Annotated in this window: 39 protein-coding genes; 8 read left to right on the top strand and 31 right to left on the bottom strand. The window is 70.3% G+C overall.

Annotated features, from left to right (window positions below; translation table 11 throughout):
* From VGZ23_15120 to sufC, 20 genes are all read right to left on the bottom strand, one after another.
* The coding region (locus VGZ23_15120; GenBank protein HEV2358922.1) for a biotin/lipoyl-containing protein at nucleotides 1-233 on the bottom strand (233 nt) is incomplete at its 3' end.
* 1 nt (nucleotide 234) lies between these two features.
* On the bottom strand, nucleotides 235-1,218 hold the full coding sequence (locus VGZ23_15115) for an alpha-ketoacid dehydrogenase subunit beta (protein ID HEV2358921.1): 984 nt from the start codon (nucleotides 1,216-1,218) through the stop codon (nucleotides 235-237).
* 1 nt (nucleotide 1,219) lies between these two features.
* Entirely contained in the window at nucleotides 1,220-2,269 is a 1,050-nt protein-coding gene (locus tag VGZ23_15110; protein ID HEV2358920.1) for a thiamine pyrophosphate-dependent dehydrogenase E1 component subunit alpha, read from the bottom strand.
* Nucleotides 2,270-2,422: 153 nt separating this feature from the next.
* On the bottom strand, nucleotides 2,423-2,821 hold the full coding sequence (locus tag VGZ23_15105; GenBank protein ID HEV2358919.1) for a hypothetical protein: 399 nt from the start codon (nucleotides 2,819-2,821) through the stop codon (nucleotides 2,423-2,425).
* 29 nt (nucleotides 2,822-2,850) lie between these two features.
* Nucleotides 2,851-3,369, bottom strand: coding sequence for a sulfocyanin-like copper-binding protein (locus VGZ23_15100; protein HEV2358918.1), 519 nt, complete (start codon nucleotides 3,367-3,369; stop codon nucleotides 2,851-2,853).
* Nucleotides 3,370-3,490: 121 nt separating this feature from the next.
* Nucleotides 3,491-5,191, bottom strand: coding sequence for a PQQ-binding-like beta-propeller repeat protein (locus tag VGZ23_15095; GenBank protein HEV2358917.1), 1,701 nt, complete (start codon nucleotides 5,189-5,191; stop codon nucleotides 3,491-3,493).
* A 165-nt stretch (nucleotides 5,192-5,356) separates the two neighbouring features.
* Nucleotides 5,357-6,748 carry a dihydrolipoyl dehydrogenase gene (lpdA, locus tag VGZ23_15090; GenBank protein HEV2358916.1) on the bottom strand — a complete coding sequence of 464 codons (1,392 nt, stop codon included), beginning with the start codon at nucleotides 6,746-6,748 and terminating at the stop codon, nucleotides 5,357-5,359.
* A gap of 12 nt (nucleotides 6,749-6,760) precedes the next feature.
* Entirely contained in the window at nucleotides 6,761-7,174 is a 414-nt protein-coding gene (locus VGZ23_15085; GenBank protein HEV2358915.1) for a DUF2203 domain-containing protein, read from the bottom strand.
* Entirely contained in the window at nucleotides 7,171-7,758 is a 588-nt protein-coding gene (gene def / locus VGZ23_15080; protein HEV2358914.1) for a peptide deformylase, read from the bottom strand. Before def ends, VGZ23_15085 begins: the two co-directional genes overlap by 4 nt.
* A gap of 67 nt (nucleotides 7,759-7,825) precedes the next feature.
* On the bottom strand, nucleotides 7,826-9,400 hold the full coding sequence (locus VGZ23_15075) for a molybdopterin-dependent oxidoreductase (protein HEV2358913.1): 1,575 nt from the start codon (nucleotides 9,398-9,400) through the stop codon (nucleotides 7,826-7,828).
* Between the two features lie 127 nt (nucleotides 9,401-9,527).
* Complete coding sequence (locus tag VGZ23_15070) at nucleotides 9,528-10,193, bottom strand: NADH-quinone oxidoreductase subunit C (GenBank protein ID HEV2358912.1); 666 nt, start codon at nucleotides 10,191-10,193, stop codon at nucleotides 9,528-9,530.
* Nucleotides 10,190-10,696, bottom strand: coding sequence for an NADH-quinone oxidoreductase subunit I (locus VGZ23_15065; protein HEV2358911.1), 507 nt, complete (start codon nucleotides 10,694-10,696; stop codon nucleotides 10,190-10,192). The genes VGZ23_15070 and VGZ23_15065 overlap by 4 nt, the downstream gene beginning before the upstream one ends.
* A 17-nt stretch (nucleotides 10,697-10,713) precedes the next feature.
* Nucleotides 10,714-11,817 carry an NADH-quinone oxidoreductase subunit D gene (locus VGZ23_15060; GenBank protein HEV2358910.1) on the bottom strand — a complete coding sequence of 368 codons (1,104 nt, stop codon included), beginning with the start codon at nucleotides 11,815-11,817 and terminating at the stop codon, nucleotides 10,714-10,716.
* Nucleotides 11,818-11,846: 29 nt separating this feature from the next.
* Nucleotides 11,847-12,470: an NADH-quinone oxidoreductase subunit B family protein gene (locus VGZ23_15055; protein HEV2358909.1), complete on the bottom strand. Its 624-nt coding sequence runs from the start codon at nucleotides 12,468-12,470 to the stop codon at nucleotides 11,847-11,849.
* Nucleotides 12,471-12,638: 168 nt separating this feature from the next.
* Nucleotides 12,639-13,079, bottom strand: coding sequence for an SUF system NifU family Fe-S cluster assembly protein (locus VGZ23_15050; GenBank protein HEV2358908.1), 441 nt, complete (start codon nucleotides 13,077-13,079; stop codon nucleotides 12,639-12,641).
* On the bottom strand, nucleotides 13,066-14,319 hold the full coding sequence (locus tag VGZ23_15045) for a SufS family cysteine desulfurase (protein ID HEV2358907.1): 1,254 nt from the start codon (nucleotides 14,317-14,319) through the stop codon (nucleotides 13,066-13,068). Before VGZ23_15045 ends, VGZ23_15050 begins: the two co-directional genes overlap by 14 nt.
* A gap of 22 nt (nucleotides 14,320-14,341) precedes the next feature.
* A complete protein-coding gene (locus VGZ23_15040; protein HEV2358906.1) occupies nucleotides 14,342-14,737 on the bottom strand; it encodes a non-heme iron oxygenase ferredoxin subunit in 396 nt (131 codons plus the stop codon).
* The gene (gene sufD, locus VGZ23_15035; protein ID HEV2358905.1) at nucleotides 14,734-16,086 is read right to left on the bottom strand and encodes a Fe-S cluster assembly protein SufD; all 1,353 of its coding nucleotides are present in this window, start codon (nucleotides 16,084-16,086) and stop codon (nucleotides 14,734-14,736) included. Before sufD ends, VGZ23_15040 begins: the two co-directional genes overlap by 4 nt.
* 219 nt (nucleotides 16,087-16,305) lie before the next feature.
* Nucleotides 16,306-17,715: a Fe-S cluster assembly protein SufB gene (sufB, locus tag VGZ23_15030; protein HEV2358904.1), complete on the bottom strand. Its 1,410-nt coding sequence runs from the start codon at nucleotides 17,713-17,715 to the stop codon at nucleotides 16,306-16,308.
* Between the two features lie 27 nt (nucleotides 17,716-17,742).
* Complete coding sequence (gene sufC / locus VGZ23_15025; protein ID HEV2358903.1) at nucleotides 17,743-18,579, bottom strand: Fe-S cluster assembly ATPase SufC; 837 nt, start codon at nucleotides 18,577-18,579, stop codon at nucleotides 17,743-17,745.
* A gap of 245 nt (nucleotides 18,580-18,824) precedes the next feature.
* Here sufC and VGZ23_15020 point away from each other — a divergent pair, with 245 nt between their 5' ends.
* Complete coding sequence (locus VGZ23_15020) at nucleotides 18,825-19,661, top strand: cyclase family protein (GenBank protein HEV2358902.1); 837 nt, start codon at nucleotides 18,825-18,827, stop codon at nucleotides 19,659-19,661.
* Here VGZ23_15020 and pyrE read toward each other — a convergent pair.
* The 10 genes from pyrE to nagA all read right to left on the bottom strand — a co-directional run bounded on the left by pyrE (nucleotide 19,632) and on the right by nagA (nucleotide 33,389).
* Nucleotides 19,632-20,210, bottom strand: a complete 579-nt coding sequence (gene pyrE / locus VGZ23_15015; protein ID HEV2358901.1) for an orotate phosphoribosyltransferase — start codon at nucleotides 20,208-20,210, stop codon at nucleotides 19,632-19,634. The genes VGZ23_15020 and pyrE overlap by 30 nt on opposite strands.
* Nucleotides 20,207-20,830: a TetR/AcrR family transcriptional regulator gene (locus VGZ23_15010; GenBank protein HEV2358900.1), complete on the bottom strand. Its 624-nt coding sequence runs from the start codon at nucleotides 20,828-20,830 to the stop codon at nucleotides 20,207-20,209. Before VGZ23_15010 ends, pyrE begins: the two co-directional genes overlap by 4 nt.
* 91 nt (nucleotides 20,831-20,921) lie before the next feature.
* Nucleotides 20,922-21,272, bottom strand: coding sequence for a metallopeptidase family protein (locus tag VGZ23_15005; protein ID HEV2358899.1), 351 nt, complete (start codon nucleotides 21,270-21,272; stop codon nucleotides 20,922-20,924).
* A gap of 17 nt (nucleotides 21,273-21,289) precedes the next feature.
* Entirely contained in the window at nucleotides 21,290-21,571 is a 282-nt protein-coding gene (locus VGZ23_15000) for a NifU N-terminal domain-containing protein (protein HEV2358898.1), read from the bottom strand.
* A gap of 27 nt (nucleotides 21,572-21,598) precedes the next feature.
* Nucleotides 21,599-23,278 carry a Stk1 family PASTA domain-containing Ser/Thr kinase gene (pknB, locus tag VGZ23_14995; protein ID HEV2358897.1) on the bottom strand — a complete coding sequence of 560 codons (1,680 nt, stop codon included), beginning with the start codon at nucleotides 23,276-23,278 and terminating at the stop codon, nucleotides 21,599-21,601.
* Complete coding sequence (locus tag VGZ23_14990) at nucleotides 23,275-24,174, bottom strand: nucleotidyltransferase domain-containing protein (GenBank protein HEV2358896.1); 900 nt, start codon at nucleotides 24,172-24,174, stop codon at nucleotides 23,275-23,277. The genes pknB and VGZ23_14990 overlap by 4 nt, the downstream gene beginning before the upstream one ends.
* 80 nt (nucleotides 24,175-24,254) lie before the next feature.
* A complete protein-coding gene (locus tag VGZ23_14985; protein HEV2358895.1) occupies nucleotides 24,255-25,700 on the bottom strand; it encodes a 4-hydroxyphenylacetate 3-hydroxylase N-terminal domain-containing protein in 1,446 nt (481 codons plus the stop codon).
* Nucleotides 25,687-27,315, bottom strand: coding sequence for a long-chain-fatty-acid--CoA ligase (locus VGZ23_14980; GenBank protein HEV2358894.1), 1,629 nt, complete (start codon nucleotides 27,313-27,315; stop codon nucleotides 25,687-25,689). The genes VGZ23_14985 and VGZ23_14980 overlap by 14 nt, the downstream gene beginning before the upstream one ends.
* A 50-nt stretch (nucleotides 27,316-27,365) precedes the next feature.
* Nucleotides 27,366-31,856, bottom strand: a complete 4,491-nt coding sequence (gene gltB / locus VGZ23_14975) for a glutamate synthase large subunit (GenBank protein HEV2358893.1) — start codon at nucleotides 31,854-31,856, stop codon at nucleotides 27,366-27,368.
* A gap of 387 nt (nucleotides 31,857-32,243) precedes the next feature.
* Complete coding sequence (gene nagA / locus VGZ23_14970) at nucleotides 32,244-33,389, bottom strand: N-acetylglucosamine-6-phosphate deacetylase (GenBank protein HEV2358892.1); 1,146 nt, start codon at nucleotides 33,387-33,389, stop codon at nucleotides 32,244-32,246.
* A 74-nt stretch (nucleotides 33,390-33,463) separates the two neighbouring features.
* Here nagA and VGZ23_14965 point away from each other — a divergent pair, with 74 nt between their 5' ends.
* From VGZ23_14965 to VGZ23_14935, 7 genes are all read left to right on the top strand, one after another.
* Nucleotides 33,464-34,012 (top strand): GNAT family N-acetyltransferase, encoded by a 549-nt coding sequence (locus VGZ23_14965; GenBank protein HEV2358891.1) that lies wholly within the window; start codon nucleotides 33,464-33,466, stop codon nucleotides 34,010-34,012.
* Complete coding sequence (locus tag VGZ23_14960) at nucleotides 34,009-35,532, top strand: ABC transporter substrate-binding protein (protein ID HEV2358890.1); 1,524 nt, start codon at nucleotides 34,009-34,011, stop codon at nucleotides 35,530-35,532. The genes VGZ23_14965 and VGZ23_14960 overlap by 4 nt, the downstream gene beginning before the upstream one ends.
* Nucleotides 35,533-35,577: 45 nt before the next feature.
* Nucleotides 35,578-36,528 carry an ABC transporter permease gene (locus VGZ23_14955; protein HEV2358889.1) on the top strand — a complete coding sequence of 317 codons (951 nt, stop codon included), beginning with the start codon at nucleotides 35,578-35,580 and terminating at the stop codon, nucleotides 36,526-36,528.
* An 89-nt stretch (nucleotides 36,529-36,617) separates the two neighbouring features.
* Nucleotides 36,618-37,427, top strand: coding sequence for an ABC transporter permease (locus VGZ23_14950; GenBank protein ID HEV2358888.1), 810 nt, complete (start codon nucleotides 36,618-36,620; stop codon nucleotides 37,425-37,427).
* A 31-nt stretch (nucleotides 37,428-37,458) separates the two neighbouring features.
* Nucleotides 37,459-38,361 (top strand): N-acetylmuramic acid 6-phosphate etherase, encoded by a 903-nt coding sequence (gene murQ / locus VGZ23_14945; protein ID HEV2358887.1) that lies wholly within the window; start codon nucleotides 37,459-37,461, stop codon nucleotides 38,359-38,361.
* A complete protein-coding gene (locus VGZ23_14940; GenBank protein ID HEV2358886.1) occupies nucleotides 38,361-39,581 on the top strand; it encodes an anhydro-N-acetylmuramic acid kinase in 1,221 nt (406 codons plus the stop codon). Before murQ ends, VGZ23_14940 begins: the two co-directional genes overlap by 1 nt.
* Before the next feature lie 13 nt (nucleotides 39,582-39,594).
* Complete coding sequence (locus VGZ23_14935; protein HEV2358885.1) at nucleotides 39,595-40,731, top strand: serine hydrolase domain-containing protein; 1,137 nt, start codon at nucleotides 39,595-39,597, stop codon at nucleotides 40,729-40,731.
* Nucleotides 40,732-40,770: 39 nt separating this feature from the next.
* Here VGZ23_14935 and VGZ23_14930 read toward each other — a convergent pair.
* Nucleotides 40,771-41,607, bottom strand: an 837-nt coding sequence (locus tag VGZ23_14930; GenBank protein ID HEV2358884.1) for a hypothetical protein, incomplete at its 5' end; no start/stop codon positions are given.

The raw sequence follows: 41,607 nt of genomic DNA, 5'->3' as shown, positions 1-41,607 counted from the left end.
TCCCGAATCGTCGCGATCACGGTCCCGGCGGTGACCGTCTGCCCTTCCTGCACCAGGATCTGGTCCAGCACGCCGGCAAACGGCGACGGCATCTCGACGTTGACCTTGTCGGTAATCACCTCGACCAGCGGCTCGTACTTGGCCACGGGATCCCCGGCCTGTTTGAGCCACCGGCCGAGCGTCCCTTCGTGTACGCTCTCGCCCAGTTGGGGCATGCGGATCTCGGTCGGCATTTCAGTAGGCGACGACGTTGCGCGCCGCCGCCGCGATTTTCTCGCGGTCCAGCATGAACCAGGTCTCGAGCGGCGGCGAGAACGGCACGCCGGGGACATCCGGCCCGCACAGCCGCGTCGGCGGAGCGTCCAGATACCGGAAGCCTTCCTCGGCGATCGTGGCCGCGATCTCGGCGCCGAACCCGCCAAACCGGTTGTCCTCGTGGACGATGAGCGCGCGGTTGGTCCGCTCGACGGACGCGAGAATGGTCCCCGCGTCGAGCGGCTTGATCGTGCGGAGGTCCACGACCTCGGCCTCGATGCCCTCCCCGCTCAGCGTCTCGGCCGCCGCGAGCGCCTCGTGCAGCATCAAGCCGTAGGCAAAAATGCTGAGGTCCCGGCCGGGGCGGCGCACCACCGCCGGCCCGATCGGCACAAGATGATCGGCGTCCGGCACGTCGCCGCGGACGGAGCGATAGAGTTTCTTGTGTTCGAGGTACATCACCGGATCTGGATCCCGGATCGCGGCCTTGAGCAGCCCCTTCGCGTCGTCCGGCGTGGCCGGCGCGACGATCTTGAGCCCCGGGACGTGCGCGTAGAACGCCTCGATGGACTGCGAATGGTACAGGGCGCCGTGCACGCCGCCGCCGTAGGGCACGCGGATCGTCATCGGGCAGGCGTAATCGTTGTTGGACCGGTACCTGAGGCGCGCTACTTCGCTCAGAATCTGGTCGAACGCGGGATGAATGAAGTCGGCGAACTGGATCTCGGGCACCGGGATCAGGCCGTTCACCGACATGCCGAGGGCCACGCCGATGATGCACGATTCGGCGAGCGGCGTGTCGAGCACGCGGGCTTCGCCGAAGATCTCGTAGAGGCCGTCCGTGACCCCGAACACGCCGCCTTTCCGTCCGACGTCCTCGCCCATCACGACGATGCGTTCGTCGCGCGACATCTCCTCGTGCAGGGCGTCGTGGATCGCGTCGAGATAGCGCTTGTCGGCCATGTTACACGCGCAGCCCCGGTCCGGGCGGCTCGGCGTACACGTGGCGCGTCGCGGTCGCGGGATCGGGCAGGGCCGCTTCTTCCGCCATCTCCGTGCCGAGGTCGATCTCGTGCTGGATGCGGGAGAGGATCTCCTGCTCGCGCACGTCGGTCAGGATGCCCCAGCCCCGGAGTTCGTCGGTGAACACGTGCACCGGATCCCGCGCACGGTCGCGCGCAATCTCGTCGCCGGACCGATACTTCTCCTGGCTGTCGTCGCTGCTGTGCGCGGTCAGGCGGGGGACCATGACCTCGAGGAGCGTCGGCCCCTCGCCGCGGCGGGCGCGCGCCACGGCGTCCCTCGCCGCGGCGTACGTCTGGAGCACGTGGCTGCCGTCGACCGTCACGCCCGCGAGGCCGAAACCGGCGGCGCGCATCGCCACATTGGGGACGGCCATCTGCTTGCTGAGCGGCACCGAGATCGCGTACCCGTTGTTCTCCACCATGAAGATCACGCCGAGCCGGTGGATCGCGGCGAAGTTGAGCGCCTCCGCAAAGTCCCCTTCGCTCGTCGAGCCCTCGCCGAGCTCGGTGAGCGCGATCTCGCCGGTCCGGCGGACCTTCGCGGCATAGGCGATGCCCGCGGCGTGGAGCGCCTGTGTCGCGACCGGACTGCTGGTCGAGAGAATCTTGTGATGGCGGTGCCCGTAGTGGCCCGGCATCTGCCGGCCGCCGCTGCTCGGGTCGGCCGCCTTGCCGAGCTGAATAAGAAAGATCTCCGCCGCCGGCATGCCCTTGGTCAGCACCGCGGCGACGGAGCGATAGAACGGCACCAGCCAGTCCTTCTCGCGGTTGAGCGCGTAGATCGCGCCGACCTGCGCGCCTTCGTGGCCCTGTCCGGAGATGACGAACGCCGCGCCGCCCGACCGCTGCAGCGCCCACATTCGGTCGTCGACGGCGCGGGCGAGGCGGACGTAGTAATACATGTCGAGGACGTCCGCGTCGCTGAGCCCCAGGCTCGTGGGGGTCACGTCCTCGCGTGGTTTGACCGCCCTTGCTTCAGGTGCGCTCATGAGGGTCCCCTTCCGCTCCGGACGCCGCGTGCCTCGTGGGCCGCGTGTCCGGCGCCGCGCCACGCCGCTACGTGGAGCCGCGTCGGATAGTTTCCTCGAACCAGGGCCAACTTACCAATTTTTCGTTGCCTGAAAGCCCCGCACCTGTCTCAACTACTTGGGTCCCTTGGCCCCGGGATTCTTGAGTATCTCCCCGTTCTCATCAACCATCGCGCGGTAGATCTTCGTCGGAAGGTTGTTGGTATAGAAATAGTAATCGTCGAGATCGTTTGTGTAGACGTTCACTCCGAACGGAAAGGCTCCGGTGTGACTGTTCACGATGTGGGAGGCCGCCGCGTCGATCGAGATCTTCGGGTTGGCGCGGTGCACGGCGATCGCCTGTTGGGTGACCGTGCCGGCCAGGAACCCCGCGACGTAGGCGAGCCTCTCGTGCTCCGGCATCGTCTTCCAATCGCGGCCGTCGTACCCTATGCCGTGCGGATCCTCGAACGCCACGGCGGAGCCGGTCAGGAGAAAGACCAGCACCGCGCCGATCGTAAGCACCGCCCGCATGATCCCCTCCCCCCGCCTCGATCTCCCGATCATTTGACCGTGACCGACGGCGCTTTGGCACTCGCGCTGACCACAAACCGATTCCACATTCCCTGGATGGCGTGCGCCGGCACCCCGCAGATCCACAGGTAGGCCCCGGCGGGCCGCGCCGTGAACTCGAAGCTGTCGCGCTGCAACGGAGGAACGCCGGGGACCAGCTCCCCGGACTCCGCGCCGGCGATCGCGGGAGCGATCCCCTGCGTCGGGAGCTTCGAGGGCGGCACGGTGCGGATCACCTCGAGGCTGTGCGGCAGCGCGCCCGCGCCGGCGTTCACAAAATCGACGTGGACCCGCCATCCGGCGGGCACCGTGACCGTCATCTGTCCTGCGGCGTAGCCGTTGAAGTTGAGCGTACCGTTCGCACCGGTCGACGACGCCGTCACGGTCAGGACCACGCGCTTCCGGGCGGCGCTCACCGTGACCCACGCCGGCAGGCCGGCGGCCGCCCATCCCGGTTGAGGTGCGGGACCGGCCGGGCCGAGTGCCACGAAGACGACGCCGGCGATCACACCGACCATCCTACGAGACCCCAATGCGGCACCTCCTGCCTTCCGTCCCGGTCGCGTCCCAAGACACCTCGGCCCGGGCCGCGACCGTTCGGCCCGGGCCGCATGGGAATCCGGACCCGGTCTAATGCTTCGGGAGCGCGAACACAATCAGCGCATCGCCGTACGGATAGCTGAGCTGGAAGTTCCCCCCTGCCGCGACGGCGATGTATTCCTGGCCGTCGAGCGAGTACGCCATCGGCGCGGCGTTCACGCCCGCTCCCGCCTGGAACTGCCAGAGCAACGCGCCGGTCTTGGCGTCGAAGGCGTCGAAGTTGCCGTTGCCTTCACCTGTGAACACGAGCCCGCCCGCGGTGACGAATGACCCGCCCATCATCGGCTGCGCTATTTTCTTCTGCCAGGTCACTTTTCCGGTGTTGGTATCGATCGCCGTGAACGTCCCGTACTGCTGTTCCCCCGGGATGCTGGTGAAGGCACTCCCCAGCCACAGCCGGCCCTTCTGGTACGGGGCGAAGTGGGTGGCATACGTCATCGGCTGCTCCAACCCCGCGATGTACACATTCTGGGTCTGGGGGCTGTAGGAAGACGGCGACCACTCCGCGCCTCCGTTGGCACCGGGGAGCATTCGAACGCCCGCGGGGGTCGGCTGGGCAAAGAGGTTTTGGTGTCGGACGAACTCCTGGCTGCGGAGAATGCGCTTCCCGGTCCGCCGGTCGAGGATGTAGAACCACCCGGTCTTCCCGGCCGCGCCGACCGCGGGGACGGTCTGCCCGTTGACGGTTACGCTGAACAGGATCGGCGGGCTCGTCTGGTCGAGATCCCACACATCGTGCGGAACTTCCTGATAGTACCAGGCGAGCCTGCCGTTGGCCGCATTGACGGCGACGATCGATTCCGTGAAGAGGTTGTCGCCCGGCCGGATGGCTCCGTCCAGGTCCGGCGAGGGGTTCCCGACTCCGAAGTAGATCAGGTTCAGCGCCGGATCAGCCGCCGGAGTCACCCAGGTCGAGCCGCCGCCGCGCTTCCAGGCGTCCTTGTAGCGCGGCCAGGCGACCTTCTCGGCGGCGATGTTGCGGTGGAGATTCTCGCCCTCCGGCGTCGTGGTCGCCCACTTCCCCTCCCACCCGGTGCTGGGCGTCAGGTAGAAGCGCCAGGCCGGCGCCCCGGTGCGCGCATCGAACGCCTGAATGAATCCGCGCACGCCGTACTCGGCTCCGGAGGTTCCCACGATCACGAGGTTCTTGTACACGAGCGGGGCGATCGTCAGGGCATAACCGAGCGTCGGGTCGGCGACCTGCCTCATCCATTTCACTTTTCCGGTCGCGGCATCCAGAGCCACCAGCTGTGCATTGAGCGTGGCCATGTACACCGTCCCGTAGCCGAGTCCCACGCCCCGGTTCACCGGACCGCAGCAGAAGATCTCCGTTCCCCCCAGCTTCTGATCGTACCGCCAGATCTGCCTCCCCGTCCGGGCGTTCAGCGCGAACAGATGGTTGTAGGCCGTCGTGATGTACATCGTGCCGTTGTACACGATCGGGGTAGTCTCAAACGACGCCACGATGCCGGTCTGGAAAATCCACCGAGGGACGAGCTGCGACACATTCGAGGTGTTGATCTGGTCGAGGGCCGAGTATCGATGATTGGTGTAGTCGTGGCCGTACGTCAGCCACTCATTCGCGTTGGTGCCGGCCGCCAGGAGCGCCGCCGCGTCCGGCATCGGTCCCTGAGCCCGAACCGCGGCGGGATGGAATCCTTGCGGTGGGACGAGTAAGAGCGAGACGACCAATACCAGGGCGCTGCAGAACGCCACCGCTCGCCGTATCATCGCGCTCCCCCCTCGAGTAGGCCGTGGGCGACCCTCCGCGATGCGAGGCGCATGACACATTGAACTGGCCGGCGCGCACGGCACTGTGCGTCGCGTACGTCGCTGTCGCGTACGTCGCTGCGGAAGTTGGGCGCGCGGAAGTCGTTCTCCTGCCGGCGCGGCGCGTCAGCCGTGGATGGCTCGGCCGAGCGCGCCCAGCGCGGCTTCCCGCATCGCCTCGGACAGCGTCGGATGCGCGTGCACGGCCTGCCCGATCTCCACCGCCGTCGCCTCGAGGCTCCGGCCGAGCACGGCTTCCGGCAGCAATTCGGTGACCTCCGGGCCGACGAGGTGCACGCCGAGGATCTCGCCGAGTTCCCGGTCGGCCACGATCTTGACGAGACCCTCGCGGTGGTCGAGGATGCCGGCCCGGGCGTTCGCCATGAACGGGAACCGGCCCACCGCGACGTCCCGGCCCCGGGCCTGCGCCTCACGCTCGGTGAGCCCGACGCCTGCGACCTGCGGAATCGAGTAGGTCGCCCGCGGCATGAGCAGAGGGTCGAGCGGGGCCGGGTCCTGCCCGGCGATCGCCTCCACGGCGACCGTGGCTTCGGCCGACGCGACGTGCGCCAGGAGCAGACCCCCGGTGAGGTCGCCGGCCGCGTAGACCGTCGGGAGCGACGTGCGCATCCGCGCGTCGACCGGCAGCGCGCCGCGTTCGATGGTCAGGCCGGCCTCGTCCAGGCCGAGCCCGTCCGTCACCGGCTCGCGGCCGACGGCTACCAGCGCGTACTCCGCGTCGACGGTCTCTTCCGCATCGCCGGTCCGCAGGGTGACCCGGACGCCGCCGCCCGCCGGCTCCGCGGCGGTCGCGGCCGTGCCGGTCCGGATCGTCACGCCGCGCCGCTGGAGCGCCTTGCCGAGGACGCCCGCGACTTCGTCGTCCTCGAGCGGCAGGACCGAGGGCAGGTATTCGATGAGTGTGACCTGGGCACCGAATCCGGCAAACACACTGGCGAATTCGACGCCCACGGCCCCGGCGCCGATGATGGCGATCGAGCGCGGGACCGCGGTCAGGCGCAGCGTCCCGGTGCTGTCGAGAACGCGTTCGTTGTCGATCGCCACCCCGGGCAGGCCGCGCGGCCGCGATCCGGTGGCGAGCAGGACGGCCGGGGCCTCCACGTCGGTCGCAGTCCCGTCGCGGCCGGTGACCCGGACGTGCGTCCCGTCGAGCAGGCGGCCGCTGCCCGGGAGGACCGTGATCCGGTGCTTGCGCATGAGATACTCGACGCCGCGGAAGTTCGTGGTGACGACGCGGTCGAGCCGCCGGCGGAGCTGCGGCATGTCGAGGCGCACGCCGTCGGCCGCGATGCCGAATTCCGCCGCCGCGCGCATGTCCTCGAGCAGCCCGGCTGTGTGCAGCAGCACCTTCGTCGGGATGCAGCCGACGTGCAGGCACGTCCCGCCGACCTTGTCGCGCTCGACGAGCGCGGTGCGAAGACCCAGTTGCGTTGCGCGGATCGCGCCGACGTACCCGGCCGGCCCGCCGCCCACGACGATGAGATCAAACGCGTCCATGCGACACACCTCCTACTCCGGCGGCAGGTCCTCGAGCGGCTTCCGGCCGGCGAACCCCTCGTCCGGACCGTGCCAGAAGCCGATGTCGGGCTCGTCGAGCCGCCAGCACAGGAACACCGCACGGCCGCCGCCGGCGCGGGCGGGAAAGTCGACCAGCCCGGCGTCAATGTCGCGGAGGATGCATCCGATGGCGTCGACGTCCCGCACGATCGCCGACAGGCGCGACACGAACCCGTCCAGCTCCTTCTGTTCCTCGGCGATCGTGCCGAGGACGGACTCGCCGGCTTCGAGGCGCCTCCACAACATGTCGATCCGGGCCTTCTTGAGGAGCGCCTGGTGCCGCGTACGGCGCAGTGCGTCGAGGACCTCGCGAAGCCGCGGCAGATGCGCCCGCGCTTCGGGCACCGTGAAAAACCGGGCCGTCACCGTGAGGGCCGGCCCGGACGGCGCCGCGCCGATGCGGCCACGGCGAGCGCGCTGCCCCGCCAGCGATCCGCCGGCCGGGCCCGGCTCGGACGCCGGATCCCGGAAGTCGCACCGGCCCGCGCCGCCCCCCGCCTCACGCGCGCCCCGCGGGCGCGGTCGAGGAACAGCACGCCGTTCAGATGATCGACCTCGTGCTGGAGGATGCGGGCGATGAATCCGCTGGCCCGCAGTCCCACCCGGCGGCCGGTCACCAGCGTGCCCTGCACCGTGACCCGCAGGGCGCGGCGGACCGGCACCACCACGCCCGGCACGCTGAGGCAGCCTTCGTCGTCGACGTTTGTGCGGCTCCCGCGGCGCAGGCGCGGGTTGACGAGCGCGAGCAGGCCGCGCCCGGTGTCGGCCACCAGCACCCGCAGCGGGACGCCGATCTGCACTGCGGCAAGCCCGACCCCGTTGGCGTGACGCATCGTCACGGCCATGTCCGCGACCAGACGCCTGATGGCCCCGTCGACCGCGGGCACAGGACGGCTCCGGCGCCGCAGCAGCTCGGCGTCGGGGTCGTTGAGGGTGACGATCGGCCGCACGCGGCCTCGCGGACCGGGACGCCGGCTCATGCTACAGGTTGTTGGGAACGGCGCGAACGATCCCCTGCTACACCTTCACGCGGACGGTGTGGTATCCCTGACCCCCGTCGGGCAGGGTGGGTTTCCGCTCGGCCGGCTGCAGCTTCCCGGCCCCGTCGTAGGCGCGGGCCTTGAGCGAATACTCGCCCGGCCCCGGCGGCGTCCACTCCGCCGACCAGAACTGCCAGCAGTTCCGATTGAACGGCTCCTTGACCGCCGCCGCAAGCCACGTCTTCCCGTTGTCCGGGCTGACTTCCACCTTGGAGATCCCGCGATCGCCCGCGAACGCCCATCCGCCGAGCGCGAGGACTCCGCCCTCCCGCTGCTCGACGAGAAAGGCGCTGTTCACCTTGACGATCGCTTCTTTGCTCCACCCCTGCTGTTCCCAGTACCCGGTGTAGTCGTGGTTGGCGACCTCGATGCTCGTGAGCCACTTCGGCTGCTTCATCCCGTACCGGTTCAGGAGCAGCACGCGGACCGGCGCGCCGTGCTTCTGGGGGATCGGCGCGCCGTTCATCTCGTAGGCCAGCAGCGTCTCCGGATCCTCGGCGACCGGGAGGGGAATCGATTCGGAATACCCGTCGGCCGCGCGCCAGATGATCGTCGTGGCGCCCGCCCGGACCCCGGCGAGGGCCAACACGTCCTTCACGCGCACGCCCGTCCACTTGGCGTTGCCGATCAGGTCGCCGCCCACCTCGTTGCTGATGCACTCGAAGGTCTGGTACCGCTCGACCGCGGGCGACGCGGCCTTGAGCTCGTCGAGCGAGAACTTGAGCGGCTTGTTGACCAGGCCGGTGACCTCGAGCCGCCACTTGCCGACGTCGACCGTCGGGTCGAAGAAGTTTTTGGACACCTGATAGAAGGCGGTGCTCGGCGTCACCTCGGGCGGCATGCCTTTGATCAGGCGGAACGCCATGTTGGCCGCGGCCGCCGCGGCGCGGCCCGCGGAAGCACCCCACGACGCGAGCCGCGCGCCCACCGCGGCGCCGGCGACCACAAGCGCCGAACGGCGCAGGAGGTCGCGGCGGCTTGACTCGCGGGCACTGCGCCCGTTGGCCCCTGACGCCGCGTCCGCGCGGACCACACCGGCGGCCTCCGAACGGCCGCCCCGCAGGAGTCGCGGACGCGCGGGAACACGGACCAGCGCCGCCAGCACGAGCGCGTAGGCTGCGCAGGCGAGCGCCATCGGCACGGCCGGGTCCGTCACAATGGTCGTCAGCGGAACCCCGAGCGCGTTCCCTTCAATCAACGGCAGGAACCCAAACGTCAGCACCCCCCAGGCCGCCGCGGCGGTCACCGCGGCGCCGCCCAGCACCGGCCAGCGGAGGCGGCCGGTCACAGCGGCGTACAGCGCCCCGCCGAGCCCGAATCCGGCGAGTGAGGCGATGACCGCCATCACGAGACCGAGGGGCTTTGCGAGATGCTGCAGCCGCGCCAGAATCTCGGCAAACACCTGATAGGGCAGGAGCCGGATCATGCGCTCGGCGAGCGCCTCCTGCAGCGTCGGCATGCCGGTCGCGCTGCGGTAGGCGAACAGCACTCCCAGCGCCACGGCGCCGCCGGCCAGGCCGCCTAGGAATCCGCGCGTTTTCGATACGCTCATGGATCGTCACCCCGCGAGTCGCGGCGCCCCCGGTGGGCGCGGCACTTCCCCCTATTCTACGCCGTCCCGTGTAAAGATACGATGTTGACGCGGCAAAGATGCGGAGGACTGGAGACGGCACGTCACCTCAACTGCGGGAGCCGCGGCCCTCCCACTCGTCGCCGGTCGCGGCGATCTCGCGCTGGCGCTGAGTCGTTACGTCGACCAGCCACTGCGGGTCTTCGTACACGTAGTCCTTTCGCAGCGGATGGCCCTTCCAGTCCGCGCTCATCATGATCCGGCGCAGATCGGGATGCCCTTCGAAGACGATGCCGAACAGATCGTAGGCCTCGCGCTCGTGCCAGTCCGCGCCGGGCCACAGCGCGACGACCGACGGCAGGGCGGGCCGCTCCTTTGGAATGGACACCTTCAGCATCACGCCGTGCCGCCGGGCGATGGACGTCAGATGGTAGACACCCTCGAACCGGTCGGGCCAGTCGATCGCGGAGACGAATGACAGGTATGACATGTCGAACTCCGGATTGTCGCGCAGCCAGCGGCACAGATCGATGAGACGATCCCGCGGCACCCGGAAAGTCGGCCCGAGGTAGCGGTACACCTTCGACTCCTCGCGCTTGAGCGGCCGGGGGACCGGCTTGCCCTCCGTCTTGGCCCGCTCCGCGGCCTCCTGCCACTCCCGCTCCCTGGCCTTCCACTCCTCTTCGGCTCGCGCGTCCTCCGCGCGCTGCTCCGCCTGCAGGTCCTGCACGTCGGGAAACCGCGCGACGATCTGGGCGACCTGGTCGGCCGTCACGATACGCGCCCGCCGTCGCCGTTGTGGGTCCGTCCGTGGGCGCGGCGGATGATGCCCGTGGCGATCGGATCCTTCGGCACCGCCTGATGCAGGTCATCGAGCGAGTACAGCAGGGTGCTCCGGTCGAACGTCGAGGTCTCGTAGTGCGGCACGAAGACGATGGCCTCGGTGGGGCAGACCTCGACGCAGAAGCCGCAGTACTGGCACTTGTCCATCTCGATGTCGAAACGGGTCAGGACGCGCTCCTTGCCTTTGCCCTGCGCTTCGATGTGGATGCACCGCGACGGGCAGATCCGCTCGCACTGGAAGCAGATGATGCAGCGGTCCTTGCTCGTCTCGGGATCGATCGGCAGCGCGAGCAGGCCGTGGAACCGGTTGGACACCGGCAGCCGCTCGATAGGGTACTTGACCGTCACCTTGTTGCGGAGCATGACCTGCCACGTCAGGCCGAGGCCCGTGGCCAGGGCCTTCGCCGCTCCCGCGATCCGTCCCCCGACGCTCATACCGGTCCGCCCGCCTCCTATCGATCGACGTCCGACAGGACGATGTCGATGCTGCCGAGGATCGCGATCACGTCGGCGATCTTCCAGCCGCGCATCGCCTCGGACAGCGCGTACAAATTGGTGAACGACGGGGCGCGGATCTTCACGCGGTACGGCATCTCGCCGCCGTCGCTGACCAGATGGATGCCGAGGTCCCCGCGGGCCGATTCCGTGCGGACGTAGACTTCGCCGCGCGGCGCCTTCATCGTCATCGGGACGCGCGAGCGCACCTCGCCGCCCGGCAGCTCTTTGAGCGCCTGGCGGACGATCCGCGCGGACTGCCGCATCTCCTCGAGGCGCACCTGGTACCGGGCGAAGCAGTCGCCCTCGGGGAACACCGGCACGTCGAACGTCATCCGGTCGTAGACCTCGTAGGGCTCGAGCTTCCGGATGTCGATCGCGATGCCGCTCCCGCGCGCCACGGGGCCGCTCGCCCCCATCGCGATGGCCTTTGCGCGCTGGATCACCCCGACGCCCTTGGTCCGGGCGAGGAAAATCGGGTTCGCCGTCAGCAGCCGGTCGTACTCTTCGATCCGGTCGTCAAAGTAGTCCAGGAACGTTTTGACCTCGTCGGTCCACCCCGGCGGCGGGTCGATGTAGACGCCGCCGATCCGGAAGTAGGCGTGGTGCAGCCGCCCGCCGGTGACCTTCTCCATCAAGTCGAGGATCATCTCGCGCTCGCGGAAGCACCACAGGAAGACCGTCGTCGCGCCGAGATCGATGCCCCAGGTCCCCAGCCAGACCAGATGGCTCGACAACCGCGACAGCTCGTCAAAGAGAACGCGCAGATACCTCCCGCGTTCGGGCACCTCGATGCCGGCGAGCCGCTCCACCGCGAGGCAATACACCTGCTCGTTCTGCATCGCGATCAGGTAGTCCATGCCGCGGTCGGCGAGCGACACGTTCTGGACGTAGAGCCGGTGCTCCATCATTTTCTCCACCGACGAGTGCAGGTAGCCGATGTCCGGCTTCACGTCCACGATGTTCTCGCCGTCGAGCGCAACCACCAGGCGCAGCACGCCGTGGGTGCTCGGGTGCTGCGGCCCCATGTTGAGCATCAGCTCTTCGGTGCGAAGCGCCATGCCCACCCCTTCCGCCTCCCCGCCCGGTCTCAGCCTCTCCCGCCGGGAGCGGGACGCGCCGCCATCCGCGCGGCGATCGCCGCGGCCGCCTGCCGCCGGAGGAACGGCTCCTTCTTAATCTGCTCCTGCAGCTTGAGGATGCCTTCGATCAGCGCCTCGGGCCGGGGAGGACAGCCCGGCACGTAGACATCCACCGGCACGACCTGGTCGATGCCTTTGATGATCGAGTAGTTGTCGTAGTAGAACGGCCCGCCGCAGGTGGCGCAGGACCCCATGGAGATCACGTAGCGCGGCTCCGGCATCTGCTCCCACAGCCGCCGCACGATCGGCGCCATCTTGAGCGTCGCCCGGCCGGCCACGATCATCAGGTCGGCCTGGCGGGGCGTCGCACGCGGAATGACGCCCATCCGGTCGAGGTCGAAGCGGCTGGCAAACGCGGCCATCATCTCGATCGCGCAGCACGCGAGCCCGAAGGTGAGGGGCCAGATCGACGAGGCGCGGCCCCAGTTGAGCGCCGCCTCCACCGTGGTCAGGATCAACCCGCCCCCCGGGAGACTGTCGATGATCCCGACGGCCTCGGCGACGGGCGCGATCTGGCTCCGGCGGGGCTCGGGCGGGGCCGCGTCCGGCCGGGGCGGCTCAAAGAATCCCATCGACATGCGGTTCTCCTCCATCCACCGAAACGCGTCGGGCAGCGGCACCTTGCGATCCAGTGCCGCCTGGATCAACTGCTCGATCTGTCACGCACGACCGAACGCGTCGGGCAGCGGCACCTCGCGATCCAGTGCCGCCTGGATCAACTGCTCGATCTGCTCGATCCGTCACGCGTCGCGGAGCTCCGCGAGCGCCATCTCGAGCGTGATCCACGACAGCGTCGCGCATTTGACCCGGACCGGGAACTTGCGCACGCCGGACAGGGCCGCGAGATCTCCGAGGTCGTCGCCGGCCGGGGACTCGGTCCCGGCGGACACGTGCATCATCCCTTTGAACTCGGTAATCAGACGATTCGCCTCCGCCACCGGCTTGCCCTTGATGCACTCCGTCATCATCGAGGCCGAGGCCTGGCTGATCGAGCACCCCTTGCCGTCGAACTTGACGTCCTCGACGACGCCGTCGCGCACGCGCAGCGACACGCGAATCTCGTCGCCGCACAGCGGGTTGGCGCCTTCGCGGGTCACGTCGGCGGGCCGGACCTCTCCGCGGTTCCGCGGGTGGCTGAAGTGGTCCAAGATCACGTCCCGGTACAGATCATCCAGCGACACGGAACAAGTCCCTCGTCTTTGCGAGCGCCCGGCACAGCGCGTCGATTTCCTCGCGGATCGTGTACACGTAGAAGCTCGCGCGGGTGGAGCCGCCGATCCCGAGCTTCCGGTGGGCCGGCTTCGCGCAGTGGTGCCCGGCGCGGACGCAGACCCCTTCGCCGTCCAGCACCTGCGCGACGTCGTGCGGATGGATGCCGTCCATCCAGAAGGATACCACGCCCCCCCGCGAGTCCCCGCGTGAGTCGGGGGCCGGATCGGGCCCCAGCAGGTGCAACCCCGGGATCTCGGCGAGCCGCCCCATCGCGTAGCCCGTGATCTCGCGTTCGTGCTCGAGGACCGCGGTCATGCCGAGCCGTTCGAGGTAGTCGACGGCCACGCCGAGCGCGATCGTATCGCCGACGTTCATCGTCCCGGCCTCGAACTTCCACGGGACCGCGTTCCACTCGGCGCGGTCGAGCCAGACGTCGGAGATCATCTCCCCGCCGCCTTCGAACGGTTCCATCTCCTCGAGCAGGTCGCGCCGGCCCCACAGCCCGCCGGTGCCCATCGGCCCCAGCATCTTGTGGCCGGTAAACCCGAAGAAGTCCGCTCCCAGCGCCCGCACGTCGACGGGCCGGTGCGGCGCCGACTGCGCGCCGTCCACGACGACCACCGCGCCCCGCTCGTGGGCCGCCCTGGCGATCCGCTCCACCGGCACGACCGTGCCGAAGACGTTGCTCACGTGGGCGAGGGCGACGATGCGCGTCCGATCCGTCAGCAGCCGGTCGAGGTCGTCGAGCACGAGCCGTCCGTGGTCGTCGAAGGGGATGTGGCGGAGCCGCGCGCCGCGCTCGTGCACGAGCATCTGCCAGGGGACCAGGTCGCTGTGGTGCTCGAGCTCCGTCGTCAGGATCTCGTCGCCGGGGCCGACGTGGCGGCGGCCCCAGCCGTGTGCGACCAGGTTGAGCGCCTCGGTGACGTTGCGGGTGAAGACCACCTCGGCCGGCTCAGCGGCGCCGATGAACCGGGCCACTTTCCCGCGCGCCTCTTCGTAGGCGGCCGTCGCGCGCTCCGCGATGGCGTAGACGCCGCGGTGGATATTGGCGTTGTACTCCGAGTAGTACTGGACGATCGCGTCGATGACCTGGCGGGGCTTTTGGGAGGTCGCGGCGCTGTCGAGGTACACGAGCGGCTTCCCGTGCACCCGCTGGCGCAGGATCGGGAAGTCGTCACGAATCGTCGCCGGAATGCCCATCGTCATGCCTCCGATCTTCACGCGGCCGTCAGCGCCGGTGCGGCAGGGCCCCGGACCGCCGCGGCTCTGTGGCGACCAGCACGTCATCCCCCTCGACCCTGACCGCGTAGGTCGCGACCGACCGCACGGCCGGCAGGGACAGGACGCGGCCCGTCTTGACGTTGAAGCGCGCGCCGTGCCGCGGGCAGACGACGATCTCGCCGCTGAGGCCGCCCTCGCTGAGCGAGGCCTCCTCGTGCGAGCAGACGTCGTCGATCGCGAAGAACTCGCCGTCCACGTTCACGAGCGCGATCGCGTGCCCGCCGGCCTCGACCCGCGTGATCGCGCCCGGCGGAACGTCCGCCCGGCGCGCCACCCGAACATACTCCCCGTCGGCCCCCGCCTGACGCGGGGTCTCACGCGGGGTCTGCGCGGCGCCGGTCATACGTACCCCGCCATCTTCCGCTCGATCGCGCCGCTCAGCCACTGACGGACCGTGTCCACCGGGATCCGGTCGAAGATTTCGCCGAAGAACCCGTCCACCATCATCCGCACCGCCGTCTCGCGCGGCAGTCCCCGGCTCATCAGGTAGAAGATCTGCTCGTCGTTGAGCCGGCTCGTGCTCGCGCCGTGCGTGCAGCGCAGGTCGTTCGCCATGATCTCGAGCTTCGGCATGCTGTCGGCGCGCGCGCCCTCCGACAGGATGAGGTTCCGGTTGAGCTGGAACGCGTTGGTCTTCTGCGCGCCGTGGTCCGCGCGGATGAGGCCGGCGAAGATCGAGCGCGCCTTGTCCTTGAGGGCGCCCTTGTACAGCAGGTCGCTCGTCGTGCTGGGCGCGGCGTGTTCTTGAAGGGTGTGATAGTCGAAGTGCTGCGCGCCGTCGCCGAACAACACCCCGAGCATCTCGGACGTCGCCCCCTCGCCGGCGAGGCGCGACTCCACGTTCGTCTTCACGAGGCCGGCCCCAAACCCGATCATGAGGGTGTTGACGGTGGCGTCCCGCCCGACGACCGTCCGGACGACGCCGACTTCCCAGAGATTGCGGCTCCAGTCTTCCAGGTTCACGTACCGGATCTGGGCGGCGGTCCCCGGGACGAGCTCGACCGCGTGGCCGGCAAACGTCCGGACCGCCCCGCCGGTCGAGCCGAACACCTCGACGAGCGTGACCCGGCTCCCCTCCCCCGTGACCACCAGCGTCCGCGGCAGAAACGCGACCCCGTCCGGCGTGAGCCAGGTGCCGGTGACGAGTTGGAGATCGGCCTCCACCCCGGCCGGGACGTATAGGAAGGTTCCACCCTGCCACAGCGCGGCGTTGAGCGCCCGGTACTTGTTCTCCGCGGCGCCGATGACGGAATAGAGATGCCGGCGGACGAGATCCGGGTGCGTCGCGACCGCCTCGTCGAGCGAGGAGAAGACGATGCCGGCCCTGGCGAGCTCGGGGGCCAGGCGCGACTGGACCGCGGCCCCATCGACCACCAGTCGCAACCCGGCGGCGGCCGCCGGATCGCCGATCAGCGCGGGCAGTCCGGCCGGGAGCCTCGGCTTGCGGGCCGGTGCGGCGAGCGGCCGCAGGGACGCTAGATCGAGCGGCCGCAGGTCGGTCCGCCGCCACTCGTCCCCGGCGTCCGGGGGCAGCGGCAGCCGGATGAATTCCTCCCACGCCGCGAGGCGCTGTTCGCGCAGCCACCCGGGCTCGCCGGCGGCGGCGCTGCGCCGGATCACGAGATCGCGATCCAGCGCGCCCGCCGTTATGGCCTGCCCCGCGACAGCGGGGGGAGATGGATGCTGGCTCACTCTTCCCTCCATCTGAACGCGTCGATCATCGACGTCTCACGATCCAGTGCCGCCTGGATCGACTGCGCGATCTGCACCGCCCGTTCTGAACGCGTCGATCATCGGCGTCTCACGATCCAGTGCCGCCTGGGTCGACTGCGCGATCTGCACCGCCCGTGCGGTGCGAGAGGGCAGGACGCCCGCCCTGCCCTCTCGACGTTCTCCGGGGTGCCCGGACGCCTAGCCGACCGACCCCTCCATCTCGAGCGCGATCAGCCGGTTGAGCTCGACGCTGTATTCCATCGGCAGCTCGCGCGCAATCGGCTCGATGAACCCGCGGACGATCATGTTCATGGCCTCGTCCTGGTTGATGCCGCGGCTCATCAGGTAGAACAGCTGCTCGTCCGAAACCTTGGAAACGGTCGCCTCATGAGTGACCTGCACGTCCGTCTCGTCGATCTCCATCGTCGGGTACGTGTCCGACCGCGACTTGTCGTCGAGGATCAGCGCGTCGCACCGCACCGCGCACTTGCTGCCGTGGGCGCCCGGGTAGACCTTCACGAGCCCGCGGTAGCCGGCGCGGCCGCCGGACTTGCTGATCGACTTGCTCACGACCGACGACTGCGTATGCGGCGCGGCGTGGATCACCTTGCCGCCCGGGTCCTGGTGCTGTCCCTCGCCCGCGAACGCGATCGAGAGAATCTCGCCCTTGGCGCCGGGTTCCAGCATGTACACGCTCGGGTACTTCATCGTCAGCTTGCTGCCGAGGTTGCCGTCCACCCACTCCATCGTCGCGTCGCGGTAGGCGACCGCGCGCTTCGTCACGAGATTGTAAACGTTCTTGGACCAGTTCTGGATCGTCGTGTAGCGGACGCGGGCGCCTTCCTTGACGATGATCTCAACAACCGCGCTGTGCAGCGAGTCGCTCGTGTACGTCGGCGCGGTACACCCCTCGACGTAGTGGACGTGGGACCCGCGCTCCGCGATGATCAGCGTCCGCTCGAACTGGCCCATGTTCTGCGCGTTGATCCGGAAGTACGCCTGCAGCGGAATCGTGACGTGCACGCCTTCGGGCACGTAGACGAACGAACCGCCGCTCCACACCGCGCTGTTGAGCGCCGAGAACTTGTTGTCCTCGGGCGGGATGACCGTGCCGAAGTACTCACGGACGATGTCCGGGTGCTCCCGCAGGCCGGAGTCCATGTCGAGGAAGATCACGCCCTGCTTCGTCCACTCCTCGCGGAGGCTGTGGTAGACGACCTCGCTCTCGTACTGCGCGCCGACCCCGGCGAGGTACTTCTTCTCCGCCTCCGGGATGCCGAGGCGGTCGAAGGTCTTCTTGATGTCCGCGGGGACGTCGTCCCACGTCTTGCCCTGGTTCTCCGCGGGCTTCACGTAGTAATAGATGCTGTTGAAGTCGATCTCGCCGACGTTGCCGCCCCACGTCGGATTCGGCTTTTTCTCGAAGACGCCGAGCGAGTGCAGGCGCAGGGCCCGCATCCAGTCGGGCTCGCTCTTCATGTGCGAAATCGTCTCCACGATCTCGCGGTCGAGGCCCTTGCGGGACTTGAACGCGTACTTGTCCTCGGGATCGTGGAAGCCGTACTTATACTGATCGAGATCGATGCCCAGTGGGTTGGTGACGGCCATCGCGTCTCTCCTCTCGATTCGAGCGCATTAGTGCTTGACCCAAAAGACTTTGCCGGCGCTGCGGATCTCGCCTTCCCCGGCGACCTCGGCGGCGACCTGCTCGTACTGCGCGCGGATCCCGTCGTAGCCGATCCGGTCGAGCTCGTCGGCGAGTTCCTCGGTCCCCGACGTCACGATCCGCCCGTCGAACATGACGTGGACGCGCGTCGGGCGGATGTACTTAAGGATCCGCGGGTAGTGCGTAATCACGAGCACGCCCATCTTGCCCCCGGACAGCTCGTGCATCCGGTTCACGCCGGCGGCGACGATCTTGACCGCGTCGACGTCGAGGCCGGAGTCGGTTTCGTCCATGATCGCGATCTCCGGCTCGAGCATCGCCATTTGCAAGATCTCGGCGCGCTTCTTCTCCCCGCCGCTGAAGCCCTCGTTGACGTACCGGCCGAGAATCGACGGATCGACCTGCAGCTCCGCCACCTTCTCCTTCACGATCTTCTGAAAGTCGGTGAGGCTCATCAACTGATCCTTGTCCAGCCCGCGCCGCGCGCTCACCGAGGTCCGAAGAAAGCTCGCCATGGTCACGCCGGGGATGCTCACGGGGTATTGGAACGCGATGAACAGACCCTTGCGGGCGCGTTCGTCGGGCGCCATCGCGAGCAGGTCCTCGCCCTTGTAGAGCACCTCGCCGCGCTGCACCTGGTAGAACGGGTTGCCCATCAGGACGTTGGCCAGCGTGCTCTTCCCCGAGCCGTTCGGGCCCATCAGCGCGTGGATCTCCCCGGTCTTGACGGTCAGGGACGCGCCCTTCAGGATGACCTTGTCCTCAACCTGGGCCCACAAATCGTTGATCACGAGCTCTGCGCTCAACCGACCCCTCCCGCCCGGCGAAGGCGCTCCGCCCTGGCGGCACGGAGCGGCTTCGCGGGATTCTGGACTGTTTTAGTCATGTTTCACTCCTTACTATAGTCGCCGTTCGCTCCCTATGTCAACGTTCTCTCCCTATGCCAATTGTCAATTTGGACGCTCGGGAGACGCGCCGCGCGCCCCGCCGGGTGCGCGGCGCCCCAATGCCGAAGTAGACCGCAACGATTGGTGTCCGGGAGGTGGCCCGCATGCCTGCTGATGGCGTGGAATCCCTCATTCGTACGGTCGTCGGACGGCGCGTCTACGATCTGGAACAGCCTCGCACGGCCAGCATGCCGGTCCACGACGCCCACCGGCCCGGCTACATCTATCATCTGCACCGCCGGCACGAAGACACGTACGACCCCGAGCGGCAGGGGCCGCGGAGCGGGGCGTCCGGGATGGTGGTGATGATGGAGCATACCGGAACGCACATCGACGCGCTCTCGCACCAGGCCGCCGGACTGCGGCTCTACGGCGGCGTCGAGATCACCCCGCGTGTGGAAACCCAGCGCGGCTTCACCGTCCACGGCATCGAAACGATGCCGCCGATTGTGGCGCGCGGCGTGCTGCTCGACGTCTGCGCCACGCTGGCGCACAAGTTGGGGGAGGATCCGCTGCCCCCCCACTACCGGATCACCGCGGACGATCTCGAGGCGGCGGCGCGCCGCGCCGGCGTGACGGTCCAGGCCGGCGACGCGCTGCTCGTGCGGACGGGATACGGCAAGATATGGGACGACGCCCCGCGGTACCTCGCCGCCGCGGGGGTGGGCCGGAGCGGCTCGGAATGGGCGGCCGACCACCGCGTGGCCTGCGCGGCATGCGACAACATGACGTGGGACGAAACGGAGGAACGCGATCCCCACACCGGCGGTCAGTTGTTCGCCCACCTGCATCTGATCGCCGAGCGCGGCATTCCGATCATCGAAAACCTCTACCTGGAAGCGCTGAGCCGCGACGGCCGCGCGACGTTTCTCTTCGTCTGCACGCCCCTCAAGTTCGTCGGCGCCACCGGCTCACCGGTCCGCCCGCTCGCGATCGTCTGACCGTTCACCCCGCAGGGGGTGCCACTCCGCCAGATCGTAGAGGGTCCTGAACTGAAAGCCGGCGCCTTCGATCCCTTCGCGCCCGCCTTCGTGGCGGTCGATCACGGCCAGGATGGCCAGCACCGCGGCACCGGCCTCCTCGACGATCCGCGCGGCCCGCACCGCCTGCCCGCCGGTCGTGACGACGTCCTCGAGCACGACGACGCGGTCGCCGCGCTCGATGCGGCCCTCGACCAGTTTCGCCGTCCCGTAGCCTTTGCTCGCTGGGCGGACGATCGCGAACGGCAGACCGGTCTCGAGTGCGACCGCGGTCGCCAGCGGCACGCCGCCGAGCGCCGGACCGGCCAGGCGCGTCGTCCCGGCGGGCAACGCCGCCGCGAGCAGGCGGCCGATGTCGCGGAGCAGCGCGGGATCGGTCTCAAAGAGATACTTGTCGATGTAGAACGAGCTCCGGCGGCCGGAGCTCAGCACGAAGTCTCCCTCGAGAAACGCGGTGCGGACGAGGCGCGCCCACGTGCGCGCGCGGACGTCGGCATCGAGGTCGGTCACGTAGCCGGCGAAGCCGTCGGCGCGAGGCCGACACTGCTCAGCAGCAGACGGGTCAGCGGGGCGACGACGTCTTCGAGCGGCGCCGGCCGGCCGGTGTTGAGCCACCGCACGACGACCTCGCCGATCGCGCCGATCCAGACATAGGCGGCGAGCTCGGTGTCCTGCGCATCGATCCGGTGATCCTGAACCGCCCGATCGAGGTAGCCGCGCAGCACCTCGACGAGCATGCTCTTGAGAGCGATCCGCTCGCCCTGGAACTCCGCCCCGGCCACGGGCCAGTCGAGCAGCACGATTCGCGCGAGCGCGCGGTGGGCCTGGAAGCTCCGGACGATGGTCGCAACGGCCGCCTCCACCTGGCCGACGAGCCCGCGGCCGCGCTGCACCGCAAGGTGCATCTCCTGGGCAAGCGTCGCCACATAATCCTCGACGAGCGAAAAATAAATCTGCTCTTTGCTCTCGAAGTAGAAATAGACGGCACCCTTGGAGGTGCCGGAGGCCTTTACGATGTCATCGACGACCGAACCGTGAAAACCCTTACTGGCAAATACTTGCGCGGCTGATTCGAGGATTTTCCTGCGAGTATCTTCTTTTTGCTGCGACTTCCTCAACCGCTCTGCCACTGTGGCCATTTTTCCCCCCAGACTGACCGGTCAGTCTCTAACCGCCAGTATACGGTCAAGGGCACCGGGTGTCAAATGCAGCGCCGATGTGCTACTCCAAGGCCTCCATCTCGGCGTCGGTCAATCCGAAGTGATGGCCGACCTCGTGGATGACGGTCTTGCGGACTTCCTCGACGATCTCGGCCTCCGTCCGGCACACCGCTTCGATGTTGTGCTGGTAGATCACGATGATCTCGGGGACTTCGTACGCCGCCATCGGGGACTGCTCGAGCTCACTGACGCCCTGATAGAGACCGAGGATGTCGCCGCCGAGCTCCGCGGCGATGTCCCGCGACGGCCGCGCCTCCACGACCACCGCGATATTGCCGAGGCGCGCGGCGAAGCGCGGGGGCAGGCCGTCGAGGGCTTCGGCCACCAGGCGCTCGAAGGCGGCGCGCCGCATCGATCGGGGCCGTACCTTTACACGGCCTCGGCGAGGTGGCGGTGGATCAGCGACTCGACCTGCGGCACTACCGCGTCCCAGTCCGTCCCTTCCACGCGGGTGATCGTGATGAAGTCGTTGAGAAAGAAAACCTGCCGCACGCCCGGAATCCCGAGCAGCTCGCGCGCCAGCGGTACGGCGGCGGTCGCGGGGTCGGTGAACGTCTGACTGCGGCCTTCCGTCACGCGCCGGTTCAGCACGAACTTGAGTGCGTTCGCGTTGGGCGTAGGCTGTACGGTTACGGTCAGCGCGGCGCTCACGGTCGCTCCTCTTCGTGCACGATCCGTCTACCGCCCGCCGTTGTCGCGCTCCGGCCCTCCCTCATCTTGGCCGGGCAGTTTGGGGAACAGGTTAAACGGGAAAGGCGGCGGTCCCTGGCTCACCAGCACGTCCACGCCCCCGTTCGGCGAAAGATGTGTTCCGGCCGCCTGAAACTGGTGGATGATCCTGCCGCTTGGAACGTGATCATCGGCGGTGTAATTGACCTGGCCCAGTCGCAGCCCCAGCCGCTCGAGCGTGCCGGCGGCGTTCGTGACGGTCTGCCCCGTGAGGTCGGGGACGAGGCCGGATCCCTGACTGACGACGAGCGAGATCACCGTGCCTTTCGCGACCTCACGGCCGGCCGGGGGATCTTGGGCCAGCACGGCTCCGACGGGCGCCTTGGGGTCCTGCCGCTGCCTCGCGACAAGCACACCCAGCCGCAGTTGTTGCGCCGTCTGTCCGGCGCCGGTGACGGTCCGGCCGACAAGGTTCGGCACCGCGACGTGCGCCGCGGTCCAGGCCGCGCGGTAGGCCGCGCCGAGAATCAGGAGGGCGAGTCCCAGGGAGACGGCCGCCACGCCCACGCGCGCCCCGGTCATGACGGAACGGCCCGGCCGCGGCAGATGCAGCCGCGCTGTGTCGGAGACATCGAGCCGGGCCGCGGCCGCCAACTCCGAGCCGGCCGCCGCACCGGCACCGTCCCGCAAACCCGGCCCGTCGGCCGGCAGGTGCTGCGTCGCGAACACCGCATCGCGCGACAGCTGCGCCGTGGCCGCGACGGCCGCGTCGCTTCCGCGATGTTGGCTCCGAGACGCCCCCGGCGGCACGAGACCCTCCAAGCGCGTCGTCGCGTCCGCTTCGCCCTGGGCCGCGGCGCGCGGCGAAAGGCCGTCCGCGAGCCGATGGAGTTCTGCGGCGAGGTCGGCGGCGTCGGGATAGCGGCCGGCCGGTACTTTGGCGAGCAGCCGCGCGACGACGGACGCGGCGGCCAAAGACACGTCGGGCCTCACCGCCCGCAGGTCCGGCGGCGCCTCGTTGAGATGCTTGAGTGCCACGGCGATGGGGGCTTCGCCGGCAAAGGGCGGCCGCCCGGCGAGCATCTCGTAGAGAACGACGCCGAGCGCGTACTGATCGGACGCCGGCCCGGCGGCCTCGCCCCGAACCTGCTCGGGCGCCAGGTAGGGCGCCGAGCCCAGCACGGTCCCCGTACGCGTCAACGAGGTCGCATCCAGCGTCCGCGCGATGCCGAAGTCGGCCACTTTGACCCGGCCGTCGCCGGTCAGGAGAATGTTGTGGGGCTTGATGTCGCGGTGCACGACGTGGCGGTTGTGCGCGTAGGCGAGCGCGTCCGCCACCTCGGCCGCGATGCGGAGGGCGTCCGCTTCCGGCAGGCGGCCGTCCCGCTGCAGACGCTCCCGCAGGGTGCCGCCGGACACATACTCCATCGCGATGAACTGCCGGAGGCCGTCCTGGCCCCATCCGTAGACGGTGACGATGTGCGGGTGGGTGAGTGCGCCGGCCGACGCCGCCTCATGCCGGAACCGGCGCCGGGATTCCTCGTCGCGGGCCAGGACGTCGGCGAGGACCTTGACCGCGCATGGACGCCGGCCGCCGCGGTCCCACGCCCGGTACACGGTCGCCATGCCGCCGCTGCCGAGCGGGGTCTGCAGCTCAAAGCGTCCGTCGAGCACGTCTGATGCGGTCAATGCAGCCGTTGGGTCGCGACGAGTCCCGGCAGTTCGGTCGCCCACGACGCGCGGCGCGCAAAGGCAATGACCGGCGGCAGGTAGCTGCGGATGAGCGCGATGATCCGCTCGGGCGACGCGAGGCCGCTGCCGGTGAGCAGCGTCCAGCGCGTCTCCAGCATCGCGGCGAGGTGCAGCGCCAGCTCGGTGGAGATCATGCCGATGTCCGCCAGCGGCAGAAACACCTCCCACCGGCGTGAGGGCCGCGCGATGCCGTAGGTGATCAGCATCGCCTTCGCGATGCCGGTCGCCGCCCCGCTCGCATTGCTGAACACTCCGACGAGCTGCGCGACGCGTTCGGCGTCCCGCGCGACGGAGTCCACGTCCCGGGTGAACATCTCGAGAATCGGCACGGACGTCAGCACGCGCGCCAGCCGCCACCCGATGCGGATCGGGTCGAGCGCCCGCGCCGCGGTCCCGGCGCCGTGCGCCGGCTCCTCGGTCGCGGTGCCGAAGCCGCGGGCCTTGAGAATCGTCTCGTGCGCCTCTTCCAGCAGGCGCGGCCGCTCCTGGTCCAGCCGGCCGGCCATCTGGCGGGCGAAGGCGTCGCGCGCCGCGGGATCGTTGTCCGCCAGCACGCGGCCCCACGTCAGCACCTCGTAGACCACCGGCAGGATGTGCGCGTTGAGGCCAAAGGGCATGAGCACGCCGGGCGCGTTGCCGAGGGGATTCCCGGTGCCGAGGCCCTCGAGGTACTCCGTGATCGCGTCCCCGTCGATGCCCTCGCGGAACACCAGGCCGATCTCGATGTCCGAATCGGGCCACGTGCGCTCGACGGCGGGCTGGCCGTACAGGTAGGCGGCGACGACTTCTTCCTCACCCCCAAAGAAGCGCGCCAGGTTCTCGTACGCGTTCACACGGACCTCTCCGCCGGGGCATTCATTAGTCTTAACATACCACGGTCGGAGGGCGGTTCGTCGCGGCGCCGCCCCATCCGTCAGCGGTCGCCGCCGACCCCCGCGGCGCCGGCCGCCAGGCGCTTCAGCCGCTCGAGGTCGACGTCCTGGAGCACCGTGAGCTTCTGCGTTTCGAGCGAGCCCTCGGCGTGGATCGCCAGGACTTCCAGATACCCGCCGAGATCCGACGCCACGAGATCCCGCAGCAGGTTGATGACGCGGAGGCGGTCCCCGGCGCCGACGCCGTCGCGGCCGCCAAGCGCGCCCTCGAACAGACGCCGGACCTCCGGGTTCTCCCAGTCCTCTTCCATCGGTCCGGTCACGAGCAGGCCGCCGGCGAGATCCTGCACGTCGCGGACGGCGTCGTGATAGCCGTGCGCGAACTGGTATTTCGCCGCGTTCGCAAGCGCGACGTCCGGGACGGCGATGCCGCCGACCTCGCGCGCGCCGGCCGCGGCGGCGGTGCCGAGCCCGCGCGTGGTCTGCAGGTAGAGGGCGAGGCGCGCCAGTTTGTCCCGCACGTGCGCCGCCCCGAGCAGGCCGTGGTAGTCGGCGATGAGGGCGGCGCCCCCAAGCAGCAGCTCGAGCAGCGGCCCCTTGTATGAGACGGCCGTGAAGCGGTGGAACTCCACGAACGTCCGGGCGAGCGCTCCCGCGGCCCGCCATTCCCCGCACAGGAAGACCCGGTCCCAGGGGACCAGGACGTCGTCGAACACGGTGAGCGACTCCGTCAGGCTGTACCGGCTGCTCAGGGGGTTGTCGAACGCGCCGGTGGCCCCGAAGCCGCGGGCGCTCGCGATCATCGTCAGGCCGGGCGTCGCGGCGGGGACGGCGAACGCGACGGCGTAGTCGGCGTCGGCTTCGCCCATCGCGCGCGTCGGCAGCACGAAGATCTCATTCGCGAACACCGCGTTGGTCGTGTGCGCCTTCACGCCCCGCACGACGAGCCCCTCCGGCGTCTCGCGGACCCGATGAACGTAGGCGTCCGGATGCCTCTGGTCCGACGGCCGCCTCGCCCGGTCGCCCTTCGCGTCGGTTTGGGCGACCGCCATGGCCAGGTCGCCGTCGCGGCACCGCTCGTACAGCGCCCAGACCCGGGGCGCGTACGCCGTGCCCGCTTCGCGGTCGAGGCCCGCGGTCACGATCATGAGCGCGAACAGCGCGTCGGTGCCGATCTCTTTGATGAGCGGCACAAACGAGCGCGCCTCGCGCGTGACGTGCTCGATCAGATCGCGGCGCCGGAGCAGGTCCTCGCCCGAGCGCGGGATCGCGAAGTACCGGCTCATCGGTCCGCCGTCCGGCCCCGGCACGACGAGCAGGGCGTCGTCGGGGCGCTCGTGCGCCAGCCGGAAGTCGATCGCGACGTGCCGCGCGCCGCGGCCGAGATGCGGGTGGACCGTCACGTCGTCGACCTGCTCGCCGCGGTAGACGACGCGGCGTCCGTCGCGAAGGCTCGAGAGGAACCGCTCGGGACTACGAAGAGGCATCGGCATCTCCCCCAGGGGGATCCGGCGTCGGGGGGCCCGCGGACGGCGCCGCCCGGAGCACGTACTTCTGGATCTTGCCGGTCGCCGTTTTGGGCAGCGCCTCCATCAGGTCGACGATCTTCGGCGCCTTGAAATGCGCCAGCCGCGCCCGGCAGAACGCGATCAACTCGGCGACGGTCGCCCGCGCCCCGGGCCGGAGGACGACGTAGGCCCGCGGTACTTCTCCCCACACCGGATCCGGCGAGGCCACGACCGCGGCTTCCAGCACCGCGGGGTGCTGGTAGAGCACGCCCTCGACTTGCACCGAGGAGATGTTCTCGCCCCCGCTGATGATGAGATCCTTCTTGCGGTCCACGATCTCGAGGTAGCCGTCGGGATGCACGACGGCGAGATCGCCGGTGTGGAACCAGCCGCCGGCCGTCGCGGCCGCGGTGGCCTCAGGATCCCGATAGTACCCCGGCGTGACGGTCGGCCCGCGCACGACGATCTCGCCGATCTCCGCCCCGTCGCGCGCCACGTCGCTGAGATCCTCACGCGCGACGCGCACGCGGCCGGCGGCGATCTGGCCCACGCCCTGCCGCGCCTTGATCGCGGCGCGCTCCGCGAGCGGCAGGGTGTCCCAGGCCGCGCGCCACTCGCACACGGTGAGCCACGGCCCGGTCTCGGTGAGGCCGTAGACGTGCACGATCTCGAACCCCAACTCTTCCTCGCACCGCGTGATCAGGGCCGCCGGCGGCGGCGCCCCGCCGACGTACCACCGCACGCGCTGCCGGGGCCGCCAGCCGCGCGTGCTTGAATCTCCGCCGAGCATGACGAGCACGGTCGGCGCGGCGAAGGCGACGGTGACGCCTTCGGCGTCGATGAGCCGGACCACCGCGGGCGGGTCGACGCGGGGCAGGCACACCTGTCGCGCGCCCGCGGCGGCCATGGCCCACACGCCGCCCCACCCGTTCACGTGAAACATCGGCAGCGTGTGGAGGTAGACGTCGGCGGCGGTGAGGCGCGCGTGGACCACCACGTCGAGGACGTTGAGCGCCGTCTGCCGGTGGGTCATCACGACGCCCTTCGGGCGTCCGGACGTCCCGCTGGTGTAATTGATGGTGATCGCGGCGCTCTCATCGACCTCGTCGACTGCCTCGAGAAGCCGCCGGGCGCCCCCGGCCGGGACCGCGGCGATCAGCTCTTCCACGGTCGGCGCCGGCCTGCCCCCTCCAGGGGGCTCCGCGGAGAGCAGCACGAGACGCCGGCCGGCCTCGTCACAGAGCCCGCCGGCGAGATCGGCAAAGGCCGGGTCGGCCAGCACCATGCGGCAGTCGCTGTGCCCGAGGATGTAACGATACTCCGCCGGGCCGAGGCGCGTGTTCAGCGGCACGAGCACGGCCCCGGCGAGCGGGACGGCGGTGTAGCACTCGAGGGCCCGGTGGGTGTTCGGCGCGAGCACCGCGACCCGGTCCCCCGGCGCGAGGGCCGCGCGCAGGCCGGCGGCGAGGCGCAGGCACCGGTCGGCGAACTCCCCGTACCGGTACCGCGTGTCGCCGTCGACGACGGCGGGCCAATCCGCGTAGACGTCCGCGGCGCGGCGAAAGAATTGCAGGGGCGACAACGGGGCCCGCACGCGGGCGGTTTTCTGCGGTGCGGAAATCGGCCCCTGCTCGGGGCCCGCGGTCAGCCGCGCTCGACGGTTCCGGCCGGCGCGCTTACCGGACGCGGCCCGGCCGCCGGCGCCGGTGTGTCCTTCGGCACGAGCCGCCAGAACTTCGGCAGCCACGAGCGCCACTCGTCGAGCAGCGCCCAGGCCCGGGCGCTGCCGGTCGCTTCCGCGTGCGCCAGCACCAGCCCGCGGAGCCGCGCCGCGTCTGCCGGGTCGTCCACGCGCTGCGCGGTGACGAGCCCGGGATGATAGCGCCGGGTGAACCGTCCGTCGGCGTCGAGCACGAACGCGATGCCGCCGGTCATGCCGGCGCCGAAATTCCGTCCGGTCTCGCCGAGCACGACCACCGCGCCGCCGGTCATGTACTCGCAGCCGTGGTCGCCCACGCCCTCGACGACGGCGACGGCACCGCTGTTGCGGACCGCGAACCTTTCCCCGGCCCGGCCGGCGGCGAAGAACCGTCCGCCCGTCGCGCCATACAGCACGGTGTTCCCGACGATCACGTGCCGGTGGGACGCGGCCCGCAGAACCTCCGGCGGCCGGATCGCGAGTTCCCCGCCGGTCATGCCCTTGCCGGCGTAGTCGTTGACCTCCCCCGTCAGCACGAGGCGCATGCCGGACACGCACCACGCGCCGAACGACTGGCCCGCGGTCCCGGAGAAGCGGAGGGTGATCGTCCCGTCCGGCAGTCCGGCGTCGCCGTACCGCCGGGCGATCGCCGCCGCGATGCGGCCGCCGACCGCCCGGTCGCCGTTTGTAATGCCGAACTCGCGGTCGACCGGCCGGCCGTCGAGAATCGCGTCGCGGATCTCGAGCAGGATGTGATCGTCATACGGCGTCCCGGGCCGGTCGTTGCGGTCCTGGCGTTGGCGGCGGGCCCGCGTGCCGGACGGGTCCGGATCGGCGAGGATCGGCGCGAGCGTGAGGCGGCGCGCCCGGCCCGAGGCGAGGTCCGCGCGCACGCGCAGCAGATCCGCGCGTCCGACGATCTCGTCGACCGAGCGGAAGCCGAGCGACGCGAGGATGCGCCGCACGTCCTCGGCCACACCGAGGAAAAAGCGGATCACGCGCTCCGGCGTCCCGGGAAACTTGGCGCGCAGGTCGTCCCGTTGGGTGGCGATGCCGACGGGGCAGGTGTTGAGGTGGCATTGCCGCGCCATCACGCAGCCGAGCGCCACGACCGCCGCGCTGGCGAACCCGAACTCCTCGGCGCCGAGCATCGCGGCGACGACGACGTCCCGGCCGGTCTTGAGCCCCCCGTCGACCCGCACGCGCACCCGGCCGCGCAGGTTGTTCGCGACGAGGGTCTGCTGCGTCTCGGCCAGGCCGAGTTCCCACGGCACGCCCGCGTTCTTGATCGAATCAAGCGGCGAGGCGCCGGTCCCGCCGTCACAGCCGGCGATGTGGACCGTGTCGGCGTAGGCCTTGGCCACCCCGGCCGCGATCGTCCCGACGCCGGCCTCGCTGACGAGCTTCACCGAGACCCGCGCGCTCGGATTGCCCTGCTTCAGGTCGTAGATAAGCTGCGCGAGATCCTCGATGCTGTAGATGTCGTGGTGGGGGGGCGGCGAGATCAGCGTGATTCCGGGCTGCGAGCGCCGGATCCGGGCGATTTCCTCGCTGACCTTGTTCCCCGGGATCTGGCCGCCCTCGCCCGGCTTGCTCCCCTGCGCGATCTTGATTTCGAGCTCCTGCGCGGAGGCCAGGTACGCCGCGGTGACGCCGAAGCGCCCGGACGCGATCTGCTTGATCGCGGAGTTGGCCGAATCCCCGTTCGGCCGCGGCGCGTACCGGGCGGGGTCCTCCCCGCCTTCGCCGCTCGCGCTGCGGGCGCCGAGGCGGTTGGCGGCGACGGCAAGCGTCTCGTGCGCCTCGCGGCTGAGCGAGCCGTGCGACATCGACGACACGATGAACCGCCGGACGATCGACGCGGCCGGCTCCACGTCGTGCAGCTCGATCGGGGTGCGCCCGTGCAGCTCGAGCAGATCGCGCAGCGCGGTGGGCGGCCGGTGCGTGACTTCCCAGGCGTACGCGAGGTAGTCCTCCTCGGCGCCGTTGAGCGTGAGCCGGTGCAGTCCCCGCAGGACGTTCGGATGGAAGGCGTGGTAGTCGCCGCCCTTGCGGAAGCGGAACATGCCCGGATCCCCGAGCCCCGGGACGGCGCCCGCCGCCCAGGCCTCGCGGTGGCGCGCCAGCGTGTCGTCGCCGACCTCGGCGAGGCCGATCCCGCCGAGCCGCGACGGCGTGCCGGTGAGCGCGAACTCCACCAGCGCGTGCTCCAGCCCGACGGCTTCGAAGATCGCCGCCCCGTGGTAGCTGCTGATCGTCGAAATGCCCATCTTGGACATGATCTTGAGCAGACCGGCTTCGAGCGCGCGGCGGTAGCGGTCCAGCGCCTCAGCGGGGGCGAGCCCCTGGCGCCGCCCCTCGTCCGCCACCACGTCGTAGGCCAGCGCGGGACACACGGCGCTCGCGCCGTAGCCGATCAACAGAGCGATGTGGTGGACGTCGCGCGCCTCGTCGGTTTCGACAATGAGGCTCGTGCTCATCCGCACCCCGCGGCGGATCAGCGCTTGATGCACGGCGCCGACGGCCAGCACAGCCGGAATCGGCGCGCGGGCCGCGTCGGCCCGCCGGTCGGAGAGCACGAGCAACGCCGTCCCCTCCTCCACCTGATACGCGGCGTCGTCGCAGAGCCGCACGAGCGCGCGCTCGAGCCCGTCCAGCCCCTCGGCCGCCGGGAACACCGCATCGAGGGTCCGGAGGCGGAAGCGGTCGCCGAGACCCGCAAGGACGGTGAGATCGTCCGGCGCGAGAATCGGGCTCTCCAGCTCGACGAGGCGGGCGTGCGCCGGAGTTTCCGCGAGCCGACTCGGCCGCGCGCCGGCCAGCGTGCGCAGCGACATCACGAGTCGCTCGCGCAGGGGATCGATGGGGGGGTTGGTCACCTGTGCGAAGCGCTGCTTCAGGTAGTGGGCGACGAGCCGCGGCCGGACCCCGAGCACCGCGGGCGGCGTGTCGTCGCCCATCGAGCCGACGGGATCCTTGGCCTCGCCGAGCATGGGCAGGAGAATGCGCTGGATCTCTTCGCGCGTGTAGCCGAACAGCACCATGCGGCGCTGCCTGTCGGCGCCCCCGTCAGGGGGCGCGGCAGGGTCCGGCTTCACGGCGCGCGCCGCCGCGTCCGGACGGGCCCGCTCCTTCGCCAGCCACGCACCGTACGGCCGCCCCGCGGCCGCTTCCGCCTTGATCACCTCATCGGGCAGGATGCGCCCGGCGACGGTGTCGACGGCGATCATCCGCCCGGGACCGAGGCGCCCCTTCTCGACCACGCGCGTCGCGTCCAAGTCGACGACGCCGGCCTCGCTCGCGACAATGACCAAACCGTCCTCGGTGACGGCGTACCGGGCCGGGCGGAGACCGTTGCGGTCGAGCGTGGCCGCGGCGTACCGGCCGTCGGAGAAGGCGAGCGCGGCCGGTCCGTCCCACGGCTCCATGATCCCCGCGTGAAAATCGTAGAAGGCGCGGACCTCGGCCGGCATCTCCGCGTGATGCTCCCACGCCTCAGGGACGAGCATCATCATCGCGTGCAGCGTGTCGCGCCCGGACCGGACGAGCAGCTCGAGCATGTTGTCCAGCATCGCGCTGTCGCTGCCCCCGCGCTGGATCACGGGCAGGAGGTCGCGCATCCGCTCCCGCCAGACGGACGAGCGGGCCTGGCCTTCGTGCGCCGCCGCCCAGGTCACGTTGCCCGAGAGCGTGTTGATCTCGCCGTTGTGGGCGAGGAACCGGAACGGCTGCGCGAGCGGCCAGCTCGGGAACGTGTTGGTGCTGTACCGCTGGTGGAACAGCGCGAGCGCTGTCTCGTACCGCGGGTCGCGCAGGTCCGGATAGAACCGCGCGAGCTGCGGGGCGACGAACATGCCCTTGTAGACGACCGTGCGGTGCGAGCACGAGGCGATATAGGTGCCGTCGATCCGCTCCGCCTCGAGCCGGCGCTCGATGATCCGCCGCGCGAGGTACAGCGCCCGCTCGAAATCGTCCGCGCCGAGCCGCTCCGGCCTCCCCACGAGCGCCTGATGGATGTCGGGGCGGGTGCGCGCGGCCTGCGCGCCGAGCGCGCTCTGGGCCACCGGCACCGGCCGCCACCCGAAGAAGACGAGGCCCTCCCGCGTGACGACGTCCTCGATGACCGCGCGCGCGCGCGCCTGGACGCGCACGTCGCGCGGCAGGAATACCATCGCGACGCCGAGGTCCGCGTGGCGGGGCGCGTGGACGCCGAGGCGGTACAGATCGGGGAGCAGCAGCCGGTGCGGAATCTGCGTGAGCACGCCCGCGCCGTCGCCGGTCTTGCCGTCGGCCGAGACGGCGCCGCGGTGCGTCAGGCGAGTGACGGCTTCGAGCGCGATTTCGAGCACGGCGTGGCTGCGTCCGGCCGTGGTCGCGACGAACCCGGTGCCGCACGCGTCGTGTTCGAACCGTGGGTCGCGCAGACCCGACACCACCCGTCGCCTCCTATCTGAGCGCGTCGGCCAGCGCGTCGACACGCCGCCTACGGCGTGAGCCAGAACGTCCAGGACCGCCCGGATCAACGGCACGGGCTGCTACACACGTCTGAGCGCGTCGGCCCGCGGGTATACAAAAAAGCCCGCGCGAGAGTCCAAAAAGAGGAACCCTCCCTCGGGCTTTTGTCCCGACGGTGTAGCGGCTGTGACAGGCCGCCTGCGCCGCTCGGTCCTGGCCGGCTCCCGGGCCGCGGAACCCTAGGCGCACTCCCTCCCGCCGGCGTCCGGGCCGGCTGGTGAGCGATATGCGATTATCTCTCTATCCGTTGGTATCAGATTCCCGAAGGCTTGTCAAGGAATCCGCAGAAACGTTCGGCGTCCGGGGAGCTACGATCCGCGCCGGTAGGCGATCTGCCCGCGGGCAACCGTCAACACCACGTCCCCGTCGCGCCCCAGCACCACGAGATCGGCGTCCATTCCGGGGGCGATGCGGCCCTTCCGGCGGTGCAGCCCGAGCACTTTGGCCGGCGTGAACGACGCGGCCTGCACCGCGTCCCGGCGGCTCACGCCCGCGGCCCCGGCGAAGTTCTGCACGGCCCGGTGCAGCTGGAGCACGCTGCCGGCGAGGCTGCCGTCGGGGAGCCGCGGCACGCCGTCTCTCACGTCGATCGTCTGCGCCCCCAGGGTGAACGACCCCCGGCCCATCCCGGCGGCAGAGACCGCATCCGTCACGAGCGCCACGCGGCTCATGCCGGCCGCGTGCGCGGTCAGCGCCAGCACGGCGGGATGCACATGCGCGAGGTCGGCGATCACGCCGAGCGTAAGCGCCGGCGTCACGAGCGCGCCGCCGGCGGCGCCCGGCTCCCGATGGTGAATGCCGCGCATCGCGTTGAACAGGTGCGTCACGAGGCGCGCGCCCCACCGCGCGGCCGCCTGCACGTCGTCGAAGGCCGCGTCGGTGTGTCCGATCGCGACGACGACCCCGGCTTCCACGAGCCATCGGACGGCGGGCTCGGCGTTCTCCAGTTCGGGCGCGAGGGTCATGATCCGCACGGTGCCCTCGAGCCGGCGGACGGTCTCGGCGATCTCGTCGACGTCCGGGGACCGGAGATCCTGCGCGCGGTGCGCGCCGCGGCGCAGCGGATTGAGGTACGGGCCTTCGAGATGCACGCCGAGAATCTCCGGCAGCGCGCCCGGACGGCGCATCGCCGCGGCGGCGATCTCCCCGGCGCGCCGCATCTCCTCGAGCGGCGCGCTCGTGATCGTGGGCACGTAGGCCGTGACGCCGGTCGCCGCGAGGTAGCGGCCGAGGGTGTCGTACGCCGCCGCCCCCGCGCGCAGGCAGTCGACGCCGGCGCCGCCGTTGACTTGGAGATCGATCAAGCCCGGGATCAGCGTGGCGTCGGGGAACGAGAGGCCCCCCCTCGGGGCCGCCTCGGCGGAGACGCGCACAATGCGGCCGTCTTCGATCACGACGACGCCTGGGGTGAGATCACGGTCGGCGGCGAGCACCGTGCCGGCGGAAACGATCATCTCCGCGTGCTTCCGGCCCGCGCGCGATGCTTCCTGCGGCAGGCGCGGCGCGGCGCACCGGAGAACTCAGGACCGTGACGGTTCGACCGCTGCGCGCCGCGGACCTGGAGGCCTGCGCGGCGATCATGTCCGGGCTGCCGCTGTGGCGGCAGTACGGCGTGACTGCGCGTGAGGCGCGCGAGACGTTCGCCGCGGCGCTGGCCGGCGACGCGCGGGTACAGGTGGCGGACGACGGCGCGCGCCTCGTGGGCTTCGTCGAGTATCTCCTGCGGGGCACCTTCGGGCACAGCGGGTACGTATGGGCCGTCGGCGTCGCCGCGGACGCGCAGGGGCGCGGGGTCGGCCGGCTTCTGATGGACGCCGCGGAAGCGGAGATCTTTGCGACGGGGCCCAACGTCTTTCTGCTGGTCACCGCGGCGAACGACCGGGCCCGGCGCTTCTACGAGCGCCGGGGCTACCGGCGGATCGGCGAGCTGCCCGACTACGTCCGGCCGGGCGTCACCGAGGTGCTCTACCGGAAGACGCGCGGTCCGATCCGCGCCCCCGCCCGAGGGGCGCCCGGAGGACCTGCCCCCGTCGGGGGCGGCGCTCGAGACCGCGACAGACCAGGGGGTGATCGATGACGGTACGAAGGTTCGCCTGGCTTCTCCTCGCACTCGCGATCGCGATCCCGGCGCAGGTCCTGCGCGCGGGCGCGGCGCCGGGTCCCGTGACGCTGACGCTCGGCGTCGATCAGGAGGTCGTCGGCCTGGACCCCAACAAGGTGACGGCCTTCTCCTCCTTCCGGCGCATCGACCTCCTCTACAACCGGCTCGTCCGGTACGACGCCGGCCTGCACGTCGTCGGCGACCTCGCCGAGTCGTGGGATACGCCCGACCTGCGAACGTACATCTTCCACCTGCGTCGGGGCGTCCGGTTCCACGACGGCGCCGAACTCACGGCCGACGACGTCGTCTTCACCATCCAGCGCATCCTCGATCCCAAGACGGCCTCGCCGGCCCGGTCGTACCTGGACGCGGTCGACGGGGTGACCGCGGTCGACCGGTATACGGTGCGGCTGCATCTCGCCTACCCGCTTGCCTCCGTCCTCTCCGGGCTGACCTCCGGCAACGCCTCGATCGTGGAGAAGACCGCGGTCCTCCGCGCGGGCGATCTGCAGAAGACCGAGGCGGGCACGGGCCCGTTTATGCTGGCGCAGTGGGTGCCGGACAACTATATGCGCCTCGCGCGGAACCCCCGCTACTTCAAGCGCGGCCTGCCGAAGGTCGACGAGGTGGTCATCCGGGTGATCCCGGAGCAGGCCTCGCTGCTCGCCGGCGTGCGGAGCCGCAGCCTCGACATGGCGACGATTTCCGACGGCAGCGTCGTCAAGCAAGCCATGGGCGACCGCGGCCTGGCCGTCCAACAGGCGCCGAGCCTGAACCTCCGCATCTTCTCGTTCAACACGACCCGGCGGCCGTTTACCGACCCGCGGGTGCGCGACGCGATCGCCTACGCCATTGACCGGCAGGCGATCGTGAACGCGGCGGAGTTCGGCATGGGCGTCGTGAGCGGCCCGATCCCGGCACCCGACAAGGTGTGGGCCCTGCCGGTGCGCGACTTTCCGGAGTACCGGCCGGATCCGGCGCGCGCCAAGCAGATGCTTCAGCAGGCGGGCGCGGCCGGCGCATCGTTCACGATCACCGCCTCGCCGACCTATGAGGGGGGCCTCGCCGTCGCCGAAGTGATCCAGAGTCAGCTGCGCGCCGCCGGCCTCAACCCCACGATTCAAAACGTCGAATGGGGACAGTACATCAACCTGTGGGTGAAGCGCGACTTCGACGCGATGGTCGAGCTCCGCGGCGGCGATCCCGATCCGGACCGCTTCCTCTACCGCACGTTCTACAGCACCGGGGCGGTCAACAACTTTCTGTTCAAGGACGCGGCCGTCGACCGGCTGCTCGATCGCGGCCGGGTCCACGTCTCCGTCGACGAGCGGGCGCCGATCTACCACGACCTGGAACGCCAGCTGGTGCGCCAGGCGCCCGCGGTCTTTCTCTATACGCCGATGGAATCGCAGGTGCTCCAGCCCTACGTCAAGGGCTTCCGGCTCGTGCCGACGGGCGCGATCACCTACCTGGAGGAGACGTCCGTCCAGCGCTAGCGGAGCCGTCCGGGCGACGGAGATTCACGCCGTGAGCCGGGCCGCGTGACCGCGTTTCTCGCGGGCCGGCTCCTCACGCTCGTCCCCGTCCTGTGGGGCGTCTCGATCGTCGTGTTTCTGCTCGTCCACCTGCTGCCGGGGAATGCGATCCAGATGTTCCTCGGCACGCAGGTGGCGATGACGCCGGCGCAGATGGACGAGCTCCGCCGGCTCTTCGGCCTCGACAAGCCGCTGCTGCTGCAGTACGCGGACTGGATCGGGCACGTGCTGCGGGGCGACTTCGGCGTCTCCCTGCGGACGAGCCGCCCCGTGCTCCCCGACATCCTGGCGCGGCTGCCGCTCAGTGCGGAGATCACCCTGCTGGCCCTCCTCATCGCGCTTGTGATCGCCGTCCCGATCGGGATCGCGGCCGCGCTCCGGCGCGGCTCCGCGGCCGACGCGGCCATCCAGTTGGGCGGGCTCGCGGGCCTCAGCATCCCGAATTTCTGGCTCGCGACCATGCTGCTCTTGGTGCTGGGCAACGCCGGATCGATCGCCTCGATCGGCATCTACGTCGGGTTCTTTGCGGACCCGGCGAAGAATCTCGCGGTGATGCTGCTCCCGTCGTTCTCGCTCGGGATCGCGCTGGCCGCGGTGATCATGCGCTTCCTCCGGTCGTCCCTGCTCGAAGTGCTCGGACAGGACTACGTTCGGACGGCGCGCGCCAAGGGACTCCGCGGACGTCTGGTCCTGTACCGGCACGTGCTGCGGAACGCGCTGATCCCGGTCATCACCGTCGTCGGCTTCCAGGCCGGCTACCTCTTGGGCGGGACCGTCGTCATCGAGGAGGTCTTCGCGCTCCCCGGCATGGGCCGGCTCGCGCTCGCGGCGATCGGCCAGCGCGACTACCCGGTCGTGCAGGGGGTCGTCCTCGTTATCGCGCTGCTGTTCGTCCTCGTCAACCTCGCCGTGGACCTGCTCTACGCGGTGGTGGATCCCCGGGTGCGGTACGCCTGAGCCCGATGGCAACGTCCGCGCTCGAGAAGACCGCCGCCGCCCGGCGGCAGCCCGGACCGGTCCGGCGGCGGGCGACGGCCGTCGTCCGGATGGCGCGGACGCCGCTCGCGGTGGCCGGCGGCGCGATCGTCGCCGCCTATCTGCTTGCGGCGCTCGGAGTCCCGGCGCTGTCGCCGCACGATCCGCTCCAGATGCAGCCGCAGTCGCTCCTGGCACCGCCGGGAGCCGGGCACCCTTTCGGCACCGACCAGTTCGGCCGGGACCTGCTGGCGCGCCTCCTCTACGGCTCCCGGTCGTCGCTCGCGGTCGCCTTCGGGTCCGTGATCCTGGCGCTCGGCGCCGGCGGGCTCGCCGGCCTCGTCGGCGGCTACCGGGGCGGCATCCTCGACAACGTGCTGATGCGCACGATGGACGTGATCTTCGCCTTTCCCGCGGTCCTCCTCGCGATCTCGATCATGGCCGTCGCGGGGACCGCCGTCACGAACGTCATCGCGGCCATTGGGATCGTCTACACGCCGCAGTTCGCCCGGGTGACCCGGGCGAGCGTGCTGGAAACGCGGGGCCGCGAATACGTGGAGGCGGCGAACGCGCTCGGAGCGGGGACGGTGCGGATCCTCGCCCGGCACGTGCTGCCCAACATCTCCGCCCCGCTCATCGTGCAGACGTCGCTCAGCCTGTCGTTCGCGATCCTCACCGAATCGGCGCTGAGCTTCCTCGGACTCGGCACGCAGCCGCCGACGCCCTCGTGGGGCAACATGCTGGCGGAGGCGCGGCGGTTCATGGTCCTTGCACCCTGGACCGCGGTCTTTCCGGGGGCCGCGATCGCGCTGATCGTGCTCGGCTTCAACCTGCTCGGCGACGGACTCCGCGATGTGCTCGATCCGCGGCTCCGTCTGTGACGAGGACGGTGCGCCCGCGGAAGGAGATGGGATGATGCCGCAGGATGAACGCGCCACCGAAGCGGCCAACCCGGCGACCCGCGACTTCGATCTGCTGCCGGTGCTCGAACAGGCGCGCCTGATGAACGCGGAGGACCACCGGGTCCCCGAGGCCGTCGCGGCGACGCTCCCCGCAATCGCGACCGCCGTCGCGCGCATCGGCGCCGCCCTCGAAGCCGGCGGGCGGCTGCTGTACGTGGGCGCGGGAACGAGCGGACGCCTCGCGACGCTCGACGCCGTGGAGTGTCCGCCCACCTTCGGCACCGCGCCCGAGACGGTGCAGGCGATCATTGCCGGCGGGCCGCGGGCGCTCGTGGAGGCCGTCGAAGGCGCGGAAGACGACGCCGCGGCCGGGGCCGCCGAAATGGACGCGCGCGGCGTGGGAGGGGCCGACGTCGTGGTCGGGATCGCGGCGAGCGGTGAGACCCCGTTCACCGTCGGCGCCGTTCGCCGGGCGCGGGAGCGGGGCGCCTGGACCGCCGGCATCGCGTGCAACGGCGGGTCCTCGCTCGAAGCCGCGTGCGACCTCGCGATCACGCCGCTCGTCGGCCCGGAGGTGATCGGCGGCAGCACCCGCCTCAAGGCCGGAACCGCCCAGAAGCTGGTCCTCAACATGCTGAGCACGCTCGCGATGGCGCGCCTCGGCAAAGTGTACGGCAACCTCATGATCGACCTGCGCGCCACGAACGCGAAGTTGCGCCGGCGGGCGGCCCGCATCGTGGCCGCGGCGGCCGGGGTCGGGGAAGATCGCGCCGCGGCAGCCCTCGCCGCCTCCGGCGGCCACGCGCGGGTTGCGATCCTGATGCTACGGCTGGGGCTCGACGCGGAGGCGGCGCGGGCGCGGCTCGCGCGCGCCGGCGGGTCGCTGCGCCGGGCGCTCGGCGAGGCGTCTTGATGGCATGGCCCTGGCTCGACGCGATCCTCGCCCGCCCGACGAAACGCATCGTGGGACTCATCTCCGGCACGTCGGCGGACGGCATCGCCGCGGCCGTCGCGGAGATCACGGACGGGGAGGGACGCGACTGCGACCGCCCCGGCGTCGTCCTTCGCGGATTCCTATCGTCGCCCTATCCCGGCGAAGTGCGGCGGCGCGTCCTGCGGGCGTGCGTGGATCCGTTGACCACGCAGGCCCTCGCCTCACTCAGTTACCTGGTCGGCGAGTTGTTCGCCGACGCGGCGCGGGAGACGGTCCGGACGGCCGGCCTGCGCCTCGACGAGATCGACCTGATCGCCTCGCACGGACAGACCGTGGCGCACGTCGGCGTGCCCGACCCGGCGGACCCGCTCGGCCGGGCCGCCACGCTGCAGATCGCGGAACCGGCGGTCATCGCCGCCCGGACCCGCCGCCCCGTCGTCGCCGACTTCCGCGCCGCGGACATCGCCGCCGGCGGACAGGCGGCGCCGTTCGTTCCCTACGCGGACCTGCTGCTGCTCGGCGGGCCGCGCGGCCGGATCGCGCTCAACCTCGGCGGCATCGCGAACTTCACGGTCCTGCCGGCGAATCCCCGGCGCGACGACGTCTACGCGTTCGACTGCGGGCCGGCCAACATGGTGATCGACGGCCTGGTGGGGCATTTCAGCGGCGGGGCGGAAACGTTCGACCGGGACGGGCGCCGCGCCGCGCGGGGGACGGTCCGGACCGAGGTCCTGGACGAGTGGATGCGCGATCCCTTCGTCGCGGCCGCGCCGCCCAAGACCGCCGGCCACGAACAGTACGGTCAGGCCTATCTCCGCGCGCTGTTGTCGCGGTGGGGCGACCTGCCGACCGATGACCTCGTGGCCACCGCGACGGCGTTCGCCGCCGGCGCGGTGGCCCGGAACATCACGCGCTACGTGACGCCGAGGCACGCGATCGACGAGCTCATCGTCTCGGGCGGGGGCGCGCACAATCCCGTGTTGATGGACCGCCTCGCGCGGGCCGTGGCACCGATTCGCGTCCGGCGGATCGACGAGTTCGGGATCCCGGGGGATGCGAAGGAAGCGCTCGCCTTCGCGCTGCTGGGGCATGCGAGTCTGATGGGCCGCCCCGGCGCGCTGCCGCGGGTGACCGGCGCGGCATACGCGGCGATCCTCGGCACGTGGACCTGGCCCCCGCCGCACCGGGACCCCTTGTGACGCGGCGCGCCCGGTGACCGCGGATCGCTTTGTTGAGGCCGTCCGTGTGCTCGGGGACGGCGTCGGGACGGCGTATCCGGGGGCCGTCCTCGCGGTGCTGTGGCGCGGCGAGGTCGCGGTGCGATACGCGGCCGGCCGGACCGCGGCGCGCGCCGGCGCGCCGGCGGCCGCGCCGGACACGATCTACGATCTTGCCTCGCTGACCAAGGTCGCCGCGACGGTGCCGTTGATTTTGCAAGGGGTGGCGGAAGGCCGGCTCGCCCTCGACGACCCGGTCCCGGCGCACCTGCCAGAGTGCCCGCACCACAACGTGACGATCCGGCATCTCCTGACGCACACGTCGGGACTGCCGGCGTGGATTCCGTTCTACCTGGAGGCGGCGGGTGCCGAGGCGATCGTGCGGCGGGCCGCGGCCACCTCGCTCGTGGCCCGGCCCGGAGCCCAGGTCACGTACAGCGACATCGGGTTCATCTTGCTCGGAGAGATCGCCCGGCGCACGCTTGGAGAACCTCTCGACGTCCTGGCCGCGCGCCGCGTCTTTGCGCCGCTCGGGATGACGCAGACCGGCTACCGGCCCGCGGCCGGCGGCGACGTGCACGGCGGCGGCGCCGGCGACAGGGCGCGGATCGCCCCGACGGAGGACGGGACCGCGATCGAACAGCACATGACCGACGACCCGCAGTGGGCGGAGGCGGGACACCGTCATACCTGGCGCCGCTACCTGATTTGGGGAGAAGTCCATGACAGCAACGCGCACGGGATGGGCGGCGTCTCGGGCCACGCGGGGCTCTTCGGGATCGCGGACGACCTCGTGCGCTATGCGCGGATGTGGCTCGCGGACGGCCGGGGACCGCGGGGGCGCGTGCTCGAGCGGGCGCTGGTGCGAGAGGCGATCACGCCCGAGACCCCTCCGCCCGGCCGCCGGGGCCTGGGGTGGGCGCTTACCGGCAGCCACGGCTGGTGGGGCGACGCGCTCTCCCCGCGCGCGTTCGGTCACACCGGGTTCACCGGCACGGCGATCGTGATCGATCCGCCGCGCGATCTGGCGATCGTGCTGCTCTCCAACGCGGTACATCTCGGACGCGACCGCACCGGCATTCTCACCCTGCGGCCGGCGGTCGCCGCGGCGGTCGCCGCCGCGATCACCTAAGCCCCGCTATACCCATGCTTTCCATCGAATCAAAATCGATCAAAGGAAGAAGACTACGATGGCGACAATGTTCATCAAAGGTGCGAGACTCGTCAACGCAGCGAGACGGTAATCCCCCCTCTTGAACAATAGCCATGAACTGATCATGGATGCGGGAGACACGATCGCGAGGCCGAAGCCGGCGGAAGCAATAATTATGAGCCGCCAGAGGCCGTGTTCAAGGCCAAAGCCTCCCGGCGCAATTAAGTATCCGGTGATGAAGGAGAAGAAGAATGACACTCCGGAGACGAATGTCATGGCGATCAAGACGACCCGTGCACCATGCGCCGTGGGCATCAAATACCTGAGCGTAAGTCCGGCGATCAGAACCAGCAGGACCAGGCCATAGGATGCGCGGGCTCCGATCCCCGGGGAGTCCGGAGGCATGGTCAGTGACCACGGCCTTGTCGTCGCCACAACGCGGCCCGAGGCCGTATCTATTATTGAGACCGTTCCACTTCCGGAATTCGCGACGTAGACATCCTTGCCTGACGGAGCGACTGCCAAGCCGCCTGGTGTGTCTCCAACCTTTATCGTCGCGGTGACCGTGCGGCCTGCGAGATCGAGGACCGACACCCTTCCCTTATCGAAGTCAGAGACGTAAGCGCGCTCCCCCGATGGATCGAAGGCGACGGCTCCGGGATATCCGCTTCCGGGGATCTCGGACACGACCGTGGCCGCCGCCGCATCGATGATCGCCACCATATTCTGCGACTCCGCCACGTTAAACCCAACTATCACCGTCCTCCCGGTAGGATCGACGGCGAGGCTGCTGAATGTCGGCTCGTAGACTCCCGGGCCCATGACAGGCGGCCGGTTCCAGACCCGAATTGTCCG

The organism is bacterium (genome assembly GCA_035945995.1).
GTDB lineage: Bacteria > Sysuimicrobiota > Sysuimicrobiia > Sysuimicrobiales > Segetimicrobiaceae > DASSJF01.
The sequence above is the reverse complement of the archived record's forward strand: the minus strand, read 5'-3'. Positions and strand labels throughout refer to the sequence as shown.

Excerpts from the sequence above, each read along its gene's own strand:
- VGZ23_15115 (HEV2358921.1), bottom strand. The coding sequence starts at position 1,218 with ATGGCCGACAAGCGCTATCTCGACGCGATCCACGACGCCCTGCACGAG.
- VGZ23_15110 (HEV2358920.1), bottom strand. The coding sequence starts at position 2,269 with ATGAGCGCACCTGAAGCAAGGGCGGTCAAACCACGCGAGGACGTGACC.
- VGZ23_15105 (HEV2358919.1), bottom strand. The coding sequence starts at position 2,821 with ATGCGGGCGGTGCTTACGATCGGCGCGGTGCTGGTCTTTCTCCTGACC.
- VGZ23_15095 (HEV2358917.1), bottom strand. The coding sequence starts at position 5,191 with ATGATACGGCGAGCGGTGGCGTTCTGCAGCGCCCTGGTATTGGTCGTC.
- lpdA (HEV2358916.1), bottom strand. The coding sequence starts at position 6,748 with ATGGACGCGTTTGATCTCATCGTCGTGGGCGGCGGGCCGGCCGGGTAC.
- VGZ23_15075 (HEV2358913.1), bottom strand. The coding sequence starts at position 9,400 with ATGAGCGTATCGAAAACGCGCGGATTCCTAGGCGGCCTGGCCGGCGGC.
- VGZ23_15065 (HEV2358911.1), bottom strand. The coding sequence starts at position 10,696 with ATGAGCGTCGGGGGACGGATCGCGGGAGCGGCGAAGGCCCTGGCCACG.
- VGZ23_15060 (HEV2358910.1), bottom strand. The coding sequence starts at position 11,817 with ATGGCGCTTCGCACCGAAGAGCTGATGCTCAACATGGGGCCGCAGCAC.
- VGZ23_15055 (HEV2358909.1), bottom strand. The coding sequence starts at position 12,470 with ATGGGATTCTTTGAGCCGCCCCGGCCGGACGCGGCCCCGCCCGAGCCC.
- VGZ23_15045 (HEV2358907.1), bottom strand. The coding sequence starts at position 14,319 with ATGACGATGGGCATTCCGGCGACGATTCGTGACGACTTCCCGATCCTG.
- VGZ23_15040 (HEV2358906.1), bottom strand. The coding sequence starts at position 14,737 with ATGACCGGCGCCGCGCAGACCCCGCGTGAGACCCCGCGTCAGGCGGGG.
- sufB (HEV2358904.1), bottom strand. The coding sequence starts at position 17,715 with ATGGCCGTCACCAACCCACTGGGCATCGATCTCGATCAGTATAAGTAC.
- VGZ23_15020 (HEV2358902.1), top strand. The coding sequence starts at position 18,825 with ATGCCTGCTGATGGCGTGGAATCCCTCATTCGTACGGTCGTCGGACGG.
- VGZ23_15005 (HEV2358899.1), bottom strand. The coding sequence starts at position 21,272 with ATGCGGCGCGCCGCCTTCGAGCGCCTGGTGGCCGAAGCCCTCGACGGC.
- VGZ23_14985 (HEV2358895.1), bottom strand. The coding sequence starts at position 25,700 with ATGCCTCTTCGTAGTCCCGAGCGGTTCCTCTCGAGCCTTCGCGACGGA.
- nagA (HEV2358892.1), bottom strand. The coding sequence starts at position 33,389 with ATGATCGTTTCCGCCGGCACGGTGCTCGCCGCCGACCGTGATCTCACC.
- VGZ23_14960 (HEV2358890.1), top strand. The coding sequence starts at position 34,009 with ATGACGGTACGAAGGTTCGCCTGGCTTCTCCTCGCACTCGCGATCGCG.
- VGZ23_14950 (HEV2358888.1), top strand. The coding sequence starts at position 36,618 with ATGGCGCGGACGCCGCTCGCGGTGGCCGGCGGCGCGATCGTCGCCGCC.
- murQ (HEV2358887.1), top strand. The coding sequence starts at position 37,459 with ATGATGCCGCAGGATGAACGCGCCACCGAAGCGGCCAACCCGGCGACC.
- VGZ23_14940 (HEV2358886.1), top strand. The coding sequence starts at position 38,361 with ATGGCATGGCCCTGGCTCGACGCGATCCTCGCCCGCCCGACGAAACGC.